General features: G+C 63.3%; 50 protein-coding genes and 1 pseudogene (1 of these 51 only partly in view). 22 read left to right on the top strand and 29 right to left on the bottom strand.

Going from position 1 to position 57,465, the window contains the following annotated elements:
* Both NKJ72_RS23295 and uxaC read right to left on the bottom strand, forming a co-directional pair.
* A protein-coding gene (locus NKJ72_RS23295; RefSeq protein ID WP_352479586.1) for a TRAP transporter substrate-binding protein crosses the window boundary here: on the bottom strand, positions 1–568 show its 5' portion. 410 nt of this gene lie to the left of the window's left edge; the window shows 568 of its 978 coding nt (coding positions 1–568); its start codon is at positions 566–568; its stop codon lies beyond the left edge, outside the window.
* Positions 569–607: 39 nt separating this feature from the next.
* Entirely contained in the window at positions 608–2,017 is a 1,410-nt protein-coding gene (gene uxaC, locus NKJ72_RS23290; protein WP_352479585.1) for a glucuronate isomerase, read from the bottom strand.
* A 175-nt stretch (positions 2,018–2,192) separates the two neighbouring features.
* On the opposite strand from uxaC, the gene NKJ72_RS23285 reads away from it, so the two are divergent.
* On the top strand, positions 2,193–3,671 hold the full coding sequence (locus NKJ72_RS23285; protein WP_352479584.1) for a mannitol dehydrogenase family protein: 1,479 nt from the start codon (positions 2,193–2,195) through the stop codon (positions 3,669–3,671).
* Complete coding sequence (gene uxuA / locus NKJ72_RS23280; protein ID WP_352479583.1) at positions 3,668–4,846, top strand: mannonate dehydratase; 1,179 nt, start codon at positions 3,668–3,670, stop codon at positions 4,844–4,846. The genes NKJ72_RS23285 and uxuA overlap by 4 nt, the downstream gene beginning before the upstream one ends.
* Position 4,847: 1 nt before the next feature.
* Here the strand turns inward: uxuA and lepB are convergent, their stop codons facing one another.
* The 7 genes from lepB to NKJ72_RS23245 all read right to left on the bottom strand — a co-directional run bounded on the left by lepB (position 4,848) and on the right by NKJ72_RS23245 (position 11,709).
* The gene (gene lepB, locus NKJ72_RS23275; protein WP_502901888.1) at positions 4,848–5,819 is read right to left on the bottom strand and encodes a signal peptidase I; all 972 of its coding nucleotides are present in this window, start codon (positions 5,817–5,819) and stop codon (positions 4,848–4,850) included.
* Positions 5,820–5,909: 90 nt separating this feature from the next.
* Positions 5,910–6,317, bottom strand: a complete 408-nt coding sequence (locus NKJ72_RS23270; RefSeq protein WP_254820456.1) for a F0F1 ATP synthase subunit epsilon — start codon at positions 6,315–6,317, stop codon at positions 5,910–5,912.
* A gap of 114 nt (positions 6,318–6,431) precedes the next feature.
* Positions 6,432–7,997 (bottom strand): F0F1 ATP synthase subunit beta, encoded by a 1,566-nt coding sequence (gene atpD / locus NKJ72_RS23265; RefSeq protein ID WP_352479582.1) that lies wholly within the window; start codon positions 7,995–7,997, stop codon positions 6,432–6,434.
* Positions 7,998–8,064: 67 nt separating this feature from the next.
* Positions 8,065–8,949: a F0F1 ATP synthase subunit gamma gene (locus NKJ72_RS23260; protein ID WP_254820454.1), complete on the bottom strand. Its 885-nt coding sequence runs from the start codon at positions 8,947–8,949 to the stop codon at positions 8,065–8,067.
* Between the two features lie 28 nt (positions 8,950–8,977).
* Positions 8,978–10,507 carry a F0F1 ATP synthase subunit alpha gene (atpA, locus tag NKJ72_RS23255; protein WP_254820453.1) on the bottom strand — a complete coding sequence of 510 codons (1,530 nt, stop codon included), beginning with the start codon at positions 10,505–10,507 and terminating at the stop codon, positions 8,978–8,980.
* Positions 10,507–11,067 (bottom strand): F0F1 ATP synthase subunit delta, encoded by a 561-nt coding sequence (locus NKJ72_RS23250; RefSeq protein WP_352479581.1) that lies wholly within the window; start codon positions 11,065–11,067, stop codon positions 10,507–10,509. Before NKJ72_RS23250 ends, atpA begins: the two co-directional genes overlap by 1 nt.
* A gap of 246 nt (positions 11,068–11,313) precedes the next feature.
* A complete protein-coding gene (locus tag NKJ72_RS23245; RefSeq protein WP_352479580.1) occupies positions 11,314–11,709 on the bottom strand; it encodes an AGROH133_08824 family phage infection protein in 396 nt (131 codons plus the stop codon).
* A gap of 215 nt (positions 11,710–11,924) precedes the next feature.
* Here NKJ72_RS23245 and NKJ72_RS23240 point away from each other — a divergent pair, with 215 nt between their 5' ends.
* Both NKJ72_RS23240 and NKJ72_RS23235 read left to right on the top strand, forming a co-directional pair.
* Positions 11,925–12,167 (top strand): type II toxin-antitoxin system Phd/YefM family antitoxin, encoded by a 243-nt coding sequence (locus tag NKJ72_RS23240; protein ID WP_352479579.1) that lies wholly within the window; start codon positions 11,925–11,927, stop codon positions 12,165–12,167.
* The gene (locus NKJ72_RS23235) at positions 12,164–12,619 is read left to right on the top strand and encodes a PIN domain-containing protein (RefSeq protein WP_352479578.1); all 456 of its coding nucleotides are present in this window, start codon (positions 12,164–12,166) and stop codon (positions 12,617–12,619) included. Before NKJ72_RS23240 ends, NKJ72_RS23235 begins: the two co-directional genes overlap by 4 nt.
* 11 nt (positions 12,620–12,630) lie before the next feature.
* Here the strand turns inward: NKJ72_RS23235 and NKJ72_RS23230 are convergent, their stop codons facing one another.
* Complete coding sequence (locus NKJ72_RS23230) at positions 12,631–14,814, bottom strand: primosomal protein N' (protein ID WP_352479577.1); 2,184 nt, start codon at positions 14,812–14,814, stop codon at positions 12,631–12,633.
* 90 nt (positions 14,815–14,904) lie between these two features.
* Here NKJ72_RS23230 and fsa point away from each other — a divergent pair, with 90 nt between their 5' ends.
* Positions 14,905–15,558, top strand: a complete 654-nt coding sequence (gene fsa, locus NKJ72_RS23225) for a fructose-6-phosphate aldolase (protein WP_023678103.1) — start codon at positions 14,905–14,907, stop codon at positions 15,556–15,558.
* Between the two features lie 71 nt (positions 15,559–15,629).
* Here the strand turns inward: fsa and NKJ72_RS23220 are convergent, their stop codons facing one another.
* Both NKJ72_RS23220 and leuS read right to left on the bottom strand, forming a co-directional pair.
* Complete coding sequence (locus tag NKJ72_RS23220; protein WP_352479576.1) at positions 15,630–16,211, bottom strand: LPS assembly lipoprotein LptE; 582 nt, start codon at positions 16,209–16,211, stop codon at positions 15,630–15,632.
* Positions 16,198–18,822 (bottom strand): leucine--tRNA ligase, encoded by a 2,625-nt coding sequence (gene leuS, locus NKJ72_RS23215; RefSeq protein ID WP_352479575.1) that lies wholly within the window; start codon positions 18,820–18,822, stop codon positions 16,198–16,200. Before leuS ends, NKJ72_RS23220 begins: the two co-directional genes overlap by 14 nt.
* Before the next feature lie 145 nt (positions 18,823–18,967).
* Between leuS and NKJ72_RS23210 the strand changes: the two genes are divergently transcribed.
* Positions 18,968–19,630: a YggS family pyridoxal phosphate-dependent enzyme gene (locus tag NKJ72_RS23210; protein WP_352479574.1), complete on the top strand. Its 663-nt coding sequence runs from the start codon at positions 18,968–18,970 to the stop codon at positions 19,628–19,630.
* A gap of 109 nt (positions 19,631–19,739) precedes the next feature.
* Positions 19,740–20,789: an aldo/keto reductase gene (locus NKJ72_RS23205; RefSeq protein WP_352479573.1), complete on the top strand. Its 1,050-nt coding sequence runs from the start codon at positions 19,740–19,742 to the stop codon at positions 20,787–20,789.
* 63 nt (positions 20,790–20,852) lie between these two features.
* Here the strand turns inward: NKJ72_RS23205 and NKJ72_RS23200 are convergent, their stop codons facing one another.
* Positions 20,853–21,761 carry a LysR family transcriptional regulator gene (locus tag NKJ72_RS23200; protein ID WP_352479572.1) on the bottom strand — a complete coding sequence of 303 codons (909 nt, stop codon included), beginning with the start codon at positions 21,759–21,761 and terminating at the stop codon, positions 20,853–20,855.
* Between the two features lie 138 nt (positions 21,762–21,899).
* Here NKJ72_RS23200 and NKJ72_RS23195 point away from each other — a divergent pair, with 138 nt between their 5' ends.
* Both NKJ72_RS23195 and NKJ72_RS23190 read left to right on the top strand, forming a co-directional pair.
* Positions 21,900–23,081, top strand: coding sequence for an MFS transporter (locus tag NKJ72_RS23195; protein ID WP_352479571.1), 1,182 nt, complete (start codon positions 21,900–21,902; stop codon positions 23,079–23,081).
* 56 nt (positions 23,082–23,137) lie between these two features.
* Positions 23,138–24,172: an aldo/keto reductase gene (locus NKJ72_RS23190; protein WP_352479570.1), complete on the top strand. Its 1,035-nt coding sequence runs from the start codon at positions 23,138–23,140 to the stop codon at positions 24,170–24,172.
* Positions 24,173–24,215: 43 nt separating this feature from the next.
* Here NKJ72_RS23190 and NKJ72_RS23185 read toward each other — a convergent pair whose 3' ends face one another.
* Entirely contained in the window at positions 24,216–24,488 is a 273-nt protein-coding gene (locus tag NKJ72_RS23185; protein WP_254820441.1) for an usg protein, read from the bottom strand.
* Between the two features lie 305 nt (positions 24,489–24,793).
* Here NKJ72_RS23185 and acs point away from each other — a divergent pair, with 305 nt between their 5' ends.
* Together acs and NKJ72_RS23175 are read left to right on the top strand one after the other, a co-directional pair.
* Entirely contained in the window at positions 24,794–26,749 is a 1,956-nt protein-coding gene (acs, locus tag NKJ72_RS23180) for an acetate--CoA ligase (RefSeq protein WP_352479569.1), read from the top strand.
* Complete coding sequence (locus tag NKJ72_RS23175; RefSeq protein WP_352479568.1) at positions 26,749–27,492, top strand: MOSC domain-containing protein; 744 nt, start codon at positions 26,749–26,751, stop codon at positions 27,490–27,492. The genes acs and NKJ72_RS23175 overlap by 1 nt, the downstream gene beginning before the upstream one ends.
* On the opposite strand, the gene NKJ72_RS23170 is transcribed toward NKJ72_RS23175, so the two are convergent.
* The 3 genes from NKJ72_RS23170 to NKJ72_RS23160 form a co-directional block, all read right to left on the bottom strand.
* Entirely contained in the window at positions 27,493–28,761 is a 1,269-nt protein-coding gene (locus NKJ72_RS23170) for a class I SAM-dependent methyltransferase (protein WP_352479567.1), read from the bottom strand.
* 387 nt (positions 28,762–29,148) lie between these two features.
* Entirely contained in the window at positions 29,149–30,510 is a 1,362-nt protein-coding gene (locus NKJ72_RS23165) for a pilus assembly protein TadG-related protein (protein ID WP_352479566.1), read from the bottom strand.
* Positions 30,511–30,837: 327 nt separating this feature from the next.
* Complete coding sequence (locus NKJ72_RS23160) at positions 30,838–31,707, bottom strand: transglutaminase-like domain-containing protein (protein WP_352479565.1); 870 nt, start codon at positions 31,705–31,707, stop codon at positions 30,838–30,840.
* A 178-nt stretch (positions 31,708–31,885) separates the two neighbouring features.
* On the opposite strand from NKJ72_RS23160, the gene NKJ72_RS23155 reads away from it, so the two are divergent.
* Entirely contained in the window at positions 31,886–32,557 is a 672-nt protein-coding gene (locus NKJ72_RS23155; protein ID WP_352479564.1) for an HAD-IA family hydrolase, read from the top strand.
* A gap of 18 nt (positions 32,558–32,575) precedes the next feature.
* Here NKJ72_RS23155 and NKJ72_RS23150 read toward each other — a convergent pair whose 3' ends face one another.
* Positions 32,576–32,788, bottom strand: coding sequence for a DUF1674 domain-containing protein (locus NKJ72_RS23150; protein ID WP_352479563.1), 213 nt, complete (start codon positions 32,786–32,788; stop codon positions 32,576–32,578).
* Between the two features lie 117 nt (positions 32,789–32,905).
* Here NKJ72_RS23150 and htpX point away from each other — a divergent pair, with 117 nt between their 5' ends.
* The 4 genes from htpX (at position 32,906) to purH (ending at position 38,896) form a co-directional block, all read left to right on the top strand.
* On the top strand, positions 32,906–33,922 hold the full coding sequence (gene htpX / locus NKJ72_RS23145; RefSeq protein WP_352479562.1) for a zinc metalloprotease HtpX: 1,017 nt from the start codon (positions 32,906–32,908) through the stop codon (positions 33,920–33,922).
* Positions 33,913–35,301 (top strand): RsmB/NOP family class I SAM-dependent RNA methyltransferase, encoded by a 1,389-nt coding sequence (locus NKJ72_RS23140; RefSeq protein ID WP_352479561.1) that lies wholly within the window; start codon positions 33,913–33,915, stop codon positions 35,299–35,301. Before htpX ends, NKJ72_RS23140 begins: the two co-directional genes overlap by 10 nt.
* A gap of 145 nt (positions 35,302–35,446) precedes the next feature.
* A complete protein-coding gene (locus NKJ72_RS23135) occupies positions 35,447–37,195 on the top strand; it encodes a heparinase II/III family protein (RefSeq protein WP_352479560.1) in 1,749 nt (582 codons plus the stop codon).
* 84 nt (positions 37,196–37,279) lie between these two features.
* The gene (gene purH / locus NKJ72_RS23130; RefSeq protein WP_352479559.1) at positions 37,280–38,896 is read left to right on the top strand and encodes a bifunctional phosphoribosylaminoimidazolecarboxamide formyltransferase/IMP cyclohydrolase; all 1,617 of its coding nucleotides are present in this window, start codon (positions 37,280–37,282) and stop codon (positions 38,894–38,896) included.
* A gap of 39 nt (positions 38,897–38,935) precedes the next feature.
* Here purH and NKJ72_RS23125 read toward each other — a convergent pair whose 3' ends face one another.
* On the bottom strand, positions 38,936–40,312 hold the full coding sequence (locus tag NKJ72_RS23125; RefSeq protein WP_352479558.1) for an MFS transporter: 1,377 nt from the start codon (positions 40,310–40,312) through the stop codon (positions 38,936–38,938).
* A gap of 188 nt (positions 40,313–40,500) precedes the next feature.
* Positions 40,501–45,297, bottom strand: coding sequence for an NAD-glutamate dehydrogenase (locus NKJ72_RS23120; RefSeq protein WP_352479557.1), 4,797 nt, complete (start codon positions 45,295–45,297; stop codon positions 40,501–40,503).
* Between the two features lie 131 nt (positions 45,298–45,428).
* Between NKJ72_RS23120 and NKJ72_RS23115 the strand changes: the two genes are divergently transcribed.
* Both NKJ72_RS23115 and NKJ72_RS23110 read left to right on the top strand, forming a co-directional pair.
* The gene (locus tag NKJ72_RS23115) at positions 45,429–45,992 is read left to right on the top strand and encodes a peroxidase-related enzyme (protein WP_352479556.1); all 564 of its coding nucleotides are present in this window, start codon (positions 45,429–45,431) and stop codon (positions 45,990–45,992) included.
* Between the two features lie 137 nt (positions 45,993–46,129).
* The gene (locus NKJ72_RS23110) at positions 46,130–46,453 is read left to right on the top strand and encodes a YciI family protein (RefSeq protein ID WP_352479555.1); all 324 of its coding nucleotides are present in this window, start codon (positions 46,130–46,132) and stop codon (positions 46,451–46,453) included.
* A gap of 9 nt (positions 46,454–46,462) precedes the next feature.
* On the opposite strand, the gene NKJ72_RS23105 is transcribed toward NKJ72_RS23110, so the two are convergent.
* Positions 46,463–47,077, bottom strand: a complete 615-nt coding sequence (locus NKJ72_RS23105) for a LysE family translocator (RefSeq protein WP_352479554.1) — start codon at positions 47,075–47,077, stop codon at positions 46,463–46,465.
* A gap of 394 nt (positions 47,078–47,471) precedes the next feature.
* Here NKJ72_RS23105 and NKJ72_RS23100 point away from each other — a divergent pair, with 394 nt between their 5' ends.
* A complete protein-coding gene (locus NKJ72_RS23100) occupies positions 47,472–48,098 on the top strand; it encodes a DUF1062 domain-containing protein (protein ID WP_352479553.1) in 627 nt (208 codons plus the stop codon).
* 46 nt (positions 48,099–48,144) lie between these two features.
* Here the strand turns inward: NKJ72_RS23100 and NKJ72_RS23095 are convergent, their stop codons facing one another.
* Positions 48,145–48,294, bottom strand: coding sequence for a hypothetical protein (locus NKJ72_RS23095; protein WP_352479552.1), 150 nt, complete (start codon positions 48,292–48,294; stop codon positions 48,145–48,147).
* 75 nt (positions 48,295–48,369) lie between these two features.
* Positions 48,370–50,199: a translational GTPase TypA gene (gene typA, locus NKJ72_RS23090; protein ID WP_254817743.1), complete on the bottom strand. Its 1,830-nt coding sequence runs from the start codon at positions 50,197–50,199 to the stop codon at positions 48,370–48,372.
* Positions 50,200–50,397: 198 nt separating this feature from the next.
* Here typA and NKJ72_RS23085 point away from each other — a divergent pair, with 198 nt between their 5' ends.
* A complete protein-coding gene (locus tag NKJ72_RS23085) occupies positions 50,398–50,679 on the top strand; it encodes a hypothetical protein (protein ID WP_352479551.1) in 282 nt (93 codons plus the stop codon).
* 37 nt (positions 50,680–50,716) lie between these two features.
* Here the strand turns inward: NKJ72_RS23085 and NKJ72_RS23080 are convergent, their stop codons facing one another.
* Positions 50,717–52,291, bottom strand: a complete 1,575-nt coding sequence (locus NKJ72_RS23080) for an alkaline phosphatase D family protein (RefSeq protein WP_352479550.1) — start codon at positions 52,289–52,291, stop codon at positions 50,717–50,719.
* Between the two features lie 147 nt (positions 52,292–52,438).
* Positions 52,439–53,722, bottom strand: coding sequence for an MFS transporter (locus NKJ72_RS23075; protein WP_254817746.1), 1,284 nt, complete (start codon positions 53,720–53,722; stop codon positions 52,439–52,441).
* An 82-nt stretch (positions 53,723–53,804) separates the two neighbouring features.
* Between NKJ72_RS23075 and NKJ72_RS23070 the strand changes: the two genes are divergently transcribed.
* Together NKJ72_RS23070 and NKJ72_RS23065 are read left to right on the top strand one after the other, a co-directional pair.
* Positions 53,805–54,410, top strand: coding sequence for a TetR/AcrR family transcriptional regulator (locus tag NKJ72_RS23070; protein WP_352479549.1), 606 nt, complete (start codon positions 53,805–53,807; stop codon positions 54,408–54,410).
* 97 nt (positions 54,411–54,507) lie between these two features.
* Positions 54,508–55,098 (top strand): hypothetical protein, encoded by a 591-nt coding sequence (locus tag NKJ72_RS23065; RefSeq protein ID WP_254817748.1) that lies wholly within the window; start codon positions 54,508–54,510, stop codon positions 55,096–55,098.
* A gap of 17 nt (positions 55,099–55,115) precedes the next feature.
* Here the strand turns inward: NKJ72_RS23065 and ppa are convergent, their stop codons facing one another.
* The 4 genes and pseudogenes from ppa to NKJ72_RS23045 all read right to left on the bottom strand — a co-directional run.
* On the bottom strand, positions 55,116–55,646 hold the full coding sequence (gene ppa, locus NKJ72_RS23060) for an inorganic diphosphatase (RefSeq protein ID WP_023721304.1): 531 nt from the start codon (positions 55,644–55,646) through the stop codon (positions 55,116–55,118).
* A 116-nt stretch (positions 55,647–55,762) separates the two neighbouring features.
* Complete coding sequence (locus NKJ72_RS23055; protein WP_254817749.1) at positions 55,763–56,269, bottom strand: GNAT family N-acetyltransferase; 507 nt, start codon at positions 56,267–56,269, stop codon at positions 55,763–55,765.
* 117 nt (positions 56,270–56,386) lie between these two features.
* On the bottom strand, positions 56,387–57,025 hold the full coding sequence (locus NKJ72_RS23050) for a TPM domain-containing protein (RefSeq protein WP_352479548.1): 639 nt from the start codon (positions 57,023–57,025) through the stop codon (positions 56,387–56,389).
* A gap of 10 nt (positions 57,026–57,035) precedes the next feature.
* A pseudogene (locus NKJ72_RS23045) lies at positions 57,036–57,465 on the bottom strand (TPM domain-containing protein); the annotation flags it as partial.

Below are 57,465 nucleotides of genomic sequence, written 5' to 3'. Positions count from 1 at the left end.
TCGGTGTCGCGTTGGCGCCGAGTGCCGCCACCATGTCGACGAAGATGTCGGACTGGATGACGCGAAACTTCATCCCGGCCATATCGGCTACAGTGTTGATCGGCTTCTTCGAATTGTAGAAGGAGCGGGCACCGCCGTCGTAAAAGGCGAGCAGCACCAGCCCGACCTGGTCGAACGCCGCCGCGATCTGGTCGCCGATCGCCCCGTCCATGACTTTGTGCATATGCTCTTCCGAACGGAAGATGTAGGGCAGCGAGGGCACGGTGGTCTCGGGGATGAGCCCGTTGAACGGCGCCATCGAAACACGGTTGAGATCGATCACGCCGGTGCGCACCTGCTCGATCGTGTCCTTTTCCTCGCCAAGTTGCGCGGAAGGATAGATCTCGACCACATAGCGGCCGGCGGTGCGCTCCTTCACCAGCTCGCCGAAATATTTGACCGCCTCGACCGTCGGATAGCCATCCGGGTGGGTGTCGGACGAGCGCAGGACCGTCTGGGCGCTTGCCGATCCGGCCAGCAGTGCGGCGGCAACTAGCGTAGCTCCCGCCAGTCTAGAAAAATGCAGCATTGGTTTCCTCCCGTTTTGAAACGATGGCGGCAAGCGCCGTTAGAGCCGGTACGCCTTTTTCGCGAGCGTATAGGCAAGTTCCTGCGCCAGCTCGTGCGCCTCGTCTTCGCCGAGCCGATGCTCAGTGACGAGACGCGCCAGAAAAGCGCAATCGACCCGGCGCGCCACATCATGGCGGGCCGGTATGGATGGGAAGGCGCGGGTGTCGTCGTTGAAACCGACGGTGTTGTAGAAACCGGCGGTTTCGGTGGTCATCTCACGGAACCTGCGCATGCCTTCGGGGCTGTCGTGGAACCACCAGGCCGGCCCGAGCTTCAATGCCGGGTAGACGCCGGCGAGCGGCGCCAGCTCGCGCGCATAGCTGGTCTCGTCGAGGGTGAAGAGGATGACGGTGAGGTCGCGTTCCAGCCCGACACAGTCGAGCAGCGGCTTCAGCGCCGTCACATAATCGGTTCGGGTCGGGATGTCGAAGCCTTTATCCCTGCCGAACTTCTGAAAGATAGAAGGCGAATGATTGCGCCAGGAGCCGGGATGGATCTGCAGGACCAACCCGTCGTCGCGGCTCATCTTGGCCATCTCGGTCAGCATCTGGGCGCGAAACAGTTTTCGCTCGCGCTCGTCGTCCGAGCCCCGGCGGACACGGTTGAACAGCTCCGCGGCGGCGGCATCCGAAAGATTGGCGGTGTCGGCCGTCGGATGGCCGTGATCGGAGGACGTCGCACCGAAACTCTTGAAGAAGGCGCGCCGCTGGCGATGCGCATCGAGATAGCCGGCCCAAGTGCCGGTGTCGCAGCCGGTGATCTCGCCAAGCCGGTCGAGATTGGCCGAAAAACCTTCGAAATCGGGATCGACGACCGCATCCGGCCGGTAGGCGGTGACGACGCGGCCCTGCCAGCCGCTGTCGCGGATCGTTCGATGCCATTGGAGATCGTCGAGCGCGCCCTCCGTCGTCGCGATGACCTCGATGTTGAAGCGCTCGAACAGCGCCCGAGGGCGATAGTCTTCACGCTGCAGCAGCGTCGCGATCGTGTCGTAATGGCGGTCGGCTGTCTTGGCATTCAGCGGCTCGCCGATGCCGAACAGATGGGCGAGCACATGGTCGAACCACAGCCGGGTCGGCGTACCCCGAAACAGGTAATAATGCTCGGCGAAGCGCCGCCAGATCGTTCTGCCGTCGGTCTCCACCGGCGAGCCGTCAAGCGTTGGCACCCCAAGGTCCTCAAGCCGAACGCCCTGGCTGAACAGCATGCGGAAAATGTAGTGGTCCGGCACGATCAGCAATTGCGCCGGATCGGGAAACGCCTCGTTGAGCGCATACCAGCGCGGATCGGTGTGGCCGTGCGGGCTGACGATCGGCAGATCCTTGACCGCCGCGTAGAGATCGCGGGCCAGCGAAAGCGGGCGCGCCTCGGCGGCAAACAGCAAGTCCGGATCCGTCAATGCGGCCACGTAAATCCTCCCAACCCGGACATCGGTAGGGTTGGAAAGAAATAATGTCAACATACAAAAACTGGGTTGTTGTATGATGACTTTTCGTCGGCCATTGCCCATTGTGCGTGACGGCATCGGGTGTTACGCCGCCTGCCAGCAGGGACCCAACAATCTCGATCAGACACGTGGCGCAATGACCAACAGACGCCTTTCCAACAGTACGCTGAAGGCACTGCCGGCTTCGGTCGCGGTTCCGCGCTACGCCCGCGGCGGCGTCGCACCGGGCATCGTCCATCTCGGCGTCGGTGCGTTCCATCGCGCCCATCAGGCGGCCTATGTCGACGACTGCCTGGCGGCGGGCGAGGCGGACTGGGGCATTGTCGGCGTGTCCTTGCGCAGTCCAGACACGCGCGACGCACTGGCGCCGCAGGATGGCCTCTACACGCTGGCGATCAGGAGCAGCATCGGCGAAGAGCTGCGCGTCATCGGTTCGATCCTGTCGCTGCTGGTGGCGCCGGAAGATCCGGCTGCGGTGCTCGCCGCTCTGACGGATCAGCGCACCCGCATCGTCACGCTCACGATCACAGAAAAGGCTTATCTGAGAGCAGCCGGCGGCGGTCTGGACAGCACCCATCCGGACATCGTCCATGATTTGGCTAACCCGCAAATGCCACGGACGGCGCATGGTTTTCTCACCGAAGCGCTGTCGCGCCGCCGTTTCGCCGGCATCAAGCCTTTCACCGTGCTCTGCTGCGACAACCTTCCGGCCAATGGCGCTACGCTGCACCGCCTGCTGGTCGAATTCGCAGCACTGCGCGATCCCGGCCTTGCCGGGCACATCGCCGACGGCGTCGCCTTCCCGTCGAGCATGGTCGACCGCATCGTGCCGGCGACCACCGATGCCGACCGGGCGCGTATCGCCGTCGAGCTCGGCGTCGAGGATGCCTGGCCGGTGATGACCGAGCCGTTCTGCCAATGGGTGGTCGAGGATGATTTCCCGGCAGGCAGGCCGGTCTGGGAAGAGTTCGGCGTCACCATGGTCGGCGACGTCGGGCCCTTCGAGGACATGAAGCTGCGGCTGCTCAACGGTTCGCATTCGGCAATCGCCTATCTCGGCCTGCTCAGCGGCTTCGACACGGTCGACCGCGCCTTTGCCGATCCGGCGATCCGACAATTCGTCGACGGACTATGGGCCGAGGCTATCCCGACACTGCCGCAGGACGCCGGGCTCGATACGGCCGGCTACACGGCCCAGCTCGCCGAACGCTATTCGAACACCGCGCTCGCCCATCGCACGGCGCAGATCGCCAATGACGGCAGCCAGAAGCTGCCGCAGCGCATAGTCGCCTCGGCCCTCGATCGACTGAGCGCCGGTGACCCGCCCGCGCATCTCATGTTGGTGGTGGCGGCCTGGATCGCCGCTTGCGAGGCGCGCGGCAAAACCTTGCCGGAAGCCCATTTTACCGACCCGATCGACACTCCGCTTACGGCGCTCGGCAGCCGGCCGGCTGATGAAACGGTGACAGCGATATTCGATCTCGCCGGCTTCGCCAAAGACCATTCCCACCGCATGACACTGATCGATCTGACGGCAGCCCATCTCGAGCGCCTGCGGCGGGGCGGACCTGCCGCTGCCTTCGCGGCGCTTGGCATACGGAGTGAGAAGCCATGAGACAAACCTGGCGCTGGTTCGGGCCAGACGATCCGGTGACGCTTGCCCATGTCCGTCAAGCCGGCGCCGTCGGCATCGTCAGCGCGCTGCATCACCTCAATGACGGCCGCGCCTGGCCGGCGGACGAGATCGCCAGGCGCAAGGCCGACATCGAGGCAGCGGGCCTGACCTGGGATGTGGTCGAAAGCATTGTCGTCCATGAGGACATCAAGACCCGCAGCGGCAACTGGCGCACCCTGATCGACAATTACAAGGCGTCGGTCCGCTCCGTCGCCGCCGCCGGGATCAATACCGTCTGCTATAATTTCATGGCGATCACCGACTGGACGCGCACAGACCTCGATTATCCCATGCCGCATGGCGGCACGGCGCTGCGCTTCGATGTCGTCGAGCTCTGCGCCTATGACGTCTTCATCCTTGAGCGAGAAGGGGCGGAGGCCGATCACCCGCCGGCCCGCGTCGAAGCCGCGCGTGTGCGACTGCAAGGACTGAGCGACAGCGACAAGGCAAGGCTGGAGCGCAACCTGATCGGCTGGGTCCCGGCGCGCGAATTCATCTTCGATCGGGCAAGCTTCCGCCGCGCCCTCGACCTCTACAAGGACGTCTCCACCGAAGGCCTGCGCGAAAACCTGTTTGCCTTCCTGCGCGAGATCGTGCCGGTGGCCGAAGAGGTCGGGGTCAGGATGGCGATCCACCCCGACGATCCACCTTTTTCGCTGTTCGGCCTGCCGCGCATCGTTTCCAATGCTAATGATGCCCGCGCGCTGCTCGACGCCGTCGCTTCGCCGGCCAACGGGTTGACGCTGTGCACCGGCTCCTACGGGGCGGGCGCGCAGAACGATCTGCCGACGATGGCCAAGGCCTTCGCCGAAAACATCCATTTCGCCCATCTGCGCAACGTCACCAAGGAGCCAGACGGCTCCTTCCACGAAGCCGAGCACCTCGACGGCGACACCGACATGGTGGCGGTCGTGTCGGCGCTGATTGGCGAAGAGCGCCGGCGCAAGGCGGCAGGCAGGGCGGACTGGCAGATTCCGATGCGCCCCGACCATGGCCACGCCATCGTCGACGACATCGGCAAGAAGGTGAACCCCGGCTATTCCTGCATCGGCCGCCTGAAGGGCCTCGCCGAACTGCGCGGCGTCATGCGCGCAGTGGAGGCGCTGACAGTTTGAGCTATTTGCCTGAAGGATCCAATATTTGTCGGGAAGAATAGTCGACGCCCTTGGAATTCCAGAACAGCCGCACGGCCTTGCCGACCAGATTTTCATAGGGGACAAAACCCACCAGGAAGCGGCTATCGTTGGAGTTGTCGCGATTGTCCCCCAATGTGAAATACTCTGCCGTAGGCACCACAAACTCGCGTGTGTCGTCGCCGATCGAGTTGCCTAAGTCGATTACCGAATAAGAAATGCCCTCCGGCAGTGTCTCCCGCTGGAGCTTGGCCGACTGTACTTCGCCGGAGGAATAGTCACCGACATCCTCTAGCTTCACTGGCACGCCATTGATGTGGAGCACCCCGCCCACCATCTGAATCCTATCGCCGGGCAAGCCGATGACTCTCTTGACGTACTCTATGTCCGGTTCAGATGGCAGCCTGAACACCATAATATCTCCTCGCCTTGGCTCGGCGCCGAATATCCGGCCGTCAACAGGCAGCAGTCCAAACGGGACGCTATAGCGGCTGTAGCCGTAGGCGAATTTGGAAACGAAGAAATGATCCCCGTCCGCCAGCGTTGGAACCATGCTGCTGGACGGCATGGAGAACGGCTGGAATAGGAACGCGCGCATCGCAAATGCGGCCGGATACGTGGTCAGAAAGACGAGCACCAGCACCGAAAGCCCGTGCGCGTACCATCTGTCCGGCTTGAACCGGTGCGCGAAGGGAACAACGATCGCTGCCCACAGGGCCATCAAACCGATCCCTGAAAAATTGGCCCACCAACCAAGATCGACGCCAGGCAATACCGGAAAGCCAATGTAAATAAGCGCGAAAACGACGACGCTGATCACCACCAGGCTGACGACGGCCAGTTTGCCGCTGCCGATCCACAGAAAGCCGCCGAACGGACCGCCGAAGGCTGACACCAAGGCCGTCGACCACAGGGATCGCGAAGCTGTTTCTCGTTGCGCTGTTTCTTCCGTCACGGCCACCCCTCAATGCCCAGGCAGCCAGACTGTCCACCAAACAAAAAAGCGGGGCAAGCCCGCTTTTTCAGTCGGTCATTTGAGCGAACCTCAAGCCGGCAGGATGGCGCCTTCGAGCGTGGTGAGTTGGCTAAGGAACTGCTCGGCCTTGCTGCGGGTCTGATCGTCCTTGGCGTCGGCGGCGTCTTCTTTTGCCTCTTGGATGCGGCGGGCAAGGTCGGCGCGGTCGATGTCGCCGACGGCCACAGCCGATTCCGCCAGCAGCGTGCAGCCGGCCGGAACGATGTCGGCAAAGCCGCCGAACACCACATAGCGCTCTTCCTTGCCTTGCGCGGTCTTCAGCGTAACGACGCCCGGCTTGATTGTGGTCATGACCGGGGCGTGATGCGCCATGACAGTCATCTCGCCTTCGGCGCCCGGGATGACGACGGATTCGACTTGCTCGGAAACCAAGAGGCGCTCCGGCGAGACCAGTTCGAATTTGAAAGCTTCAGGCATGATCAATTTAGCGAGTAGAGAATAGGAAACTAGGCAGTAGCAACTGGCCCTAACCGGCCCACATCACGCAGCTGCTATTCCCTAACCACTACCGACTACTCCCTATTCCCTAAATTAAGCCGCTTCGGCGGCCAGGCGCTGTGCCTTCTCGACCGCTTCCTCGATGCCGCCGACCATGTAGAAGGCCGCCTCCGGCAGATGGTCGTAGTCGCCGTTGCAAAGGCCCTTGAAGCCCTTGATGGTGTCGGCGAGGTCGACCAGCTTGCCCGGTGCGCCGGTGAACACTTCGGCGACGAAGAAGGGCTGCGACAGGAAGCGCTCGATCTTGCGGGCGCGGGCAACCGTCTGCTTGTCCTCTTCCGACAGCTCGTCCATGCCCAGGATGGCGATGATATCCTGCAGCGACTTGTAGCGCTGGAGAATCGACTGCACCTGGCGGGCGACCTGGTAATGCTCTTCGCCGACGACCATCGGGTCGAGCATGCGCGAGGTCGAATCGAGCGGATCGACGGCGGGATAGATGCCCTTTTCCGAAATCGCGCGGTTGAGCACGGTCGTCGCGTCGAGGTGGGCGAACGATGTCGCCGGTGCCGGGTCGGTCAGGTCGTCGGCCGGCACATAGATCGCCTGCACCGAGGTGATCGAGCCCTTGGTCGTCGTGGTAATACGCTCCTGCAGCGCACCCATGTCGGTGGCCAGCGTCGGCTGGTAGCCCACGGCCGAAGGAATGCGGCCGAGCAGCGCCGACACTTCCGAACCCGCCTGCGTGAAGCGGAAGATGTTGTCGACGAAGAACAGCACGTCCTGGCCCTGGTCGCGGAAATATTCGGCAACCGTCAAGCCGGTCAGGCCGACGCGGGCGCGGGCGCCCGGCGGCTCGTTCATCTGGCCATAGACGAGCGCCGCCTTGGATCCTTCGCCGCCGCCCTTCTTGTTGACGCCGGACTCGATGAACTCGTGATAGAGGTCGTTGCCTTCGCGGGTGCGCTCGCCGACGCCGGCGAACACCGAGAAGCCGCCATGCGCCTTGGCGACGTTGTTGATCAGTTCCTGGATCAGCACCGTCTTGCCGACGCCGGCGCCGCCGAACAGGCCGATCTTGCCGCCGCGGGCATAGGGGGCCAGCAGGTCGAGCACCTTGATGCCGGTGACCAGGATCTGCGCTTCCGTCGACTGCTCGACATAGGTCGGCGCCGGCTGGTGGATCGAGCGCATCTCGATGCCGTCGACTGGGCCTGCCTCGTCGACCGGCTCGCCGATGACGTTAATGATGCGGCCGAGCATGCCCGGGCCGACCGGCACGGTAATCGGTGCACCGGTGTCATAGACGTCCTGGCCGCGGACCAGCCCTTCGGTCGAGTCCATGGCGATGCAGCGCACGGTGTTCTCGCCCAGATGCTGGGCAACCTCGAGCACCAGGCGATTGCCGACGTTGATCGTCTCAAGCGCGTTCAGGATCGCCGGCAGATGTTCGCCGAACTGGACGTCGACAACGGCGCCGATGACCTGCCGAACCTTGCCGGCCAGGCCGGTTTTCTTGATGGTGGCGGCCGGCGTATTCACAGCGGCGGCCTTGGTTGCTGCCGCCTTCTTGGCCGGAGCGGCCTTGGTTGCCGCCGCAGCCTTTGCTGGTGCCGCGGCCTTAGGGGCTGCCGTCTTCGGGGTCGCTGCTTTCGCCATCGTCTTTACCCTTTTCGTCTCTTTGTTTCTCACACGCTTGAGGTCGATGACCTCCTTGTGAGCGTGCCTAGAGCGCCTCGGCGCCCGAAATGATTTCGATCAATTCCTTGGTGATCTGCGCTTGCCGCTGGCGGTTGTAGGTGATCGACAATTTGTTGATCATGTCGCCGGCGTTGCGCGTCGCATTGTCCATGGCGCTCATCTTGGCGCCCATCTCGCCGGCAGCATTCTCGAGCAGCGCGCGAAAAACCTGCACGGAAATGTTGCGCGGGATGAGATCGGAGAGGATTTCGCCCGGCTCCGGCTCGTATTCGTAGACGGCGCTGCCGCCATCCTTCACTTCCGCGGCAGCCGAAGGCGCGCCCGCCGGGATAATTTGCTGCGCCGTCGGGATCTGGCTGATCACCGACTTGAACTGTGAATAGAACAGCGTGCAGATGTCGAAGCCGCCTTCGTTGAACAGGTGGATCACCTTCTTGGCGATGGCGTCGGCATTGACGAAGCCCAGCGTCTTGACCTCGCGCAGATCGACACGCTCGATGATCAATGCCCCGTAGTCGCGGCGCAATATGTCGAACCCCTTCTTACCGACGCAGATGATCTTGACCTGCTTGCCGTCGGCCAGAAGCTTGCGGATGTGGTCGCGGGCAAAACGGGCGATCTGCGAATTGAAGCCGCCGCACAGACCACGTTCGGCCGTGCAGACGACAAGCAGATGCACGTCGTCCTTGCCGGTGCCGGTCATTAGCGCCGGGGCATCGCCGCCGCCGCCGATCGCCTGGGTGATGTTGGCCAGCACCGCGCCCATGCGCTCCGAATAGGGACGCGCCGCTTCCGCCGCTTCCTGCGCGCGACGCAGCTTCGCCGCGGCGACCATCTGCATCGCCTTGGTGATCTTCTGCGTCGCCTTGACCGAGGCGATACGGTTACGAAGGTCTTTTAACGAAGGCATGCTTCAAACCTGATCCCGTCCGTCCTGCTCAAGCAAAGGTCTTGGCGAAGGCGTCGATTTCCGCCTTCAGCCTGGCGCGCAGATCGTCGGACAGCGCCTTCTCCTTGCGGATGCCGTCGAGCACGTCCTTGCCGGCCGAGCGCATATGCGACAACAGGCCATGCTCGAACTTGCCGACCTGGTTGATCGCCAGCTTGTCGAGATAGCCGTTGACGCCGGCGAAGATCACCGCGACCTGCTCCTCGACTTTGAGCGGCGAGAATTGCGGCTGCTTCAACAGCTCGGTCAGGCGCGAGCCGCGGTTGAGCAGGCGTTGCGTGGCGGCATCGAGGTCGGAGCCGAACTGCGCGAAAGCAGCCATCTCGCGGTACTGCGCAAGCTCGCCCTTGATCGATCCGGCAACCTGCTTCATCGCCTTGATCTGCGCCGAGGAGCCGACGCGCGACACGGACAGGCCGACATTGACCGCCGGACGGACGCCCTGGAAGAACAGATTGGTTTCCAGGAAGATCTGGCCGTCGGTGATCGAGATGACGTTGGTCGGGATGTAGGCCGAAACGTCGTTGGCCTGCGTCTCGATGATCGGCAGCGCCGTCAGCGAACCGCCGCCATTTTCGTCATTGAGCTTGGCGGCGCGCTCAAGCAGGCGCGAGTGCAGGTAAAAGACGTCGCCCGGATAGGCCTCGCGGCCCGGCGGACGGCGCAGCAGCAGCGACATCTGGCGATAGGCGACGGCTTGCTTCGACAGATCGTCGTAGCTGATCAGCGCATGCATGCCGTTGTCGCGGAAATATTCGCCCATGGTGCAGGCGGTGAACGGCGCCAGGAACTGCATCGGCGCCGGATCGGAGGCGGTCGCGGCGATGATGATCGAATAGTCGAGCGCGCCGCGCTCTTCCAGGACCTTGACGAACTGCGCCACCGTCGAGCGCTTCTGGCCGACGGCGACATAGACGCAGTACAGCTTTTCCTTCTCAGGGCCGTTGTCGTGCACCGATTTCTGGTTGAGCATGGTGTCGAGGATGATCGCGGTCTTGCCGGTCTGGCGGTCGCCGATGACCAGTTCGCGCTGGCCGCGGCCGACCGGGATCAGTGCGTCGATGGCCTTGAGGCCGGTCGACATCGGCTCGTTCACCGATTTGCGCGGGATGATGCCGGGCGCCTTGACGTCGACGCGCTTGCGCTCGGTGGCCTGGATCGGGCCTTTGCCGTCGATCGGGTTGCCGAGCGCGTCGACGACGCGGCCGAGCAAGCCCATGCCGACGGGCGTATCGACGATGGCGCCGGTGCGCTTGACGGTGTCGCCTTCCTTGATGTCGCGGTCGGCGCCGAAGATGACGACGCCGACATTGTCGGCTTCGAGGTTGAGCGCCATGCCGCGGATGCCGCCGGGGAACTCGACCATCTCGCCGGCCTGGACATTGTCGAGACCGTAGACGCGGGCGATACCGTCACCGACGGACAGCACCTGGCCGACTTCGGAGACCTCGGCCTCCTTGCCGAAATTCTTGATCTGGTCTTTCAGAATTGCGGAAATTTCCGCGGCGCGGATGTCCATCAGCCGACCTCTTTCAGTGCAAGCTTGAGCGAATTGAGTTTGGTTTTGAGCGACGTATCGATCTGGCGCGAGCCGATCTTGACCACCAGTCCGCCGAGCAGCGACGGATCGACGGTGACCGAGATAGCCACGTCCTTGCCGGCGACGCTTTTCAGCGCCGCTTTCAGCTCGGTTTCCTGGGCAGGCGTCAGCGCATGCGCCGAGGTGACCTCGGCAGCGGTCTCGCCACGGTGTTCGGCGGCGATCTGGCGGAACGCCTTGATCATGCCGGGCACGGCAAACAGCCGGCGATTCTGGGCAACGACGCGCAGGAAATTGCCGGTGAGGCCGGTAATCCCTGCTTTGTCGGCGATCGCGGCGATCGCCTTGGCCTGGTCCTCGCTGGAGAAGACCGGGCTCCTGATTAGCCGCGAAAGGTCAGCGCTGCCTTCGAGCATGGCTTCGAACCTGTTGAGGTCGGCCTCGACGCTCGCGACCGAATTGGCCTGCAGCGCGAGTTCGAACAGCGAACCCGCATAGCGTTCTGCGACACCTGAGATTGGCGATGACGATTGGGCCACGGACCGTCTTTTCTCTTGTCTGACAGGCCGCAGATTGTTGGCGCGAGCAAAAACTCTGGCTAAATCTTTGACCTTACTGCATTTTTCCAAGCACGGAGGCGCGGCTTCCGCTATCCCCGGTCGAAAGTCGATTGCCGTCTAGCACAGGCATTTTCAGACCGCAATGCGTCGTCCGGCATGGTTTTCAGGCACTATTGTCGCATCCGCTAGCCGAGTTCAGCAACCAACCCCGGATTGATCCCTGATTCAGGGCAAAAAGCCGAAGGCGAAGGCAAGCGGCAGCGCCGCCAGCACCAGCTCGACGACGATGGAAGCCCAGTTGAACGGCGTATTGGCGCCATCCGACATCATCGACAGCAGCCGGCCGAAGGCGGTGAACAGCCAGGAGAAGCCGAGCGCCATGTAGAGCAACGGCTGCGCTAGGAGGATGCAGCACAGGCTGACGCCGAGATAAAAGCCCGACATCCGGCCGCGCCCCTCGGCGATCGCCGCTGCCTTCTCCGGTCTGACCTGCAGCCGCAGGATGCGGAATGCCGGCTGTGGCGCCAGGAATAGCAATAGGCCGAGCAATAAGGTCGCGACCGCACTCGACCACGCCAACCACTCGCCCTGGCTCATCGGCCACGGAAACGTAAATTCCATCTTGCCCCCTCGTAGATGCATCCCTGAAATCTCGGGCAGTTTAGCGAAGCAAGAGACATTCGCCAGATAGATATTGGCCACGCAGGCGCGATCTCTTCAGCGGGCGATAAGAGGTCGCCGCCGATTCCAGTTCATCCCGTCGAGCAAGCTAGGGCTGTTCCTTTCCTGTATAGTTGCTATATATTATGACCACATGAGACCACAGGAGAGCGGTTGTGAAAACGATGCAGGTTCGGGATGCCAAGGCAGGATTCTCGGCGCTCGTCGAGGCCGCAGAGAACGGCGAGCCAACCATCATTACGAAGCATGGTAAACCAGCGGCGGCGATCGTCTCGATCGAGGATGTTCAGAAGCTATACCCCGTTAAGCGCCGGAACTTTGGGGAATTTCTTTTGACCTATCCCGGAGGGATAGAACTTGAGAGGAACGAAGCACCCTCGCGGGATGTCGATCTTTGAACGGCTATCTCATCGATACATCGATTCTATCCGCCTTCGCGCCCGGAAAGCCGGTGCTTGCAAAAGACATCTCCACCTGGATCGCGACCCAAGGCGAAAAGCAGACGCTGTTCGTGCCTGTAATAGCAATCACCGAAATCGAGAAAGGCATACGCAAGCTCGATCGTGCCGGGGCCACAAGACGGGTGGAGGGTCTTACTGACTGGCTCAACGATCTCATCGAAGGATTTGCTGATCAAATCCTAGCGGTCAACGCCGATGTGGCTCGAAGAGCCGGGCAGATGGAGGAAGCAGCCTCTGCACACGGGAAGAATCCGGGGCTTGCCGACATATTGATCGCCGCTACGGCGGCAGTTAACGAGCTTACCGTCATTACGGCCAACGTCAGGCATTTTGAGGCGCTCGATGTGGGGTGTTGGGATATACTGCGAGACCCGCCTGCCGCCGACTAATGTCCAACGAGCTACAAGAAGCTCTGCGGGTCGATGTCGACCTGGACTCGCACCGAGCCCCTTATCTTCGGTCCCTCGGCCAGCATGGTACGAATGAACCCTTGCATATCGGCGCGCCGCTCGCCCTGGATCAGCAGGCGAAAGCGATGGCGGCCGCCGATCAATGACAGCGGCGCCTCGGCCGGGCCGAGCACGAACAGGTCGGTGGCTTGCGGCGCGGCGCGACGCAGGCCACGGGCGTGCCCTTCGGCTTCGGCGCGTGTCGCCGCGCTGACGATGACGCCGGCGAGCCTGCCGAAGGGCGGCAGCCCCGCCCGCTCGCGCTCGGCGATCTCGCGCTCGTAGAAGGCCTCGGCGTCGCCGGAGACGATCGCGCGCATCACCGGGTGGTCGGGTTGGAAGGTCTGCAGCAGGCCGAGGCTTTTCTTGCCGGTGCGGCCGGCGCGGCCGGTCACCTGGCTGAGCAGTTGGAAGGTGCGCTCGGCGGCGCGCGGGTCGCCATTGGCAAGGCCGAGATCGGCATCGACCACACCGACCAGCGTCATGTTGGGGAAATTATGGCCCTTGGCGACGAGTTGCGTGCCGATGACGATGTCGGCCTCGCCATTGGCGATGGCTTCAAGCTCGAGCCGCAGCCGTCGCACGCCGCCCATCAGGTCGGACGACAAGACGATGGTGCGGGCATCGGGGAAATGCGCGACGACCTCCTCGGCGATGCGCTCGACGCCCGGCCCGCAGGCGACCAGATGGTCAAGCGTGCCGCATTCCGGGCAGGCTTCGGGCCGGCGTTCATTGTGCCCGCAGTGGTGGCAGACGAGCTGGCCGCGAAAGCGATGCTCGATCAGCCAGGCCGAGCAGACCGGACAGCCAAAGCGGTGGCCGCAGACCCGGCAGAGCGTCAGCGGCGCATAGCCGCGCCTGTTGAGGAACAGCAGCGACTGTTCCTTTCTCTCCAGCGTCTGCCGCATATGGCCGAGCAGCACCGGCGACAGGAAGCCGCCGCGTGCCGGCGGCGCGCGGCGCATGTCGACCGTCTTGAGATCGGGAAGTGCCGCCTCGGCAAAGCGCGCCGAAAGCACCGCCCTGCTGTAGCGGCCCTGGCTGGCATTGACCCGGCTTTCGACCGACGGCGTCGCCGAAGCGAGCACGACTGGAAAGCCGCCGATATGGCCGCGCACCACGGCCATGTCGCGCGCGTTGTAGAAGACGCGATCCTCCTGCTTGTAGGCGGGATCGTGCTCTTCGTCGACAACGATAAGTCCAAGCTCCCTGAACGGCAGGAACAGCGCCGAGCGCGCGCCGGCAACGACCCGCACGCCGCCTTCCGCCACCTGTCGCCAGACCTTTTCGCGCATTCTTGGCGGCAGGTCCGAGTGCCACTCCGCCGGCTTGGCGCCGAACCGCTCCTGGAAGCGTTCGAGAAAAGCGTGGGTCAGCGCAATTTCCGGCAGCAAGATCAGCACCTGCTTGCCACGATCGAGCGCCGCCGCGACCGCCTCGAAATAGACCTCCGTCTTGCCGGATCCGGTTACACCATCGAGCAGGGTGACCCCGAATGTGCCGGTCGCGACATTGGCGCGCAGCGTCTCGGCGGCATCGCTCTGGTCCGGCATCAGTGAAGGCTGGGCGTAGCCCGGGTCGGGTGCTGCGACCACCGGCCGCGGCGGGATCATCACCGTCTCGAATACGCCCTGCGCCCGCAGCCCGTCCACCACCGTCGACGACACGCCTGCCGCATGCGCCAGGCCGGACCGCGTCCAGGCCAGTCCGCCTTCGGCTGTCTCCAGCACGCGCGTCCTCGCCTCCGTCATCCGGTCGGGTCTGGCGAAGGTGCGCTGCAGCCCTTCGATCCACGGCTCCGGATCGAACGCCTCTGGCGCCCTGAGCAGCATGCGCGCCACCATGCCGGGCGGCGACAGCGTGTACTGCGCCACCCAATCGACAAAACGCCGCATCGCGCGGTCGATCGGCGGGCAGTCGAAAACCTGCTCGATCGGCCGCAATTTCTTCGCGTCGACCTTTTCGACGACGCCGTCCCAGACGATGCCGGCGACCTGGCGGGGCCCAAGCGGAACGCGCACGATCGAGCCCGGCACCACGCGCATGCCAGCCGGCACCGCATAGGTGTAGGGGCGCTCGGCGGGCATCGGCACCAGCACCGGTGCGGCCGCGACAAAGGGCGAATCTTCGATCATGAGGCGTGACCTTGCCCCGACTTTGGTCTAGATCAAAGTCCGACCCCAAATGTGCATGACGTGCACATGAAAAATCTTCAGGAGACCGCCATGAAATTTTTTGTCGACACCGCCGATGTCAAGGAAATCCGCGAGCTGAACGATCTGGGGCTACTCGACGGCGTAACCACCAATCCGTCGCTGATCCTGAAATCCGGCGGCAAGATCGCCGACGTCACAAGAGAGATCTGCGAGATCGTCAAGGGCCCGGTCTCGGCCGAAGTCGTCGCCACCGAATACAAGGACATGATGGCGGAGGCCAAGATCCTGGCCAGGATCGCCGACAATGTCTGCATCAAGGTGCCGCTGACGCTCGACGGCCTGAGAGCCTGCAAGGACATCCGGTCGGACGGCCGCATGGTCAACGTCACGCTGTGCTTCTCGGCCACCCAGGCGCTGCTCGCCGCCAAGGCCGGCGCCTCCTTTATCTCGCCCTTCGTCGGCCGCATCGACGACAGCGGCTGGGACGGCATGGAGCTGATTGCCGATATTCGCACCATCTATGACAATTATGACTTCCAGACTGAAATCCTGACCGCTTCGGTGCGCACCGTGAACCATGTCAAGCAGGCGGCGCTGATCGGCGCCGACGTCATCACCGCGCCGCCGGCAACGCTCAAGGCACTGGTCAAGCACCCGCTGACCGACAAGGGCCTGGAGCTGTTCCTCGCCGACTGGGCAAAGACCGGGCAGAAGATCGGCTGAAGCGACTATCCTACGAACACAAAAAGGCCGAGCAATCGGCCTTTTTTGCAGATTGCGCACTCTTGAAAGACTTAGCTTGCCGCCGGCTTGCCGTGCTTGATCAGATCCTGCGCGATCGACAGCCGCAGCACATCCGCCAGTTCGCGCGCCGCACGGTTCTCGGCGTCGATCTGGGCTCGGTATGACGCGAATTCCTGGCGGGGCCTGTCGTATGACGACGGAATCGAGCGCTTGCCCCTCGCTATGACCGTGCCCGTCTTGGCATCGCTGAGCACATAGTTGGCGGTCAGCGTCACGGTGCCGGCGGTCGGCTCGTCCTCGTCGGTCGTGACCTGCTCGATTGCCGCCGATTCGACGAGTTCGGAGACGCCCAGATCAAGCGAATAGACCGGCGAAGCTGGCTCGCCGGCGCCCTGGCCGAGTGCGAAGATCAAATTGTTGCGGACCTGCTGGGCGTAGCGGGTCTTGACCGGCTTGACCGAGATCGATGCCAGCTCCGCAGCAGCGCCGACCTGCGAGCCGGCGACCAGCGGCGCGCTCGAATAGAGCGGCCGCACCGTGCAGGCGGAAACCAGCGCCACCGAGGCGAGCAGCCCGCAAAGCACGATACGGCGCACCGTCAGCTCTGTCTTTCGCGGCTTAGGCAACGACATTGACGATCCTCTGCGGCACGATGATCACCTTGCGCGGCGCCTTACCTTCGAGCGCTTTCTGAACGAAGTCGAGAGCCAGAACCGCCTTTTCGACCGCACCTTGATCCGCGTCGCGGGCAATTGTCAAATCGCCGCGTTTCTTGCCGTTGACCTGCACCGGCAGCACGATCTCGGCGTCGACGACAAGCGAGGGATCGTAGTCCGGCCAGGGCCGCTCGGCGACAAGGTCGGTGCCGCCGAGCGTCTGCCAGCACTCCTCTGCCAGATGCGGCATGACCGGCGCGATCAGGTGCACCAGGATCTCGACGGCCTCACGGCAGGCCGCTTGCAGCGCCGGACCGGCTTTGCCCTCTGCCGCCTCGTTGAGCGGTACGGTCAAGGCATTGGCGAGCTCATAGATGCGGGCGATGGCGCGGTTGAAGGCGAGCTTTTCGATGTCCTCGCCGACCGATTTCAAGATCTTGTGCGCGGCCTTGGACACTGTCCCGGCCTCGCCGTCCTTCGCCGCCTCTGGCCGGACTCCGGCGAGCGATTCGGCAGCCGTCGACACCAGGCGCCAGATGCGCTGGATGAAGCGATGGGCGCCGGCCGCACCCTCGTCGGTCCATTCGACATCGCGCTCGGGCGGCGAGTCCGACAGCATGAACCAGCGCGCCGTATCGGCGCCGTAGCCGTCGGTGATCTCTTCCGGGCTCACCGTATTCTTCTTCGACTTCGACATTTTTTCGAGCGGACCGATCACCGCCTCTTCGCCGGTGGCGATTTCGAAGGCGCGGCGCTTGCCGTCGGCGTCTTCCAGCCTGACCTCGCTGGGCGCAAGCCAGCGGCCGTTCGAGGCGCCGCCAACCCGATAGGTCTCGTGCACCACCATGCCTTGCGTGAACAGGCCCCTGAACGGCTCGGCCAGATCGACATGGCCGGTCTCGCGCATGGCGCGGGTGAAAAAGCGCGAATAGAGCAAATGCAGGATCGCATGCTCAATGCCGCCAATATACTGGTCGACCGGCAGCCATTCGGTCGCGGCCTTGGGATCGGTCGGATCGTTTGCCCAGGGCGCCGTGAAGCGCGCGAAATACCACGAAGAATCGACGAACGTGTCCATCGTGTCGGTTTCGCGCCGCGCGTCCTTGCCGCAACGCGGGCATTTGACGTGCCGCCATGTCGGATGGCGATCGAGCGGATTGCCCGGCCGGTCGAACTCGATATCATCCGGCAGCTTGACTGGCAGGTCGGCTTTCGGCACCGGCACCACGCCGCAATCCTCGCAATGGATCATCGGGATAGGGCAGCCCCAATACCGCTGGCGCGAAATGCCCCAGTCGCGCAGGCGGAAGTTCACCTTGCGCTCGGCCATCGGCCGGTTGCCGATGGTCTTTTGTTCCAGCAGCTTCGCCACCTCGTCGAACGCCTGATCAGGCTTCATGCCGTCGAGGAAGCGCGAATTGATCATCACGCCGTCGCCGACATAGGCCTCATCGATGACCTGGAAGCTTCCTTGATTCTCGCCTTCCGGCATCACCACCGGAATGACCGGCAGGCCGTATCTGTTGGCGAAGTCGAGGTCGCGCTGGTCACCGGACGGGCAGCCGAAGATGGCGCCGGTGCCGTAGTCCATCAGCACGAAATTGGCGACGTAGACGGGGAGCGTCCACTTCTCGTCGAACGGATGGACGACGCGAATGCCGGTATCGAAGCCCTTCTTCTCCGCCGTCTCCAGGGCCGCCACCGAGGTGCCCATATGGCGGACCTCGTCGATGAACTTTGCCAGCGCCGGATTGTCTTCGGCGGCCTTTTTGGCCAGCGGATGGTCGGCGGCAATCGCCATAAAGGAGGCCCCGAAGATGGTGTCAGGCCTTGTCGTATAGATTTCGAGCTCATGCTCGCCGGCTGCTGGCTTGGCCAGCGGCCAGCGGATCAGCAGCCCTTCCGAACGGCCGATCCAGTTCGCCTGCATCAGCTTCACTTTTTCCGGCCAGTCGTCGAGTTGATCGAGCGAATCCAGCAGGTCCTGCGCGTAGTCGGTGATCTTGAAGAACCACTGCGTCAGCTCGCGCTGTTCCACCAGCGCGCCTGAGCGCCAGCCGCGTCCGTCGATGACCTGCTCGTTGGCAAGCACCGTCATGTCCTCCGGATCCCAGTTGACCTTGGAGGATTTGCGCGTCACCAGCCCCTTCTCGACGAAATCGAGGAACAGCATCTGCTGGCGGTGATAGTAATCGACATCGCAGGTGGCGAACTCGCGCGCCCAATCGAGCGACAGGCCCATGACCTTGAGTTGCTCGCGCATGGCGGCGATGTTCTGATAGGTCCAGTCCTTGGGATGGACCTTGTTCTGCATCGCCGCGTTTTCGGCTGGCATGCCAAAGGCGTCCCAGCCCATCGGGTGCAGCACGTTGAAACCCTTGGCCCGCTTGTAGCGCGCCACCACGTCGCCCATCGTATAGTTGCGGGTATGGCCGATATGGATGCGCCCCGACGGATAGGGGAACATCTCCAGCACGTAATATTTCGGGCGCGGGTCGTCATTGTCGGCTTCGAACAGCTTCTTGGCGTCCCAGGCCTTCTGCCATTTGGGCTCTGACGCGCGCGGATTGTATCGTTCGGTTGCCATCGGGTGTTTTTCACTTAAAAGCATGCGCGAGCCGCCGGACAATGCCCGGGCGGCTCAGGAAATGTCGTCGCGGTGTTCACCATGGATTGCCGGACCCGTCAACTGCGGCGATCCGGCGAAAGCCAAACACAGGCAGGATATAGGCATGGCGAGCGCCGTCGAACAGCTTTTCACGGTTAAGACAAGGATCGCTGCCGCCGAGCGCGAGGCAGGACGCGACGCTGGAGCGGTGACGCTGGTCGCGGTCTCGAAAACCTTCGACGCCGCCGATATCCGCCCCGTCATCGAGGCCGGCCAGCGCGTCTTCGGCGAAAACCGGGTTCAGGAAGCACAAGCCAAATGGCCGGCACTGCGGACGGCGTTTCCCGATGTCGAGCTGCATCTGATCGGTCCACTGCAATCGAACAAGGCAAAGGAAGCGGTGGCATTGTTCGACGTCATCGAAACCGTCGACCGTGAAAAGATCGCCGCCGAACTCGCCAAGGAGATCGCCAGGCAAGGCCGGTCACCAAGGCTGTATGTCCAGGTCAACACCGGCTCCGAGCCGCAAAAGGCCGGCATCGAGCCGCGCGAGGCTATCGCCTTCGTGGCCCGCTGCCGCTCGGTTCACGCCCTCGCCATCGAAGGGCTGATGTGCATTCCGCCGGCCGGCGAGAACCCCGGTCCGCATTTCGCGCTGCTGGAAAAGCTTGGGCTTGAGGCCGGGGTCGACAAGTTCTCCATGGGCATGTCCGGCGACTACGAAACCGCGATCGCCTTCGGCGCGACCAGTGTCAGGGTTGGATCGGCGATTTTCGGCGCCAGATGAGGCGCAGCCGGCCTTAGGCCACAGGCTGACATTGACTAAGCCAAGGTATAGAAACGGAACGTTTCGTTCCTATATGGCTCGAGTTATTCTCAACCCGTCTGGAGCCACCATGCGTTACAATCAACTTGGAAATACGGGGATGTTCGTCTCCGAACTTTGCCTCGGCACGATGACGTTCGGCGCGGCCGGCGAGAATGCCCAATGGGGCCTGATCGCCAGCCTCGACCAGAAGGGCGTTGACGAGATCGTTGCCCGCTCGCTCGCCGCCGGCGTCAATTTCTTCGACACGGCGGATGTCTATTCCTTCGGCGCCTCGGAACGGCTTCTCGGCCAGTCGCTCAGGAACCTTGGCGTCAACCGGCAGGACGTGATCATCGCCACCAAGGTTCATGGCGCCATGGGTGGAGGCCCGAACCAGCGTGGTTCCTCGCGCGGCCACATCATGGATTCGGTCGAAGGCAGCCTCGAACGGCTGCAGCTGGATCATATCGATCTCTACCAACTGCACGGCACCGACACGGTGACGCCGATCGACGAAACGCTGCGGGCGCTCGACGACCTGGTTGCCGCCGGCAAGGTCCGCTATGTCGGCGTCTCGAACTGGCAGGCCTGGCGCATCGCCAAGGCGCTGGGTATTGCCGAGCGCAAAGGCTTTGCCCGCTTCGAGACCGTGCAGTCGTATTATTCGATCGCCGGCCGCGATCTCGAGCGCGAGATCGTGCCGCTGCTCAGCGAGGAGAAGCTCGGGCTGATGGTCTGGTCGCCGATGGCTGGCGGCCTGCTCTCCGGCAAATACGGACCGGGCGCCCCCGGCAATGGCGAGGGCCGCCGCGCCAGCTTCAATTTCCCGCCGGTCAATGAGGACCGTGCCTGGGCAGCAGTCGCCGTTATGCGCGAGATCGCCGCCAAGCACGGCGCCAGCGTCGCTACGGTGGCGCTCGGCTATGTCCTGGCCAAGCCATTCGTGATGAGCGTCATCATCGGCGCCAGCCGCATGGAGCAGCTGGAACAGAACCTTGCAGCCACCGAGTTGTTGCTCGATGCCGATGATCTTGTTCGCCTCGACGAAGTCAGTGCCCTGCCCGCCGAATATCCGGGCTGGATGCTAGAGCGTCAGGCGGCCGGCCGACGGCCGGCGCCCTTTGTGCCGAAAAAGTAACTCAATCTTACCTTCCTCACCTTCGTTGCTTCGGGAGCCGGCAGGCTCCCGATCGTTTTGGGCTCAGTTCAGCCGGACAGTCTCGACCAAAAAGTCCAAAAAGGCCCGCACCCGCGCCGGCAGATGCTTGCCTTGGCCGACATAGACGGCGTGGGTGAGTTCCTCGTCGCCGGGGTTGAACTCTTCCAGCAGCGGCAGGAGCCGGCCGGCGGCAATGTCGGCCTCCACATGCCAGCTTGCCAGCCGGGCGATGCCCGCCCCCGAGAGAGCCATCAGCCGCATCGCCTCGCCGTCGCTGACCAGCGTATTTCCGATGATCGACAGGGTGATCGGCTTGCCGGCGGCATCGATAAAAGGCCAGCCCTCGAGGTGGCGTACGAAACGGAAGCCCATCCGGTTGTGACGATCGAGATCGGCGGGCGTCATGGGCGTGCCACGCGCTTCGAGATACGATGGCGCCGCAACGACGACCACCCGGCTCTGCCCGAGCTTGCGCGCCACCAGCCGTGATTCGCCGAGTGGCCCGGCCCGGATGGCGACGTCAGCGCGCTCCTCCATCAGGTCGATGACATCGTCGGTCAACACCAGATCGACCGAGATTTCGGGGTAGCGCTCTAGAAAACGCGGCAAAATCGGGATCAGCCGATGCTGCCCGAAAGGCACGTAGCTGTTGATCCGCAGCCGGCCACGCGGCGCGGCACCCGCCGCCGCCTCGCGCTCGGCCGCTGCCATATCGGCCAGGATACGCACGCCGCTGTCGAAGAAGGCCGCCCCCTCCGGCGTCAGTTGCAGCTTGCGCGTCGAACGGCTGACCAGCCGCGCGCCGAGCCGTGCCTCCAGCCGCGCAATCAGCTTGCTCACCGCCGACGGGGTCATCCGCAACGCACGGGCAGCGGCCGAAAAGCTGCCCGCCTCGACCACGCGGACGAACACTTCGATCTCGCCGGAGCGGTTGATGTCGGGCCTGGCCATTGGTGAATCTATTTCACAGACGATGTGCCCGATGCAAGGCTGGTTCACGGCACATCGCGACACGATCTTCCGGATTGGGGCGTAGGAGGAGCACGGCGCCCGTCGTCAAAACTGGTCGTCATCGAAGTGGGAACCGCCATGCCGTTTGCTCTTTACGCTCTTGCCGCCGGTGCGTTCGGCATCGGCGTCACCGAATTCGTCATAATGGGACTGCTGCTCGACGTCAGCACCGATCTCGACGTCTCGATCTCGGCTGCCGGCCAGCTTATTTCCGGCTATGCGCTCGGCGTCGTCATCGGCGCGCCGCTGCTGACGATCGCAACCGGCCGTTGGCCGCGCAAGACCGTGCTTCTGTCGCTGATGGCGATCTTCACGCTGGGCAACCTCGCCTGTGCGCTTGCCCCAGACTACTGGACGCTGATGGGTGCGCGCGTGCTGACCGCCTTCGCCCACGGCACCTTCTTCGGCGTCGGCTCGGTCGTGGCGACCGGGCTGGTGGCGCCCAACAAGAAAGCTTCGGCGATCGCCCTGATGTTCACCGGCCTGACCATCGCCAACATCCTCGGCGTGCCCTTCGGCACTTGGCTCGGCCAGGCCTTCGGCTGGCGCGCGACGTTCTGGGCGGTGACCCTGGTCGGCATCGCCGCCTTCGCCATCATTCTCCTGCTGGTGCCGCGCAGCCGAACAGAACCTGAGAAGAGCAATTTGCGCGCCGATCTCGCCGTGCTCGGCCGCACGCCCGTCCTGCTTGGCTTTGCCACCACCGTGCTTGGCTATGCCGGCGTCTTTGCCGTCTTCACCTACATCGCCCCGTTGCTGACCGAGATCACCGGTTTTGAGGAAGCAGCGGTGTCGCCTATCCTGCTGGTCTTCGGCGGCGGCCTCATCGCCGGCAACATCGCCGGCGGCAAGTTCGCCGACCGCCGGCTGCTACCTTCCGTTCTCGGCAGTCTCGTCGTCCTGGCGCTGGTGCTCGGCACCATGACCTTCGCCCTGCACAGCCAGGTCATGGCCGTTATCTATGTCGGCCTGCTCGGCGCCGCCGCCTTCGCCACCGTGGCGCCACTGCAGATGTGGGTGCTGGAAAAGGCACAAGGCGCCGGCCAGAGCCTCGCCTCGTCCTTCAACATCGCCGCCTTCAACCTCGGCAACGCGGCCGGCGCCTGGCTCGGCGGCGTGGTCATCGCGCACGGTCCCGGCCTCGGCGCCGTCACCTGGGTCGCGGCCCTGTTGCCGCTTTCAGCGCTTGCCGTGGCGGCGTTTGCTCTGCGCCTCGACCGAGACCCCGCCCTCCCCACACCGGAAATCGCGCCGTCATAGAACGGCAAACCTCAACCAATCTTTGAAACAGCCATCCTTCCACAAGGAGCAAACCCATGGATTATCGAAATCTTGGCGCATCAGGCCTGAAGGTCCCGGCACTCTCGTTCGGCGCTGGAACCTTCGGCGGTTCAGGCCCGCTGTTCGGCGCCTGGGGCAACAGCGATGCGACGGAAGCACGGCGGCTGGTCGACATCTGCCTAGAGGCCGGCGTCAACCTGTTCGACACCGCCGATGTCTATTCGATTGGCGCTTCCGAACAAGTGCTCGGCGCTGCCATCAAAGGCCGCCGCGACGCCGTGCTGATCTCGACCAAGACCTCGCTGCCGATGGGCGACGGTCCCAACGATGCCGGCTCGTCACGTTCACGCCTGATCAAGGCCGTCGAAGACGCGCTGAAGCGTCTTGGCACCGATTACATCGACCTGCTGCAACTGCACGCCTTTGATGCCGCAACACCGATCGAGGAAGTGCTGTCGACGCTGGACGGTCTCGTGCGCGCCGGCAAGCTGCGTTATGCCGGCGTCTCCAATTTTTCCGGCTGGCAAGTGATGAAGTCACTCGGCCTGGCGGACAGATATGGCTATCCCCGATACGTCGCCCATCAGGTCTACTACTCGCTGGTCGGACGCGATTATGAATGGGAGTTGATGCCGCTCGGCCTCGACCAGGGTGTCGGTGCGCTGGTGTGGAGCCCACTCGGCTGGGGCCGCCTGACCGGCAAGATCCGCCGTGGCCAGAAGCTGCCTGAGAAAAGCCGGCTGCATGACACGGCAAGCTTCGGACCGCCCGTCGAGGATGAGCATCTCTATCGGGTCGTCGACGCGCTTGATGTTGTCGCCGAGGAAACCGGCAAGACCCTACCGCAGATCGCCATCAATTGGCTGCTGCAGCGGCCGACCGTCGCCTCCGTCATCATTGGCGCGCGCAACGAGGAGCAGTTGCGCCAGAATCTCGGCGCCGTCGGCTGGTCCTTGACAGCCGAGCAGATGAAGAAGCTCGACACGGCAAGTGAGGTCACCGCACCCTACCCGTATTTTCCCTATCGCCGGCAGGAGGGGTTTGCCCGGCTGAACGCGCCCGCAGTCTGACGCTCCAAAAGCTGGCGGCGGCTCCCGGGGCTGCCGCCCCCGGCTAATGCAGCACGAACTCGCCGTCGACCTTGCGCCATTCGTTCGGCGCGATCAGCTTCTGGTGCGTGTAGCTGACCGAATGCAGCGGGCCTTCGAGCTCGGCCTTCCAGAACTCGATGAAGCGGATCAGCACCGGAAATTTCGGGGCGATGTCGTAATCCTGCCAGATGAAGCTCTGCAGCAGATGCGGATGATCGGGAAAGTGATAAAGAATCTTGGCCGTGGTCAAGCCATAGCCCTTGAGCATCAGGTCCATTTCTGAATGGTCGCGCATTGCGGTCCCCTGGTTGATTCTCCTTCCTCCCAGCCTGAAATTGTGCACCCCATTTGCTTATTCGTCTATTGATATTTCTGCGATCAAACCAGATTCCTCCCGCAAAAACATGCGCTTAGCAGCCGCCTCACGAGAGTGCTGACACCGCCTGGCAAGGCACCTGCGGCATCCCGCCGCGCGAATCCAACGTCTAATGTTGCCGTCACCGCCGAACTGTTAATAATGCGCGCGAATTCGCGGCCGCATCGCTGCGATCCTGCCGGCGGTCAAGCCGGCGGTTTGGTTTTGGGGAGGAAGGCGAAGAAATGTCCGATGTTCATGTCCATCGCGTCCAGCCGGCGTGGAAGAAGAACGCGCTGATTGACAATGACACCTACCTGAAATGGTACGCCGACAGCGTCAAGAACCCGGACAAGTTCTGGGGCAAGCACGGCAAGCGCATCGACTGGTTCAAGGCCTACAGCAAGGTCAAGAACACGTCCTTCGACGGCAAGGTTTCGATCAAATGGTTCGAGGATGGCCAGACAAACGTTTCCTGGAATTGCATCGACCGGCATCTGAAGAAGCGCGGCGAACAGACCGCCATCATCTGGGAAGGCGACAATCCCTACGACGACAGGAAGATCACCTATAACGAACTTCACGCACATGTCTGCCGCCTCGCCAATGTGATGAAGAAGCACGGCGTCAAGAAGGGCGACCGCGTCACCATCTACATGCCGATGATCCCGGAGGCCGCTTATGCGATGCTCGCCTGCACGCGCATCGGCGCCATTCATTCGGTCGTCTTCGGCGGCTTTTCGCCGGACGCGCTGGCCGGACGCATCGACGACTGCAAGTCGACCTTCGTCATCACCGCCGACGAAGGCCTGCGCGGCGGCAAGACTATCCCGCTGAAGGACAACACCGACAAGGCGATCGAGATCGCCGCCAAGGCCGGAACAAAAGTCGAAAAGGTCTTGGTCGTGCGCCGCACCGGCGGCAAGACCGGCTGGGCCGCCGGGCGCGACGTCTGGTACCATGACGAGGTCGCCACGGTTAAGGCCGAATGCAAGCCCGAGAAGATGAACGCCGAGGACCCGCTGTTCATCCTCTACACATCCGGCTCGACCGGCAAGCCGAAGGGGGTGCTGCACACCACAGCCGGCTATCTCGTCTATGTCTCGATGACCCACCAATATGTCTTCGACTATCATGACGGCGACATCTACTGGTGCACCGCCGATGTCGGCTGGGTCACCGGTCACAGCTATATCGTCTACGGGCCGCTCGCCAACGGCGCCACCACGCTGATGTTCGAAGGCGTGCCGAACTACCCGTCGCAGTCGCGTTTCTGGGACGTGATCGACAAGCACAAGGTCAACATCTTCTACACGGCGCCGACCGCGTTGCGTGCGCTGATGGGCGCCGGCGATGCCCATGTCACCAAAACGTCGCGCAAGTCGCTGCGCGTGCTGGGCACCGTCGGCGAGCCGATCAATCCGGAAGCCTGGGAGTGGTATTTCAACGTCGTCGGCAACGGCAAGGTGCCGATCGTCGACACCTGGTGGCAGACCGAGACCGGCGGCATCATGATCACGCCGCTTCCGGGCGCCACCCACCTCAAGGCGGGTTCGGCGACGCGGCCCTTCTTTGGCCTCAAGCCGCAGCTGGTCGACGCCGACGGCAAGGTACTGGAAGGCGAAGCCAGCGGCAATCTTTGCATTGCCGACTCATGGCCGGGCCAGATGCGCACCGTCTATGGCGATCACGACCGCTTCGTGCAGACCTATTTCTCGACCTACAAGGGCAGGTACTTCACCGGCGACGGCTGCCGCCGCGATGCTGACGGCTACTACTGGATCACCGGCCGGGTCGACGACGTCATCAACGTCTCTGGCCACCGCATGGGCACCGCCGAGGTCGAATCGGCGCTGGTTTCGCATGAGAAGGTCTCGGAGGCCGCCGTCGTCGGCTACCCGCACGATATCAAGGGCCAGGGCATCTACTGCTATGTCACGCTGATGGCCGGCGAGACGCCGAGCGAGGACTTGCGCCAGGAGCTCGTCGTCCATGTCCGCAAGGAGATCGGCGCCATCGCTTCGCCCGACAAGATCCAGTTCGCGCCCGGCCTGCCGAAGACCCGTTCCGGCAAGATCATGCGGCGCATCCTGCGCAAGATCGCCGACGATGATTTTGCCGCGCTCGGCGACACCTCGACGCTCGCCGATCCGGCAGTCGTCGACGACCTGATCGCCAACCGGCAAAACAAGAAGGGCTGATGCAACCCGCATTGGGCGCCGTCACCGAGCTTTGGCGCTATCCCGCGAGCTCGCTCGCCGGCGAGTTTCAGGAGGCGATCTCCGTCGACTGGTATACCGTCGAAGGCGACCGCCTGTTTGGTCTTGTCGATACCTCGACCGATGAAATCGCACGGCCCGACCGCGAAGCGAAATGGCACAAGGTGCCCCGCATCCGCACCCGGCTGTCGCAGGCCGGCAGGCTGGAGGTCGCCATCCCCGACGGACGCTGGCTTTCGGCACCTGGCGCGCAAAGTGATCGCACGGTTTCCGCGTATCTCGGCTTTGCGGCTTCCATCCGGCCGTTCCGCCGGGAAAATGCGGCTCCGGATTATGCCGGCCCTCTGCTGACGGAACGCTATGTCAAAGCCCCTATTCATCTGCTGACCACCGCCTCACTGGCGCGTTTGAAAGTGCTGCATCCAGAGGGCACCGCCGACGCGCGCCGCTTCCGCCCCAACATCGTCGTCGATATGCCGGAGGTCGAGGGGTCGTTCCCCGAGACGGAATGGATCGGGCGCAAGCTGGCAATCGGCGACCTGCTCCTGACCATCTCCGAGCCGTGCCGCCGCTGCGGCTTCACCATCATTGGCCAGGACGGGTTCGACCACGACCCGGCAATCCTGCGCAGCCTGGTCCGCCACAACGCCCATAATCTCGGCGTCTACTGCACCGTCGACCGACCGGCCCGCGTCGAGATCGGCGCCACGATGCGCCTCCTGTAGCTATCGGTACAAATCCGCCCGCGTCGGCGGCAGGCCGCTCGGCCCACGCGCGCGCCTTGTGGCGACGGTCTGGAAAACCTGGGCCGATGCACGTTCGAAGGTAATCGAGCAGCCGGTGAGATAAAGCAGCCAGAGCCGCGCCTTGGCTTCGCCGACCTCAGCGATGGCTTCGTCAAAGCGTGCGTGGAGACGCTCTGCCCATAGCCTGCAGGTGCGCGCATAGTGCTCGCGCAAGTTTTCTACGTCGTAGACGAGGAAGCCGTGCGCCTCGAGATTGCCGAGCGTCATACCGATCGTATCGAGTTCGCCGCCCGGAAAAATGTATTTGATCAGCGCCTTGAATTCCGGCCCCTTGCGCAGCGTCTTCTTCAAGCTGCCCTTGTCGCGCCGGGTGATGGCGTGGTGCAGATAGATGCCGCCGGGCTTGAGCAGGCGATGGATCCTCGAGAAATAGGCAGCATGGTTGGCAAGCCCCAGATGTTCGAACATGCCGATCGACGAGATCTTGTCGAAGGAGCCGGACAGCTCGGCATAGGACTTGATCTCGATGGTGATGCGGTCCTCCAGCCCCGCGGCGCGGATGCGTTCGCGGGCGAGCTCGGTCTGTGCCTCCGACAGCGAAACGCCGTGGCCGACGACGCCATAATTCTTCACCGCATGGATGAGCATCGCTCCCCAGCCGCAGCCGATGTCGAGCAGTTTTTCGCCGGGCTTCAGCCGAAGCTTGCGGCAGATATGGTCGAGCTTGTCTCTTTGGGCCTGATCGATATCGTTGGCGAAATCCTTGAAATAGCCGCAGCTATAGACCATGCGCTCGTCGAGGAAGAGCCGGTAGAATGCGTTGGAAATATCGTAGTGATGCTGGATCGCCTCCTTGCTCGACCCGCTGACGTAAGGATTGCGGCCGGAAAGATCGGTTCGCGCCGTCATCTGTTTTCGCGAAAACAGCACCGCCGGCAGGTCGCGCAGGATCGCCAGCTTCGGCAACGTCTTGAGCTTCGTCCTGAGCTTGCCATGCGTGGGCAAGGCGTAGAAATCGAACAGCGATCCGTCTTCGACGTCGACCGCCTTGGCAATCCACATCTCGATCAGCGTCGATAAAGAGGGCCGACGTACGATCTGCCAGACGATGTCCTGGTCGTTGATAGTGAGCACCGGGCCGGTAGCCGGGCCGATCCGCTCGCCTGTCCACAGCCTCACCGCGAAACCCGGTTTCAGCGTTTCAATGACCGTCCGAACAATCCGGGCCGCTCTTTCGGCTGCCTCCATCCCCATCCTCCCTTACCCGGCAAAAAGCGGCCCGGAACAATCGCGGCTCGATCTTGCCTGCCGGATCGGCCGGCCGCAAGCCGCCCGAGTGCACAAGCACGCTTGTTCAGGATTTTCGAGTGCCCCGCCTTGCCATTTGCCGGATGACACCCCATCATGAGCAAGTGTTCAACAAATCGAAAGGAGGTGATCCGATGTCGAGTGATTTCGTTTTCCAGAACGTGGCCTCAGCGGATCGCACTTTCGGGAAGCAGTCTTCCCGTTAAGGCGCGAGATGCGCGGCTGGCGACCAACCGTCGCAGCCAGGAGCCGCGCCATGGACGGAAACACGGAAGGCCGCCGACTTCGCAAGAAGCGGCGGCCTTTTCCTTTTTGGGCTGTTGTCCCTTATTTGGTTACACTCAACATCTCGACGTTGCGCGCTATGTCCTGGAAAGCCTGGTTGAGTTCGGTTCCATTGGCAGCTTGGTAGAAGTGCTTGATCTTGGTGGTGTCCGGGCTCGCGCAATCCTGGAGCGTCGCCTTGGCATTCGTTTCGTTTAGGTCAAATCCAATAGTGAAGATCTCGATGCCCTTGTCGCGCATGGCAGCGCAAAGTTTCTTGGCTGCCGTGCGGGTCGGCTCCTTGCCGGCGTCATTGTAAACGTCGCTCACCGTGCTCGCATCGAAGTAGGACAGGTTGAATTCGCCATCGGTCATCAGGATCGCGATTTTGGCGACCTTTTTTGGATCCATCTTGGCCGGCCGCTGCGAAGTCCTCATTATGCTCCCCCAGCTCTCCGAGAGCATGTACCAGGTCCACTGCACGCCGATATGGCCGGCAGTGCCGCCGGAGGCGACGAAATTCTTGATGACCGTCTTGAGTGCCGTCGCATCGGCCGTCAGCGGCATCAGCGTGGCGGCCGGGCAGGCGGCGGTGCCGGTTTGCCAGGCGAAGGACGACAGCAGGTAGTCGCGGTTGACCATGCTGGCGTCGGGGCCTGCGTCCGAATACTGGTAGGTCCCCTTGCGTTCTGTGGCGCAATTATCGGGACGGATGAAGCCCGAGACATACTGCACGGCGTCATTGGCCGGCGCCTGTTTGCGTTGGCTGGCGGTGGTTTCCACATAGACGCTGCTGGTGGCAAGTGTACCGGCATTCACCGAATTGGCATAAGGCACGATGGCAACCCGCACGCGCGGTTTGGACGGGTCCTGACCGCCCAGGAAGCTGTCGACAGCATTCGCCGCAGCCGTCCGCAGATCGATGATTTTCTGGCCTGCCATCGAGCCGGTAACATCGAGCATCATCGCGACTTCGATCTGCTTGTCCGAATAGAGAGCCGTCGTCGATGCGGGAACGCGCTGCATGCTACCCGTGCTGAAAAGCGGGAAATAATAGCTGACATTGACATGAACGTCCGCCTGAACGGTCTTGGCGATTCGGTCGACAGTCAGTTTGTCTAGAACGATCTGATTGTCCTGCAGGATACCCGCCGTGCTGTTGGCATCGAGAAAGGCCTGCACCGATTTGCTTGCGTCAGCCTCGCTGATGACGCTGGTCGTCAAGTCGCGGGCCGTCGAGGTGACCGCAGCATCGACGACGCCTTGCAGGCTCGATTTCACATTGTAGAGTTGGGAGACGTTGACGGCAAAGCCGACGCTCAGCGCCAGTACTGAGCCGATTATGCCAAACAGCACCGCGAAATTTCCGCTGCGATCCCCGGCAAAGCCGCCGATCGCCTGAACAAGACCCCCGAAACGCCGCATTCCTTCCGCCTCCATTCGCTACAGCCTGCAGCTGTCCGAACGCGCATTGCAGGAATCCGGCCGGATCGCGCCGCCGGGCGGGAAAGCGAGCAGCCCCCGCTCAGGCCCTTGTTTCCAAACGGTTTCGAGCAGCGACAAGGTAAACAGCGGGTAAACGAAAGCCGCGTCGGCGCGGCTTTGTTCACAAAGCGCTTACCACGATCCGGCTCGCAATTCGGAACGGCCGGATGGCGTCCCGATCCGGTACAGACGAGATGTCTCGAACCGGATCAGCACGACCGCGATGGCGGGACGTGGAAACATGGGCTGTGAACGTCTCCGGGAGGATTAGGCCAGCACCCGTGCGGTGACGGTCCTGTCGAGGCCGCGATAGGGCGGCTTGAACAGGTTGCCTTCCTGCTCGTAGGTCCAGACCTTGAACAGGCTGAGCCGGTGCGGGCCGAAACTGTGCAACAGCGGCACGTCGGTGGCGTCGCGGCCACGCGCAATGACGACACGGCCGATTCTCGGCACATTGTGGCGGGGATCGAACGTGTACCACTTGCTGTCGAGGAACACTTCCATCCAGGCCGAGAAGTCCATCGGCGCCGGATCGGCGGGCACGCCGATATCGCCGAGATAGCCGTTCACGTAGCGGGCCGGGATATTCATGCAGCGGCAGAGCGTGATCGCCAGATGGGCAAAGTCGCGGCAGACGCCGACGCGTTCCTCATGCGCCTGCGCCGCCGTGCGGGTCGAGCGCGCATAACCGTAGCCGAAGGACAGGCGGTTGTGGACATAGTCGACGATCGCCTGCACCCGCGCCCAGCCCGGCGGAAGCTGGCCGAACAGTTGCCAGGCCAGGTCGCCGAGATGGTCGGTCTCGCAGTAACGGCTGCCGAGCAGATAGCCGAGCACCTCGTCCGGCAATTCGGCGACCGGAACTTCCCTGGCCAACGCGTTGACTTCGTCCGTCTCACCGCTGTCCTCGACCACCGCGTCATAGAGGATGCGAAAACTTCCGGCCGGCGCCGTGAAGCGGCGGCAGCTATTGCCGAAAAGATCGTGGTAGACCCTGGTCGGGACCGACGGCGAGGTCAGCACGCGCGTCTGCCGCTTGATGTCGACCTGGCGATCCCTGTGGATCTCGAGCAGCGAAATGACCGGCGTGGCTGCAGCGCATTCAATGCCAATTTCATAGCCGAGCCTGATCAGCATCGCCGTCCCCCTACGATCGTCATGGAAGATAGTGCTGGTCAACGCGGGAGAGTGCGCGGCGGTTCCTTGCGAACGTCGAAAACGACGCCTCGCGGCTTCCCATACGGACGCGGCAACGTTACGGTCGATCGACACGCGTCTTTCGAAATAATCCCTCCAGGATGACCCGGGAAAACCGATGCTTGCAGGCAGAAAATTTGCGGCCTTTCTGTTCGATATGGACGGCACGATTCTCAATTCGATTGCCGCGGCGGAAAGGGTCTGGGCAGCTTGGGCGCATCGGCAAGGTCTTGACGTCGCCGCATTCCTGCCGACCATCCACGGCGTGCGGGCGATCGAGACCATCGGCCGGCTGGCGCTGCCAGGCGTCGATCCTGCCCGCGAAGCCGATGCGCTTTTGCAGGCCGAGGCAGCCGATGTCGAGGGCATTCGCCCGATTGCCGGCGCCGCGGCGTTCCTCGCGTCGCTGCCGCCTGGGAGTTGGGCGATCGCCACCTCCGCGCCGCGCGAACTTGCCTTGCTGCGCCTGCAGGCCGCCGGCATTCCGGCTCCCGCCGTGATCGTTGCGGCGGAGGATGTGGCCCGCGGCAAGCCGGCGCCCGACTGCTTCCGGCTGGCGGCCGAACGGCTCGGCGTCGATGTGCGCGACTGCCTCGTCTTCGAGGACGCGCCGGCAGGCATAGCGGCAGCCGAAGCCGCGGGCGCTGCAATCATGGTGATCAGCGCCACGCACCGGCATCCGTTGGAGACGCCGCATGCCGCCATCATCGGCTATGACGCGATCGGCATCGCTGTCGATGCCCGCGGCTGGATTGCCATCGAAGCGGAGCGGACGGCGCAGCCTGCGTAGTTTGGCGCCCTACCTGGGCTAAAAGTCGCTGGTCAGGCCCTTGACTTCCCAGTCGCCGTAGCGGCTGGGCTCCTTGCCGCCGCGCCCGCCGATCTCCCTCGGGAGCGTGGCTTCCTTCTCGCGATATTTCTCCCGTCGGGCCTCGGCCTCGGCCAAGGCACGCTGGGCTGCTGGCCTCAGCGCCTTTTGCGGCTCGCCGTTAGCATTCGTTGTGCTGGTTTCGTCGATCATGCGATCTTCCGCTAGATTGAAACAGGCCCCCGATTGAAACGAGAACCGCTGTTTCCCATCATATAGCGGTGGGTCCACAAGGGATCGACCCCTTTGTTGGGCAGAACGGAGCAGACAATGAACACCCTTCGCACCGCCATGCTTTTGGCCGCAATGACGGCCCTGTTCATGGGCGTCGGTTATCTGGTCGGCGGATCCGGCGGCATGATGATCGCCTTGCTGATCGCTGCCGGCACCAATCTGTTCAGCTATTGGAACGCCGACAAGATGGTGCTGGCGATGCACCGAGCGATCGAGGTCGACGAAAGCAACGCGCCTGAATATTACGCCATCGTGCAGGGCCTTGCCCGACGCGCCGGTCTGCCGATGCCGAGGACCTATCTCATCGACAATCCGCAGCCCAATGCCTTCGCCACCGGCCGCAATCCGCAAAATGCCGCTGTCGCCGCCAGCACTGGCTTGCTCGAGCGGCTATCGCATGAAGAAGTCGCGGCGGTGATGGCGCACGAGCTCGCCCATGTGCAGCACCGCGATACGCTGACCATGACGATCGTCGCCACCTTCGCCGGCGCAATTTCGATGCTCGGCAATTTCGCCTTTTTCTTCGGCGGTAACCGCGACAACAACAATTCCTTCGGCATCGTCGGCGTGCTGGTGGCAATGATCGTCGCGCCTTTGGCCGCCATGATCGTGCAGATGGCGGTAAGCCGCACTCGCGAATACGAGGCCGACCGGCGCGGTGCCGAAATCTGTGGACACCCGCTGTGGCTCGCCTCGGCGCTTGACAAGATCGCCCGTGGCGCCGAACGCATCCGCAACCCGGATGCCGAGCGCAATCCGGCAACCGCCCATCTCTTCATCATCAATCCTCTTTCCGGCGAGCGCATGGACAATTTGTTCTCCACCCACCCGAGCACCGAAAACCGCATCGCCGCCCTGCAGCGGATGGCGCAACAGATGGCCGGCGCACCCGAAGCGGCCGCGACGCCAAGCCCGGAGCCGGACGGGATCGGGCAGCAGCCGTCGGGTCCATGGGAAAGGGCCGCCCGGCCCGAAAGGCCGGCCGAGCCGGCCAGGCCGAAACCCAATCCCTGGGGACGCAATCCGACCGGGCCCAAAGGTCCGTGGTCGTGAGCGTCGGGCAACGCCGGCACGCAATTCCAGGCGATCGTCAACACAATTCGGGCAGCGAGGCCGTTGCTGGCCTCGCCGCGCGCAAGGCAGCCGCGCGGCTGCTTGCCGCCGTCATCGACGCGAGAACGCCGCTCGACGGGCTGACCGACCATGAAAACGGCCATCCGCAATACAAGGCGCTCGACCTGCGCGACCGCGCCCTGGTGCGCGCCATTCTGGTCACCGCCCTGCGCTACCGCATGACCATATCAGGCCTGTTGGCCCGCCGCCTGGAAAAGCCGCTGCCGCCCAACGCCACGGCGCTTTCGCACATCTTGCATGTGGCGGCGGCGCAGATCCTGTTCCTCGATGTTCCCGACAGCGCCGCCGTCGACCTCGCCGTGACCCACGCCAAGTCCGATCCGCGCACGGCGCGCTTTTCCGGCCTCGTTAATGGCGTACTGCGTACGTTGGCGCGGGCCAAGCAGGATGAGCTCGCGGCGGCGGTTGCGGCCACCGACGAGGCGCCAAAATGGTTTTCCGACCGTTTGAAAACCGTCTACGGCCTCGACAAGACCAGGCAGATACTGCTCGCCCATCGCCATGAGGCGCCGGTCGATTTCACCGTCAAGTCGGACCCGGCGCTGTGGGCCGAACGGCTCGGCGGCTTCGTCCTGCCGACCGGCACGGTGCGGGTGGAAAAGCTCAGCGCTTCCGTGACCGAACTGCCCGGTTTTGGGGAAGGCGCCTGGTGGGTTCAGGATGCAGCGGCCAGCCTGCCGGCCCGGCTGTTCGGCGACATCAATGGTTTGCGAATCGCCGACCTCTGTGCCGCGCCGGGCGGCAAGACCGCCCAGCTGATCCTCGCCGGCGCCCACGTCACCGCACTCGACATGTCCCGAACACGGCTGGCGCGGCTGACGCAGAATCTCGAAAGGCTCGGCCTGTCCGCGGAGATCGCCCACGCCGATCTGCTCAAATACGAGCCGAAGGAGCTCTTCGACGGCGTCCTCCTTGACGCACCTTGCTCTTCGACAGGCACGGTGCGGCGGCACCCCGACGTTCCCTGGACGAAGACGGCGGCCGACGTCGAAAAACTGGCCGACCTGCAACGCCGGCTGCTTGCCCGCGCCGTCACCCTGGTCACGCCTGGCGGACGCATCGTCTTTTCCAACTGTTCGCTCGATCCGCTCGAAGGCGAAGAGCTTTATCGCGGCTTTCTCGCCGGCAATGCGGAAATCATCGACGACCCGCTTCGGCCGGGTGAGATCGCCGGCATCGACCCGTTCCTGACGCCGCAAGGCACGTTGCGCACCACGCCTGCCGACCTGGAGCTTGGCTCCCCCGCCCGTTCCGGGCTGGACGGCTTCTTCGCCGCCCGCATGCGCAGAGCCGGCTAAGGGCCGATCTCGAAGCGCGTCCGGCCTTGTGGGGCGAAGAGGCACGGAAAACAGGCTGAACGGCCACGCTGCCGCGGAATTCGCCTTCGCACAAGTTCTTGAATCATATAAACTTGTGCCTGGGTGAGGATGATCAGGAGAGATTTTGGCAATCGCTGCCGGTAACACGACGCGTCTGTGGACGCTTGTCGCGAGGGAGTTCTGGCGCAAGGCGCGCCGGCGCTTGCGTGCCGGGCCACTCTATCGCTGGCGCTACTCAGGCCGCACGCCGGAGCGCGTCCTGATCGCCCCGCCGGACCTGCGCCTCGCCGATCCTCAGATCGCGCTCGAGATCTATTACGGCCGCTATCCGCTTTCGGGGCATCTGGTCGAGACCGGCGGCAAATCGCCCTTCCAGATCGACGTGCCCAATCCCGGTTGGCAAAAGACGCTGCATGGCTTTCGCTGGCTGCGCCACATGCGTGCCGCGGGTACCGAGCTCGCCGCCGCCAACGCGCGGGCGTTGGTTTCCGATTGGATTGCAATCCATGGCAGCCATATTTCCGGCGTCGCCTGGGAGCCCGGCACGACGGCCAAGCGCGTCATTGCCTGGCTGCAGCATTCCTCGATCGTGTTGCAGGGCGCCGAATTTCCGTTCTACCGCGCCTTCCTGAAATCGCTTGCCGTCCAGATCCGCTATCTGCGCGCCATGGCGCGCGAGATGCCGGACGGCAAGGACAGGCTACGCGCGCGCATTGCGCTGGCCTTTGCCGCTTTGTCGCTGCCGGCGCCGGCCTCGGCGCTGCGCGGTGCCACCCGCAGTCTCGCCGAGGAGATCGACCGCCAGATCCTGCCTGACGGCGGCCATATCTCGCGCAATCCGATGGCCGTGCTTGAAATCCTCGCCGACCTTCTGCCGTTGCGCCAGACATACGCCAATCAGGCCGAGACACCGCCGACCGCCCTGATCGGCGCCATCGACCGGATGCTGCCGGCGCTGCGCTTCTTTCGCCATCAGGATGGCAGCCTTGCCCGCTTCAACGGCATGGGCGCCACCATCCACGACCGTATCGCCAGCATCCTGCATCACGACGACACCGCCGGCGCACCATTGCTGCACGCGCCGCATTCGGGTTATGAGCGCCTGTCGATGGGGGGTGTCACGGTGATCGCCGATACCGGACCACCGCCGCCCGTCGACGTGTCCAATGCCGCTCACGCCGGGTGCCTCGCCTTCGAATTGTCGTCGGGCCGCCAGCACTATATCGTCAACGCCGGCATAGACACCTATGGCGCCGCCGAGTTCCGGCCGCTTGCCCGCGCCACCGCCGCCCATTCGACCGCCACCATCAACGACACGTCGTCGGCGCGCTTCAACCACTCCCTGCGCGTCAACGACCTGCTCGGCACGCCTTTGATCGGCGGACCGCAGCATGTGCCTTGCAAGCGCACCGACCAGAAGGGCAGCCAGGGCTTCATCGCCCGCCATGACGGCTATGTCGGGCGCTTCGGCTTCCTGCATGAGCGCGAGCTGAGATTATCGACCGAAGGCAATGTGCTTGCCGGCAGGGACCGCTTCCTGCGGCCGGGCGGCGCCTCTATCCGCAACAATGGCCGTGATTTCGTCACGGTGCGTTTCCATGTCCATCCCGACATAAACCTGCTCCAGGATGAGCATGACCGTCTGGTGCTGGCCGCCGACCATGCCGACGCCTGGGTGTTTACCTCCACCGAAGTGGCACCCGAGGTCGAGGAATCGATCTATTTCGCCGGGCTCGGCGGCCCGCGCCGCAGCCGGCAGATCGTGCTTGCGTTCAAAGCCTCGGAGATTTCCGAGGTCCACTGGCAATTGACGCGGACTACTATCGGTGGTCATCCGGAAAAAGCTGAAGCCAGCGGCAACGGCAAACACTGATCAAGCCTTGCTGCTTGATTTCCGGGCCTCATGTGCTACGGCCCGCGGACGCTCTCCAACCAGAACTGGAAAGGCCGCCAGCCCATGGCCGTCGCCGCCAAGAACATTCCCGCGCCCGACCTTGTTCCGATCCGTCGCGCGCTGCTCTCCGTCTTCGACAAGACCGGCCTGATCGACTTCGCCAAGGCGCTGGCTTCGGCCGGCGTCGAGCTGGTTTCGACCGGCGGCACCGCAAAGGCGATCGCCGAGGCCGGCATGGCCGTGCGCGACGTATCCGAGCTCACCGGCTTTCCCGAGATCATGGACGGCCGCGTCAAGACGCTGCACCCGTCGGTGCATGGCGCACTGCTCGGCGTGCGCGACGATCCCGAGCACGCCGCTGCGATGCGCGACCACGGCATCGAGCCTATAGATCTCGTCGTCTCCAATCTCTATCCATTCGAAGAGGTGCGCCGCTCCGGCGCCGACTACGCGGCGATCGTCGAGAACATCGATATTGGCGGCCCGGCGATGATCCGTGCCTCGGCCAAGAACCACGCCTATGTCGGTATCGTCACCGACCCTGACGACTATGCCTCGGTGCTCAACGCGTTGGAGATGAATTTCGGCTCGCTGTCGCTGGATTTCCGCAAGAAGCTGGCAGCCAAGGCCTTTGCCCGTACTGCCACCTACGATGCGGCGATCTCGGGATGGTTCGCCGAGGCGCTCGAGATCGAGCATTCGACATGGCGCGCCTTCGGCGGCAAGCTGCAATCGGTGATGCGCTATGGCGAAAACCCGCATCAGGGCGCCGGCTTCTATGTCAATGGCGACAGGCGGCCGGGCGTCGCTACGGCGCGCCAGCTTCAGGGCAAGCAGCTTTCCTACAACAACATCAACGACACCGACGCCGCCTTCGAGCTGGTCGGCGAATTCGATCCGACCCGCTCCGCCGCAATTGCCATCATCAAGCACGCCAACCCGTGCGGCGTCGCCGAAGCCGCTTCGCTGCACGCGGCCTATGCCAAGGCGCTGGCCTGCGATCCGGTCTCTGCCTTCGGCGGCATCGTCGCCATGAACCGCATCCTCGACGCCGGAACCGCCGAAGAGATCGTCAAGACCTTTACCGAAGTGATCATCGCACCGGAGGCGTCCGAGGAAGCAGTCCGCATCATTGCCGCCAAGAAGAATCTACGCCTGCTGGTTACCGGCGGCCTGCCCGACCCGCGCGCGGCGGGCCTTGGCTTGAAATCGGTTGCCGGCGGCTTGCTGGTCCAGGGCCGCGACAATGCGGTGGTCGATGACCTCGACCTGAAAGTGGTGACCAGCCGCGCTCCGACGCCGGCCGAATTGGCCGATCTGAAATTCGCCTTTCGCGTGGCAAAGCACGTCAAGTCGAACGCCATAGTCTATGCCAGGGATGGCGCTACAGTCGGCATCGGCGCCGGCCAGATGAGCCGGGTCGATTCCTCGCGCATCGCCGCCCGCAAGGCGTTCGACGCGGCCGAGGCTGCCGGTCTGACGGAGCCTTTGACCAAGGGCTCTGTCGTCGCCTCGGATGCCTTTTTCCCGTTCGCGGATGGGCTTTTGTCGGCAATCGAAGCCGGCGCCACCGCCGTCATTCAGCCCGGCGGCTCGATGCGCGACGACGATGTCATCGCCGCCGCCGATGCTCACGGCATCGCCATGGTGTTTACCGGCGTGAGGCATTTCAGGCATTGAACTCCCTCCCTTCCCTCTGTGGGAGAAGGGACGAGCAGATCACTCCGCCGGCCGATCCGCCGGATAGGGCGTGCCGATCAGGATCGCCATGCCCGCTCCGAGGAACAGCACGATCGCCGCCATGCCGAGCCGCGCCGAGCCGCTGGCCAGGGTGATCGTGGCCACCATGAAGGGTGCGGCAAAACTGGTTGCTCGGCCGGCCAGTGCATAGATGCCGAAATAGCGGCCCGATTCGGCCGCGGAGACGCTGCGCGCCATGTAGGAGCGCGACGAAGCCTGCACCGGCCCGAAAGCAAGCCCGATCAGCAGGCCGTAGAAAATGTAGGCTTTTTCCGCCGCCGTGCCGAACAATCCGCCGCCGTCCAGTCCGGGCATCACCCAGGCGCCGAACAGCGTATAGCCCGGGCCGGTCGAGACGATGCCCAGCGTGGCAATGCTCAGCATGACCAGCGAAATCATCACTATGGACTTGGAACCCAGCGCCGTGTCGAGGCGTGCGGCAACCAGGCATCCGACTATGGCGACGACGTTGAGGATGATGCCGAACAGGCCGATCTCGGTAATCGACCAATGGAACATTGCCGCCGCAAACGTTCCGCCCAACGCCAGCAGCGCGTTGACGCCGTCCTGATAGATCATGCGCGCGACGAGAAAGCGAAAAATGCCGCTGCGCTTGCGCACTTCGGCCAGCGTCGACTTCAGTTCCGACAGTCCCTCGCGCACCGCCGGCCCGATTGGAATGCCTTTGATTGCATCGGGGGTGAAGAAGAACATCGGCAGGATGAACAGGAAATACCAGGCCGCCGACAACGGTCCGGTGGCACGCGCGTCCTCGCCGAGCCTGGGGTCGAGGCCGAAGATCGGGTCCAGCCCAACGACGGTCTTGCCGGTTTCAGGCGAGCCGGCCATGACGGTAACGACGAAGATCAGTGCGATTATGCCGCCGAGGTAGCCGAGCCCCCAGGCCATGTTCGAGATCCTGCCGATGTCGCTCTTCGGCACCAGGCGGGGCATCATCGAATCATTGAACACGGTCGAGAATTCCGCCGCGACCGACGCCAGCGAGAACAACGCCACGACCAGAAAAAGATTAGAGCCGGGCGCGGCGAACCACAGCAGGGTGAGGCAGGTGATCTTGACCGCGGCGAAGAAGGCTATCCACGGCTTTCGCGGTCCGGTCTGGTCGGCAATCGAACCGAGGACCGGCGACAAAACGGCAATGACGAGGCCGGCGGCGGCAATGCCGTAGCCCCAGGCCGCTTGCCCGGTCTCGGGATTGCTGGCCATGCGCGAGACGAAATAAGGACCGAAGATGAAGGTAGTGACGACCGTGAAAAACGGCTGTGCCGCCCAGTCGAACAGCATCCATCCCCAGATGCCGCGTCCCGACGCCCGCTGCACTGCCATCTCAGCCATGTCCCCTCCGCTGGAGCTTGCTCAATACTGATCGAATCGGAATGACGCTCCACCTTGTTGTTGAGCACGATCTTGTCCAAAAGCCGATCGTTAGGTTCGGCATCATGCTCCGGCGCTCCCAAAAGCAGCGCGCCGTTCGCTCTATTGCGCAGTTCTTCCCGGCAATCCCGCGCGATATGGAAGACGTCTCACAGCCCCGTCAGATCGCTCATCAGGCCGGACGCCACCGACAGCCGCGACACGGTGATGTCGCCGCCCTCGGTCAGCGCCTGCAGCCGCTCGCGGATGCGTCCGACCCGTTCGCCGCCGGCCTCCAGCCATGCCGTCACCGGATCCGCCGCCTCGGCATGGCTGGTGAGTGCCGCCACGGCGATGCCGCGCCTGGCCGCGCCGATCGTGTCGGTGGCACGGGAAAGCGCCAGTTGATCGTAATAATCCGAGGGGGTGATCGAGCGCGCCGCATCTTCGACGCGCGGGATGCGGAAGACATCGCTGACCGCGAAAAACGCCTTGGCGGCAGCGACGATGCCAGCATTCGCCGTCCGCGCCGTCAGGGCAATGTCGGGGATGAGTTCCGCCACATCGGTCAACGCCAGTTGTTCGGCAAGGCTCCCCGGCGCGCCGCCCTTCGACAGATTGTGCCGCCGCTCTTCGATCCGCTCGCGCGAGAAGGCCGGCAGCAGCGAAACCAGCTTGGGCTCCAGCGCCTTGCGCGCGTCCTGCAACTCGGCGATCCGCTGCCCGAGCGGCGCGGTGCCGGCATCGTTCTTCAGGTACCAGCCGCTCGTCACATAGATCAGCCGGCTGACCGCCTGATAAAGGTCGAGCTGGATCTGCCCGTCGATCTGGTTGTCGAGCGCGTCGATCTGGCGATAGAGCGCCGGCAGCGCAAATCCATCCCGAACCACGGCGAAGGTGCGCACGACATCGGCGGCACTGCGGCCGGTTGTTTCCTGCAGCCGGTTGACGAAGGACGGACCGCCGCGATTGACCAGATCATTGGCGACGACACGGGCGATGATCTCGCGGCGCAGCCGATGGCCGTGGATTTCCGCAGCATATTTCTTTGCCATGCGATCAGGGAAATAGCCCATGAGATCACGGTCGAAATGCGGATCGTCGGGCACGTCGCTGGCGACGATATCGGAAAACAGCACGATCTTGGCATAGGCAAGCAGCACGCCGAGCTCGGCCCGGGTCAGCGGCTCGCCGCGCGTCTCGCGCTCGACAAGGGCCGCCGGCGACGGCAGCGCCTCGACGGCACGGTCGAGCAGTCCGCGCGCCTCCAGCGCCGCCATGAAGCGGCTCTGATGGGCGATGTCGGCGAGGCCGCGCTTGCGGGCAAGCGACAGCGCCAGCGTCTGCTGGTAATTGTTGGACAGCACCAGGGCGCTGACCTCATCGGTCATCTCGGCCAGCAATTTGTTGCGCGCCGGCCGGGTCAACGATCCCTTGCGCATCGCGGAAGCCAGCGCGATCTTGATGTTGACCTCGACGTCGGAACAGTTCACGCCGCCAGAATTGTCGATCGCATCTGAGTTGCAGCGGCCGCCATTCAATCCGAATTCGATGCGCGCCCGTTGCGTGACGCCGAGATTGGCGCCCTCACCGATCACCTTGGCGCGCAGGTCGAGCGCGGTGATGCGGATCGCGTCATTGGCACGGTCGCCGACATCCTGGTTGGTCTCGCCCGATGCCCTGACATAGGTGCCGATGCCGCCGAACCACAAAAGGTCCGCCGGCGCCTTGAGGATGGCACTCATGATCTCGACCGGCGTGGCCGTTGTCTTGCCGAGGCCGATCGCTGCAGCCGCGGCGGCCGGCAAGGTGATCGACTTCTGGCTGCGCGAGACGATGATGCCACCTTCGGACAGCTTCGTCTTGTCGTAATCCTGCCAGCTTGAGCGGGCGAGAGCGAACATACGCCGGCGCTCGGCCATCGAAGCCGCCATGTCGGGATCGGGATCGATGAAGATGTCGCGATGATCGAAGGCGGCGATCAGCCGGGTCTGCTCCGACAGCAGCATGCCGTTGCCGAACACGTCGCCCGACATGTCGCCAACGCCGACGACGGTGAACGGAGTGGTTTGGATGTCGCGGTTCATCTCGCGAAAATGCCGCTTGACCGCTTCCCAGGCGCCCTTGGCGGTGATGCCCATCTTCTTGTGGTCGTAACCGGCCGAACCACCGCTGGCGAAAGCGTCGTCGAGCCAGAAGCCGTGCTTTTCACTGATGGCGTTGGCGATGTCCGAGAAGGTCGCCGTGCCCTTGTCCGCGGCGACGACGAAATACGGATCGTCCTGGTCGCGCCGCACCACGCCGGCCGGCGGGATGACGCCGTCCAGGCCGATATTATCGGTGATCGACAACAGGCTGGAAACGTAATTCTTGTAGGCGGCTGTGCCGGCCTCGAAAATGGCGTCGCGCCCGGCGCTCATCGGCAGCTTTTTCGGGTAGAAACCGCCCTTGGCGCCAACCGGCACGATCACCGCATTCTTGACCTGCTGTGCCTTGACCAGGCCGAGCACTTCGGTGCGATAGTCCTGGGCACGGTCCGACCATCGCAGGCCGCCGCGCGCGACCGGACCGAAGCGCAGATGCACACCCTCGACCTCAGAGCCATAGACGAAGATCTCTCGCCATGGCCGCGGCGCCGGCAGCCCGTCCACCGATTGCGAATCGAGCTTGATCGCCAGCGATTGGCCTTTCTCCTTCGTATCGGCAACGAAATGATTGGTGCGCAGCGAGGCTTCGATCAGGTTCAGATAACGGCGGATGATGGTGTCGTCATCGATGTTGGGAACGTCTTCCAGCGCATCCGTGATCTTGGCCTTCAAATGTTTGGCCTGGACGACGCCTTCCGTTTCCGCCGTCGGGCCGAGGCGGGCGACGAACAGCGCATGCAGGCCGCGGGCGATCTCGGGATAGCGATTGAGCGCGGCGGCGATGAAATCCTGGCTCTGCGGGATACCGGCCTGCTGCAGATAGCGGCCATAGGCGCGCAGGACGGTGATCTCGCCCGACCACAGGCCGGCGGTCTGGGCAAGGCCGTTATAGCCGTCATTGTCGACATCGCCGCGCCAGACGGAAAGGAACGCATCCTCGAACAGCGCGCCGCCATTGCCGAGGTCGATCGGCCTGCCGTAGCTGTTCTCGAGTTCCATGTCGTGGATGAAGACCATGCCGGATTGATTGTCGCCGACCTCGAAAGTGCGCTCGCTGATGACGCGGAAACCGATGTTTTCCAGCACCGGCACGCGCCGCGACAGCGCCACTGGGCTGCCGTGGTGATAGATCTTCAGCGCCGCCTGATGCGGCTTCTGGCCGGCGTGACGGTAATAGTCGATGGCGATCGGATTTGACGCATCGAGCTTGGCGATGCGCCCGGCGTCGGCCAGCGCCACGGCCGGCGGAAAACTGTCGCGATAGCTTTCCGAAAAACGTGAGGCGATGGCAGTGAGTCTCGCATCGGCGCCGGTCTCTGTCGCGGTCTCGCGCAGTGCATCGTCCCAGGTCCGTACGATGTCGCGGATCGCCGCCTCGATCGTTGCCTGCTCGACCTTCGGCGTCTTGCCGCCGGAGCGGCCGATGATGAAATGGACACGCGCCAGCCCGCCTTCCGGGAACGCCGGATAATAGGCCGACAGCCGGCCTTCGAAAACGGTCTTCAAATACGTGCCGATCTTCTCGCGCACGACGCTGTCGTAGCGGTCGCGCGGCACGAAGACGAGCACGGAGACGAAGCGGTCGAACTGGTCGACACGCACCAACGCCCTGACGCGCGGCCGTTCGATCAACCCGAGGATGGCGCTGGCATGCTTGCGCAGGATCGGCACCGGAACCTGGAACAGCTCGTCGCGCGGATAGCTCTCCAGCACGTTGATCAATGCCTTGCCGGAATGGTCGCTTGGATTGAAGCCGGATTTGGCGATGACGGTTTCCGCCTTCGAGCGCAGATAGGGGATTTTCATCACCGAGCGCGTATAGGCGGTCGACGTGAACAGGCCGACGATGCGGAGCTCGCCCGAAAGCACGCCTTTGCCGGTGTAGGTCTTGACGCCGATGTAGTCGAGGTAGATGCGGCGGTGCACCGATGACTTGGCGTTGGCCTTGGTGACAATCAGCGGTTCCGGCCCATGCAGGAAGGCGCGGATTTCCGGCGTCGTGCTTACCGCTTCGGTGCCGCGCCTGAGCACCAGCACGTCAGGATCGGAAAGGATGCCGAGGCCGGGCTTTTCGGCGCGCTCGAGCATGCCGCTCGTCTCGCCGCCGGTGTAGTTGAATTCGCGCATGCCGAGGAAGGTGAAATTGTCGTCGCGCAGCCATTCGAGGAAGGCGATCGCCTCGTTGACATGGGCCTTGTCGAGCGGCACTGGCGAGTAGCGGAATTCCGAGATCGCCTGGTCGAGGCGGGCGAGCATCGGCTTCCAGTCGGTGACGGCGGCGCGCACTTGGCCGAGCAGCTTGGTCAGGCGTGCGGCCAGACCTTCAGCCTGCTCGGCCGAAAGGCGGCCGATATGGACATGGATGACGCTCAGCCGGTCATGGCTGTGGTCGCCCTTGGCATAACCCCCGTCGCCGAGGATTTCCTCGACGCCGTTTTTGCCGTGCCTGACGACTATGACCGGGTGGGTAACCAGCAGCGGCTCGCCGGCGCTCTCGGTGATCTCGCCAAGAACGGAATCGAAAAGGAACGGCATGTTGTCGTTGACGACGGTGATCACCGTCATCGGCCGGCCCTGGCGGACGACACCGGAATCGACGTCGATGGCAACGACACAGTCGTCCTTCTTGTGTCTGGCCACGGCGCGGCCGGCGAGTTCGGCAGCGCGTTCGAGATCGATGACGTCGTAGGCGGCGACATCTTCGGCCGGAGCTCGGGCCAGCAGGTAGTCGGCAAGCCTGCCGGGCTTTTCGCCACCCGCGGCTTCACCCCTCGTCAGGCCGGCTTTTTTCAACCGGCTCGCTGACTTTACACTGGCCATGAGTCCCTCCCGTCGCATGTTTTTGCGGCTATGCTAACAGATGACGGGTATTTGGCGACAAAGGTTTGACGGCTTGCGACGAAATGTCGGAATTCACCGGCAGCCTGGCGAAAAACGAGGAGAAATCCGCCATGACGGACAAAATCACCGCGCTTGACCTGGCACCGGCGGAGCTGAGCGACGCGACTAGGGTCTATTTCGCCAAATGCCGGGAGAAACTCGGCCTCGTTCCCAATGTGCTACTCGCCTATGCCTTCGACGAGAAGAAGCTGCGCGCTTTCACCGACATGTACAATGACTTGATGCTGGGCGAATCCGGCCTGTCGAAACTCGAGCGCGAGATGATCGCGGTGGCCGTCTCTTCGGTCAACCATTGCTACTATTGCCTGGCCGCGCATGGCGCGGCGGTGCGCCAGCTTTCCGGCGACCCCGCCTTCGGCGAGATGATGGTAATGAATTTTCGCGCCGCCAAGCTGTCGGACAGGCAACGCGCCATGCTCGAATTCGCCGTGAAGCTGACCGAGCAGCCGGCAAAGATCGTCGAAGCGGACCGGGCGGCGCTGCGGCAAGTCGGCTTTTCCGACCGCGACATATGGGATGTCGCCTCGACCGCGGCATTCTTCAACATGTCGAACCGGCTGGCATCGGCAATCGATATGCGGCCGAACGATGAATACCACGCGATGGCTCGATAGGGCACCGCCGTTGCGGGCCAACCGCACATTATATTAGCTACTTCGCATTCTCGTTGCTTGTTTGCCGGTTTGGTCAGATGATCGGCATGCGGCATGACCGCATGCCGGTTCGATGCCGCCGATCAGAGGAGGAGAACATGGCGAAATTTCTCTACGTCTATCATGGCTCGGGCAAGATGCCGACCGAGGAGGCCGAACGGAAGGCAGCGATGGATGCCTGGAACGGCTGGTATGGCAAGCTTGGCTCAGCGGTGGTCGACGGTGGCAATCCAGTCGGCATGTCGAAGACCGTACTGCCTGGCGGCAAGGTCGAGAACAACGGCGGCAGCAATCCGACCGCTGGTTACACCATCATCGAAGCAAAAGACATCGACGATGCCGTCGGCAAGGCCAAGGATTGTCCTATCTTGACCGACCCAGCCTTTAGTATCGAGATCGCGCCGATCATCGAAATGGGTTGACGCGCCGGCTCAAGATCGCGCCGCGATCGCCGCCGCAGCGCCGGCCATGGTGCCGGCGCTGATGCGGTTGGCGATCTTCATCGCCCGCTTGCTTCTCAAGAGCTTGCGCGCCTGCGATGCGGCGAGCACCCAGGTCAAATCGATGGCGACCAGGACCACTGCCATGGTCGCCGTCAGCTCGACCCAGCCGACCATGCTGACCGAACCGAGGTCGATGATGGTCGGCAGCAGCGCCAGATAGAACATCATGATCTTGGGGTTGCCGAGCGTCACAGCCATGCCGGCAAAGAACAGCTTGGCAGGAGAATCTTCGCGCGGCAGCGAACCTTCCTTCGCCTCGACCGGTGCCGTCCACATCTTCCAGGCAAGCCAGCCGAGATAGCTGACGCCGACCCACTTCACGACGACAAATGCATAATGGAACGTCTGCGCCACCACAGCGAGGCCAAACACCGCCAGAGACAGCCAGATCGCTTCGCCGATCCACATCGCAAGCAGGAACGGAAACACGTCGCGGAAGCCCTTTGCGATGACCCGCGCCACAAGAGCGGCGATCGACGGGCCGGGCGAGCCGGCGGCAACAAGCAGGGCGCCGGCAAAAATCAGCAGCGACGTGAAATGCATGACGGGGTCTCGTTTGAAGTGTTTGGGGTGTTCAACATAACCCAACTGTTCCGGCGACGGTAGCGTCTACCGAAAGAAGGCTTGTCCGCCAGGCACCTCACGGCTAGAGATGTCGTTCCGAAATCCTTTCCGAGCTTCACTTTGCCTACGTAACCGCCGGTCTCGTCAACTCCCCCAACACAGAGCAGGGCGTCCCAGTCGCGGTGCCTGTTTCACATGATCTGTTCTTCAGGGTGGCGGTTCGAGACCGGTTTGGCACTGCTGAACCGCTGTCGCGCATAACCACCCGCGACACCTGATTTCCAACTGCCGCAGTCTCTCGCCACGCCGTGCCCGCAAGGGGTTCTCGATATCGCCGATCTGACGAACTTCCCGACGGGAAGGGCTTTTCGGCATGCCTTCGATACTGCGCATCCGCTGGGCGATCGCGCCCAAAACCGCACCTCGACCTCACCTCAACTGCAATCGCTGCGGCGGCATGAAAGCCTATCGCTGCAGCGGCAAATTCCGCGTCAATGCCAATGGCAAGCGCATTGACGCCTGGTTGATCTACCGCTGCATCGACTGCGACAATTCCTGGAATTTCTGCATTCTGGAGCGCTGCAGCCGCCGGGATATCGAACCGGCAATATTGCAGGCGCTCGAAAGCAACGATCCGGTCCTGGCGCGGCGCCATGCCTTCGATGTTGCCGCATTGCGAAGCAGTATCGGGCGCGTTGAGGAGTTCCCCGAAGCCGCCGTTCAAAAGGAGGTGCTCGGGGATAGACCGGAAAATACCAGCGCGCTCGAACTCCAGCTCTGGCTCGAAATGCCGACAGCGCTGCGGCTCGACCGGTTACTCGCCAGCGAACTCGGTGTCTCGCGATCGCGGCTTCAGGTTTGGGAAGAGAAACGATTGCTGGTGGTTGGTCCGGACGGAGCCAAAGCCTTGCGCAGGCCGGCGCGGACGGGAACGGCGATCCGCATCCACCTGTCTGGCGAACCAGACCGGGACGATATCATTTCGGCTGCCGACGGATGAGGCGACGGGAAGGGCATCCGCAATCGGAGACAGTTGCGGCCAGGGGTCAATCGCCCTCTTTGAAGGCCGAGCCGATCAAACCCTTGGCCGCATCGGGATCGCTGTCGGCGACTTGCACATGAATCAAGCCGAGCCTGCCCGTGTCGAGAAGATAATTCGCGAGAGCACAAATTCCATACGCGTCGAGCATCGACACGCAAACTTCGGCCTCGGGTCGATTGTCTATATGACAGCCGTGACCAGTTTACCGCTCACTGCGCGGTATTGCCCTTTATGCCGCGCCGACCACTTTCGCCGACTTCTCAAAACGCTTGCGCTCGTTCGGGTCGAGATAGAGCTTGCGCAGGCGGATGGTCTTCGGCGTCACTTCGACCAGCTCGTCGTCCTGGATCCAGGCCAGCGCGCGTTCCAGCGTCATGCGGATCGGCGGCGTCAGCTTCACCGCCTCGTCCTTGCCGGCGGCGCGGATGTTGGTCAGCTTCTTGCCCTTGAGCACGTTGACCTCGAGATCGTTGTCCCTGGAATGGATGCCGATGATCATGCCCTGATAGACCTTGACGCCGGGATCGATGACCATCGGGCCGCGGTCTTCCAGGTTCCACATGGCATAGGCCACCGATTCACCCTGTTCGTTGGAGATCAGCACGCCGTTGGTGCGGCCCGGCAGCTCGCCCTTATAAGGCTCGTAGGCATGGAACAGCCGGTTCATTACCGCGGTGCCGCGCGTGTCGGTCAACAGTTCCGACTGGTAGCCGATCAGGCCGCGCGTCGGCGCGTGGAAGACGATGCGCTGGCGATTGCCGCCCGAAGGGCGCAACTCGACCATCTCGGCCTTGCGCTCCGACATCTTCTGCACGACGACGCCGGCATGCTCCTCGTCGACGTCGATGACGACTTCCTCGACCGGCTCCAGCAATTCGCCGTTGTCGCCCTTCTGCATGACGACGCGCGGCCGCGACACGGCGATCTCAAAACCTTCGCGGCGCATCGTCTCGATCAGCACGGCCAGCTGCAATTCGCCGCGGCCGGAAACGAAGAACGAATCCTTGTCAGGTGATTCCTCGATCTTCAGCGCGACGTTGCCTTCGGCCTCGCGCAGCAGGCGGTCGCGGATGACCCGGCTGGTCACCTTGTCGCCTTCGGTACCGGCCAGCGGCGAATCGTTGACGAGGAAAGACATCGTCACCGTCGGCGGATCGATCGGCTGCGCGTGCAGCGGCTCGGTCACCGACAGGTCGCAGAAGGTGTCGGCCACAGTGCCTTTCGACAGGCCGGCGATGGCGACGATGTCGCCCGCCTGCGCTTCCTCGATGGGCTGGCGCTCAAGCCCGCGGAAGGCGAGGATCTTCGAAATGCGGCCGGTTTCGACCTGGGTGCCGTCATGGTGCAGCACCTTGACCGCCTGGTTGGATTTCAGCGTGCCGGATTCGATACGGCCGGTGATGATGCGGCCGAGGAAGGGATTGGCTTCCAGGATGGTGCCGATCATGCGGAACGGGCCGGGATGAACGGTCGGCGCCGGCACGTGCTTGATGACGAGGTCGAACAGCGGCGCCAGAGCCTGGTCCTTCGGGCCTTCGGGGTTTTCCGAGACCCAGCCGTCGCGGCCTGAACCGTAAAGGATAGGAAAGTCGAGCTGCTCGTCGGTGGCGTCAAGTGCTGCGAAAAGGTCGAACACCTCGTTGACCACTTCGACATGGCGCGCATCCGGCCGGTCGATCTTGTTGATGACGACGATCGGCTTCAGTCCAACCTTGAGCGCCTTGCCGACGACGAATTTGGTCTGCGGCATCGGGCCCTCGGCGGCGTCGACCAGCACGATGGCCGAATCCACCATCGACAGGATGCGCTCGACCTCGCCGCCGAAATCGGCGTGGCCGGGCGTGTCGACGATGTTGATGCGGGTATCCTTCCAGTCGACCGAGGTCGCCTTGGCCAGGATGGTGATGCCGCGTTCCTTTTCAAGATCGTTTGAATCCATGGCGCGCTCGGCGACGCGCTGGTTGTCGCGGAACGAGCCGGACTGTTTCAGGAGCTGGTCGACGAGGGTGGTTTTTCCATGGTCGACGTGCGCGATGATCGCGATATTGCGGATTTTCATGTTTTGGTCTCGGGAGCGTTGCAGGCAGCAGGCCAAAAGGCGCTGCCTCTTTCGGTTGGGCGGCTCATACAGGGTTTTTCGCAATTGCGAAAGAGGAGGCGAGCCACCAAATAAAGTCACCAAATCTTAAATGTCTTGGTGTGAAGTGGAATTATTAACCAAGGCGGAACCTTTCGTGATCCGGACAGTTCGAATTTCATGATCGAGACAGGCATCAAACTCCGGCCGATTTTGGCATGTACCGCGCTCGCCGTCCTCCTCGCGGCAAGCGCGGCGCAATCGGCCGCGCCGTCCAAGGAGACGCGGTCTGCTCTGCCGTCCGACAAGCGCTCGGCAGAGCAGCTTTTTGCCGATGCTCCGGACGGCGTCGACCCGGTGGTGACCGGACCGGTCAGCACCGCCTTCAAGCAAAGGCAAAAAAACGCCGGATGCGACAGCGCCGTCTGGCCCAAGATTCCCGTCGTCTGCTATCCCGATTGATGCACATCCACCTTCGGGGTGGTCCTAAAAGGCAATCTCACGCCGACCGCACCGGATCGAGCGTGACCTTGTAGAGCTCGCTGTCGTCGCGATCCATCAGCCGCACCGTCAACTGCTCGGTGGCTCCATCGATGTCGACGAGCCCGAAGAACTGCAGGCCGGCCGACGGCGGCAGGTTCTGACCCTGTTCGGCGGTCGGTGCCTTGATGAACCTCAGCTCCGGGCCGAAAGTCATGTCGAAAGCATTCGGTCCGAACGTGCCGGCGTGGATCGGACCCGAAACGAATTCCCAGAACGGATTGAAGTCCTGGAACTGCGCCTTGTCCGGATTGTAATAATGCGCGGCTGTGTAATGCACGTCTGCGGTTAGCCAGACGGTATTGCTGATCCCCGCGTTCTTCATATAGCGAAGGAGGTCGGCAATTTCCAGCTCGCGCCCCTTGGCCGGGCCATTGTCGCCATTGCTGATTGCCTCAGCCCCGACCTTCTTGGTGCCGTCGTTCCAGACGACGAGGCCGAGCGGCATGTCGGCGGCGATGATTTTCCAGGTTGCATTGGAATTCGCCAGCTCGCGCTTCAGCCATTTCGTCTGTTGTTCGCCGAGGGTGCGCGATTGCGGCGTCATCGTCTCCTGCATATTCGGACCGTTGGGGCCGCGATAGGAACGCATGTCGAGGAAGAACACGTCGAGCAGCGGCCCATAGGCGATTTTGCGGTAGACACGGCCGGGCTCCGACGGCTCGTAGCGGATCGTCGTCATTTCGTGGAAGGCGCGCGCCGCGCGTGCCGCCAGTACATGGATGGATTTTTCGGTGTAGCGGTCGTCGGCGCTCAGATCCTTCGAATCCGACCAGTTGTTCACCACCTCGTGGTCGTCCCACTGGTAGAACGTCGGGCAGATGGCGTTCAGCGCCAGCACGTTCCTGTCCATCAAATTGTATTTCCACTGACCCCGGTATTCGTCCAGCGTCTCGGCAACCTTGCGTTTTTCGTCGATCAGCACGGTGTTCTTCCACTTGCCGCCGCCGGGCAGGTCGATCTCGTCCTTCATCGCGCCATCGGCATAGATCGTATCGCCCGAATGCAGGAAGAAGTCCGGCGTGTGCTTGGCGATCGTGGCGTAGGTCTTCATGCCGGTGTCGTCGATGCCCCAGCCCTGGCCGGCGGTGTCGCCCGACCAAGCGAAACGAATGTCGCGCTTCGAGGCAGGTGCCGTGCGGAAGCGGCCGACGATCGGCTCGGAAACGGCGTTGATATCGGAAAGATCGGCCGCGACCATGCGGTAGAAGATGTCCTGGTCGGAGGCGAGATCGGTAAGCAGCCGCTTCACCGTATAGTCGCTGGCCGGCGAGCTATCGAGCGGCGCCAGGCGGACGGCATTGGCGAAGCTCTCCGTCGACGACACTTCGAACATGACGCGCGACGGCCGGTCCGTGCGCGCCCAGACCATGCCGCTGGTCGCGTCGACGTCGCCGGATTGGATCCCGTGGGTAAAGGCCGGGCGCTGATTGGCGCGCGAGTAATAGGGAAGCGCGAGGCCCGACGCGCCGACCAGGCCAACGGCGCTGGCCGACGTGACGAAAGCGCGCCGCGTCATCGAAATCTTGTTCATGGCTGTCTCCTGGATGGCGTTGAACGTCGCCGCCAAGCTCCAGCTTCAATGTTTCAGGCACATTTCGAAACGATGAAGGTTTGATAACAGTGAACAGGCGGGCGATCTCCCCCTCAAGGGGGGAGATTAGCACTCAACTGTCGCACCCTAAGCCGCCTGCGGTTCCGGCTCGAAGGCCGGGCGGCTGGTGTTGATCAGCAGCGAGATGCAGGCGGCGGCTATTGCCGTCATACCGGCGATCAGGAAGGCAAGCTCGTAATTGCCTTGCAGCTCGCGCATGGTGCCGCCGAAGAAGGCCGCTGTCGCGGCGCCAACCTGATGGCCGGCGACGATCCAGCCGAAGACGATCGGTCCGCTGCGGTCGCCGAACGCCTCGTTGGAAAGCCTCAGCGTCGGCGGCACCGTGGCGATCCAGTCCAGTCCGTAAAACACGGCGAAGATGATCAGGCTGGTTGCCGAAAAGCCGGAATAGGGCAGATAGATCAACGACAGGCCGCGGATGCCGTAATAGACGCCGAGCAGCTTGCGCGGGTCGAAACGGTCGGTGAGCCAGCCCGATAGCGTCGTGCCGATCAGGTCGAAAATGCCCATCATCGACAGCAGGCCGGCGGCTTGCACTTCGCCTATGCCCATGTCGCCGCAAAAGGCGATCAGGTGCGTGCCGACCAGCCCGTTGGTGGTGAAGCCGCAGACGAAGAAAGTGGCGAACAGATACCAGAACACCCGCGTGCCGGCGGCGCGGCGCAGCGTGCTCAGCGTATGCGAAAGGAAATTGCCTTGCGCGGCTGGCGGCGCCGGCGGCACGTCGTCGGCATCGGCGCCATAGCGGACCATGCCGATCGAGGCCGGGCGCTCCGGCACCAGCATATAGACCAGCGGCACCAGGCAGGCGGTGGCCACTGCAATGGCGATGGCGACCGGCTTCCAGCCGCCTGACTGGGCGAGCGAGGCGAGCAACGGCAGGAAGACCAGCAGCCCGGTGGCGCTGGACGCCGACATCAGTCCCATCACCAGGCCGCGATTGGTCTTGAACCAGCGGTTGACGATGGTTGCGCCGAGCACGGTGGCGACGGCGCCCGAGCTGACGCCGGAAAACACGCCCCAGGTGAGGAGCAGATGCCACGGCTTGGTCATCAACAGGCTGAGCGCGGTCGATCCCGACATCAAAAGCAGCGCGGCAAGCAAAGTGCGGCGCAGCCCAATCCGCTCCATCAGCGCCGCGGCAAACGGCCCGGTCAGGCCATAGAGGAAGATGCCAGTGGCAGCGGCCAGCGAGACGACGTCGCGCCGCCAGCCGAAACTGTTCTCCAGCGGCAGCATCATGACTGCCGGCGCCGAACGCAGGCCCGCTGCGATCAGCAGGCAAAGGAAGATGACGGCGACCACGACGAAAGCGTAGCGCTGGCCAAACGGGCGGGATTGAGCTATCATGTTACTGACCGGTACGTTGCAGGAGCGCGAAACATACGTACCGACCGGTAACATTGTCAACCAGCTAATCGGTACACCAGACATGAAAAGCATTGAACCAACGATCAAGGCGAATGACGCATCGCCGCCTCGCGCCGCCGAACGGATTCTCCAGGTGGCGCGCGACCTGTTTTACCGGCAAGGCATCAGGGCGATCGGGGTCGACGAGATCGTGCGGCGTGCCGGCGTCACCAAGCCCAGCCTTTACCGCAGCTTTCCGTCCAAGGATGAGCTGGCCGCATCCTATCTTCGGCACTATGACCTCGAATTTTGGGAGCGCTTCGACGAGGCGGTGAATGCCCATCCCGGCGATCCGCGCGCGCAGATCGTCGCCTTCCTGACGCGTGTCGGCAAGCGTACGCAGAAGCCCGACTATCGCGGCTGCGGCATGACCAATGCCGCGGTCGAATATCCGGAACATGGCCATCCGGCCCGCGTCGTGAGCGAGGCCAACAAGCAGGAATTGCGCCGGCGCCTGCGTGCCATGGCGGCAGAGATGGGCGCCGGCGACGCCGACACGCTGGGGGACGGGCTGCTGCTCCTGATCGAGGGCGCCTATATCAGCGGCCAGCTGTTCGGTGTCGGCGGGCCGGCGCAGTCGGTCGCCCGCAACGCCGACCTTCTGATCGAGGCAAGCTTGAAGAAATAGCGTACCGTTTACCAGATCACTGTGAGCAGCCTGAGTTCGTCTAGGCTGCTGCTAGATTTGACGGTACGCTGCGGCAGCCCGAACGGAGTTGTCCGCCATGCGCGCTCTTTTGATCCCGCTTGCCTTCGCCGGCTTCTGCAATGCCGCCCGGGCTGGCGACATATCCAGCGTCTATACCGATCTCGTCTGGGAGAAGGACTGCGTGACGTATGCCCAGGCGGAGGAAGGCGACGGCGACTGGGCCGACCTCGCCTGTTCGGGTTATGGCGGCTACCCGGTGATGGTTTCCTACGACGACGCGCGGGAATCGCTGTTCTACGGCTTTCCACCCGGCGATATGACCACGGTCTGGGAAAGCTTTTCCGGCCTCAACTCGGCTGGACCTAAAGTCGAGTGGCGGATCGAAACCAACGGCAAAACCACCATTCCGTTCGCCGCCATTCATCGTCGCTCGATCAGCGATACCGAGGGCGAGAACAAGTCGACGGAAGTGTTGATCGTCGCCAAGGTTGCCCAGCCTGACACCCACGAAGGCTGCACGATCGGCCTTGTGCTCGCCACCGGTAATCCCGCCGCCAACGATCAGGCGCGCAAGCTTGCCGACGAGAAGGCACCCACCTTCGCCTGCGGCAAGGACAAGCGCGTAGTGATCGGCGACGCGCCCGCTTTCGGCCGCGTCGACAACTGATTATTTGCGCCCGATAATTACTTGCGCTTGGCCCGCTCGATTGCCTCGACGATCATCTTCTTGGCATAGGCCGCATCGTACCAGCCTTCGATCTTGACCCATTTGCCGGGTTCGAGATCCTTGTAGTGCTCGAAGAAATGCTGCACTTGCTGGCGGGTAATGTCAGGCAATTGCGTGTATTCGTGGACGTCCTCGTAGCGTAAGGTCAGCTTGGGCGAAGGCACCGCGATGACCTTCTCGTCCTGGCCGGCATTGTCCTCCATCACCAGCACGCCGATCGGCCGCACATTGATAACGCAGCCTGGCACCAGCGCGCGCGTGTTGCAGACCAGCACGTCGATCGGGTCGCCGTCGCCCGATAGCGTGTGTGGTACGAAACCGTAATTGCCGGGATAGCGCATCGAAGTGTGAAGGAAGCGGTCGACGAACAGCGTGCCGGCCTCCTTGTCCATCTCGTACTTGATCGGCTCGCCGCCGATCGGCACCTCGATAATGACGTTGACGTCCTCGGGCGGGTTCTTTCCGCTGGCAATCGCTTCGATCCGCATCGCTTTATCCCTCTCTCGATTGAAGATCGATAGCGGCCGATGGCGAATGGTGCAATGCGGCGAATGGTACTGGGGGGATCGTCCGAACCGAAACCGGCCGGATCATGCGCTGGCCGTCATTCCCAGACGAAAGCGACCTTCTTCAGCGCCTTCTGCTCGAAGATCTCGACGCCCTCGGCCACATCGCGGCCGCCGGCGCCGGCATAGAAGGCAAGTGCGTTCTGATTGTCTTCCAGCGCCCAAACCACCATGCCTTTCAGGCCATGGTCGGCCAGCCGTGCCCGTGCGGCTGCGAACAGCCGGCTGCCGAGCCCGATGCCTTGATACTCCGGCCGCAAGTAAAGCTCGTAGATCTCGCCCTGCTGCCTGAGCTCACGTGCTCGGTTCTTGCCGATCGTCGCGTATCCGGCAATTTTGCCGCCGATTTCGACGACCAGGACGGTGGCGGCCCGGCGAATGGCATTTGCCCACCAATCGGCACCGCGGCGGTTGATCATCGATGTCAGTGTACGGTGCGGGATGATGCCCGAATAGGCGCCGCGCCAGGCCTCGAGATGCACGTCGGCAATGGCGGCTGCATCGCGTGGTTCGGCTTTCCTGATGTCGATGCTCAGCGTATTCATGATTGGTTAACCATAAACCCGCCGCGCCCGATTGCAAGAGTCCGGTCGTCCGCCGCGATGCTTTCACACAGCCGAACAGTGCGTCCTTGAGACGCTGGAAAACCGCTTTTAGCGAGATCAAATCTCGACCAGATGGTCGTCCAGTTCGTTGCTGTCGCCGGTCGAGACCGGAAAATGCTCGGCCAGTACCGCACCGACCGCTTCGATCGCCTTGACGAACCCGTCGGCAAGCCGATCGTCGCCGGCATGCGCCGTAAGGTCGCGGACGACACCGTCCCAGACATGCTGGCCGACACGAGAATCGATGCCGCTGTCGGCGACCACCTCGGCATAGCGCTCGGCGATCGAGACGAACACCAGCACGCCCGTGCGCGCCGTGGTGCGGTGGACGTTGCGGGCGAGAAACTGCTTCATCGCATTGGCGTGGGCGGCTTGGTAGCGCATACGCCTCGGCACCAAATGGATGCGCAATGCGGGCAATGCCCACAACAGAATGAGCACACTGGCAAGCGCCAGCAGCTCGGCGATGACGAAATGCGGCAAGCGGATCGACAGCCACCAGGCTTCCAGCCCGTAACCGACGGCGAGGCTGACGACGAGCATGCCGAGCATCGCCATGAAAGCGGCCGGGAAAAAATAGCCGTCGCTGGCATGCGCCACGACGCAGTAGATCTCGCCGTCGGTCTTTGCTTCGGCAGCGCGGATCGCATCGGCGATGCGCTCATGATCCTCGGGGCTGATCGGTCGTGTTGCCATGATTGATGTCTCACCAGCTTCCTGAAGAACCGCCGCCGCCGGACGAACCGCCGCCACCTGAAAAACCACCGCCCGAACTTCCGGACGACCAACCGCTGCCGGAACTTCCAGACGACCAGCCACTGCCGGACGAGGTCCCCGACGTCCAGCCAGCGCCACCGGAGGATGACGAAGCTGGCCCACGGCCGTAGCGGAACGTCATGCCCAGCCACTTGTACACGCCCGGCGACAGCTTCGTGCCGAAGATCGGCGGCAGGAATGCCATTGCCAGGCCGCCGAAGAACATCGTCGCCCACAGGACGATGAACAGAACGAAGATGGGATCGACAGGATTGTCATTCGCCGGATTGCGCTTGCCGCGGGCTTCCAGCTCTTCGGGATTGCCTTCCAGCACCATGATCATGTCATCGACGGCCTTGCTGATGCCGCCAGAGAAATCG

The sequence above is a fragment of the Mesorhizobium sp. M0045 genome, assembly GCF_040323385.1.
In the GTDB taxonomy this organism is placed as follows: Bacteria; Pseudomonadota; Alphaproteobacteria; order Rhizobiales; family Rhizobiaceae; genus Mesorhizobium.
Note: the sequence above shows the minus strand (reverse complement) of the source record. Positions and strands in the feature narration are given on the sequence as shown.

Excerpts from the sequence above, each read along its gene's own strand:
- NKJ72_RS23285 (WP_352479584.1), top strand. The coding sequence starts at position 2,193 with ATGACCAACAGACGCCTTTCCAACAGTACGCTGAAGGCACTGCCGGCT.
- uxuA (WP_352479583.1), top strand. The coding sequence starts at position 3,668 with ATGAGACAAACCTGGCGCTGGTTCGGGCCAGACGATCCGGTGACGCTT.
- NKJ72_RS23270 (WP_254820456.1), bottom strand. The coding sequence starts at position 6,317 with ATGCCTGAAGCTTTCAAATTCGAACTGGTCTCGCCGGAGCGCCTCTTG.
- atpD (WP_352479582.1), bottom strand. The coding sequence starts at position 7,997 with ATGGCGAAAGCAGCGACCCCGAAGACGGCAGCCCCTAAGGCCGCGGCA.
- NKJ72_RS23260 (WP_254820454.1), bottom strand. The coding sequence starts at position 8,949 with ATGCCTTCGTTAAAAGACCTTCGTAACCGTATCGCCTCGGTCAAGGCG.
- atpA (WP_254820453.1), bottom strand. The coding sequence starts at position 10,507 with ATGGACATCCGCGCCGCGGAAATTTCCGCAATTCTGAAAGACCAGATC.
- NKJ72_RS23245 (WP_352479580.1), bottom strand. The coding sequence starts at position 11,709 with ATGGAATTTACGTTTCCGTGGCCGATGAGCCAGGGCGAGTGGTTGGCG.
- NKJ72_RS23230 (WP_352479577.1), bottom strand. The coding sequence starts at position 14,814 with ATGATCGAAGATTCGCCCTTTGTCGCGGCCGCACCGGTGCTGGTGCCG.
- fsa (WP_023678103.1), top strand. The coding sequence starts at position 14,905 with ATGAAATTTTTTGTCGACACCGCCGATGTCAAGGAAATCCGCGAGCTG.
- NKJ72_RS23220 (WP_352479576.1), bottom strand. The coding sequence starts at position 16,211 with ATGTCGTTGCCTAAGCCGCGAAAGACAGAGCTGACGGTGCGCCGTATC.
- leuS (WP_352479575.1), bottom strand. The coding sequence starts at position 18,822 with ATGGCAACCGAACGATACAATCCGCGCGCGTCAGAGCCCAAATGGCAG.
- NKJ72_RS23210 (WP_352479574.1), top strand. The coding sequence starts at position 18,968 with ATGGCGAGCGCCGTCGAACAGCTTTTCACGGTTAAGACAAGGATCGCT.
- NKJ72_RS23205 (WP_352479573.1), top strand. The coding sequence starts at position 19,740 with ATGCGTTACAATCAACTTGGAAATACGGGGATGTTCGTCTCCGAACTT.
- NKJ72_RS23200 (WP_352479572.1), bottom strand. The coding sequence starts at position 21,761 with ATGGCCAGGCCCGACATCAACCGCTCCGGCGAGATCGAAGTGTTCGTC.
- NKJ72_RS23195 (WP_352479571.1), top strand. The coding sequence starts at position 21,900 with ATGCCGTTTGCTCTTTACGCTCTTGCCGCCGGTGCGTTCGGCATCGGC.
- NKJ72_RS23190 (WP_352479570.1), top strand. The coding sequence starts at position 23,138 with ATGGATTATCGAAATCTTGGCGCATCAGGCCTGAAGGTCCCGGCACTC.
- NKJ72_RS23185 (WP_254820441.1), bottom strand. The coding sequence starts at position 24,488 with ATGCGCGACCATTCAGAAATGGACCTGATGCTCAAGGGCTATGGCTTG.
- acs (WP_352479569.1), top strand. The coding sequence starts at position 24,794 with ATGTCCGATGTTCATGTCCATCGCGTCCAGCCGGCGTGGAAGAAGAAC.
- NKJ72_RS23175 (WP_352479568.1), top strand. The coding sequence starts at position 26,749 with ATGCAACCCGCATTGGGCGCCGTCACCGAGCTTTGGCGCTATCCCGCG.
- NKJ72_RS23170 (WP_352479567.1), bottom strand. The coding sequence starts at position 28,761 with ATGGAGGCAGCCGAAAGAGCGGCCCGGATTGTTCGGACGGTCATTGAA.
- NKJ72_RS23165 (WP_352479566.1), bottom strand. The coding sequence starts at position 30,510 with ATGCGGCGTTTCGGGGGTCTTGTTCAGGCGATCGGCGGCTTTGCCGGG.
- NKJ72_RS23160 (WP_352479565.1), bottom strand. The coding sequence starts at position 31,707 with ATGCTGATCAGGCTCGGCTATGAAATTGGCATTGAATGCGCTGCAGCC.
- NKJ72_RS23155 (WP_352479564.1), top strand. The coding sequence starts at position 31,886 with ATGCTTGCAGGCAGAAAATTTGCGGCCTTTCTGTTCGATATGGACGGC.
- NKJ72_RS23150 (WP_352479563.1), bottom strand. The coding sequence starts at position 32,788 with ATGATCGACGAAACCAGCACAACGAATGCTAACGGCGAGCCGCAAAAG.
- htpX (WP_352479562.1), top strand. The coding sequence starts at position 32,906 with ATGAACACCCTTCGCACCGCCATGCTTTTGGCCGCAATGACGGCCCTG.
- purH (WP_352479559.1), top strand. The coding sequence starts at position 37,280 with ATGGCCGTCGCCGCCAAGAACATTCCCGCGCCCGACCTTGTTCCGATC.
- NKJ72_RS23125 (WP_352479558.1), bottom strand. The coding sequence starts at position 40,312 with ATGGCTGAGATGGCAGTGCAGCGGGCGTCGGGACGCGGCATCTGGGGA.
- NKJ72_RS23120 (WP_352479557.1), bottom strand. The coding sequence starts at position 45,297 with ATGGCCAGTGTAAAGTCAGCGAGCCGGTTGAAAAAAGCCGGCCTGACG.
- NKJ72_RS23115 (WP_352479556.1), top strand. The coding sequence starts at position 45,429 with ATGACGGACAAAATCACCGCGCTTGACCTGGCACCGGCGGAGCTGAGC.
- NKJ72_RS23110 (WP_352479555.1), top strand. The coding sequence starts at position 46,130 with ATGGCGAAATTTCTCTACGTCTATCATGGCTCGGGCAAGATGCCGACC.
- NKJ72_RS23105 (WP_352479554.1), bottom strand. The coding sequence starts at position 47,077 with ATGCATTTCACGTCGCTGCTGATTTTTGCCGGCGCCCTGCTTGTTGCC.
- NKJ72_RS23100 (WP_352479553.1), top strand. The coding sequence starts at position 47,472 with ATGCCTTCGATACTGCGCATCCGCTGGGCGATCGCGCCCAAAACCGCA.
- typA (WP_254817743.1), bottom strand. The coding sequence starts at position 50,199 with ATGAAAATCCGCAATATCGCGATCATCGCGCACGTCGACCATGGAAAA.
- NKJ72_RS23085 (WP_352479551.1), top strand. The coding sequence starts at position 50,398 with ATGATCGAGACAGGCATCAAACTCCGGCCGATTTTGGCATGTACCGCG.
- NKJ72_RS23080 (WP_352479550.1), bottom strand. The coding sequence starts at position 52,291 with ATGAACAAGATTTCGATGACGCGGCGCGCTTTCGTCACGTCGGCCAGC.
- NKJ72_RS23075 (WP_254817746.1), bottom strand. The coding sequence starts at position 53,722 with ATGATAGCTCAATCCCGCCCGTTTGGCCAGCGCTACGCTTTCGTCGTG.
- NKJ72_RS23070 (WP_352479549.1), top strand. The coding sequence starts at position 53,805 with ATGAAAAGCATTGAACCAACGATCAAGGCGAATGACGCATCGCCGCCT.
- NKJ72_RS23065 (WP_254817748.1), top strand. The coding sequence starts at position 54,508 with ATGCGCGCTCTTTTGATCCCGCTTGCCTTCGCCGGCTTCTGCAATGCC.
- ppa (WP_023721304.1), bottom strand. The coding sequence starts at position 55,646 with ATGCGGATCGAAGCGATTGCCAGCGGAAAGAACCCGCCCGAGGACGTC.
- NKJ72_RS23055 (WP_254817749.1), bottom strand. The coding sequence starts at position 56,269 with ATGAATACGCTGAGCATCGACATCAGGAAAGCCGAACCACGCGATGCA.
- NKJ72_RS23050 (WP_352479548.1), bottom strand. The coding sequence starts at position 57,025 with ATGGCAACACGACCGATCAGCCCCGAGGATCATGAGCGCATCGCCGAT.